The 57,671-nt window shown below is 61.1% G+C and carries 38 protein-coding genes (1 of these 38 running past the window's edge); 14 read left to right on the top strand and 24 right to left on the bottom strand.

The window, feature by feature from the left end; all coding sequences use genetic code 11:
- The 7 genes from A462_RS23390 to A462_RS23420 all read right to left on the bottom strand — a co-directional run.
- A protein-coding gene (locus A462_RS23390; protein ID WP_008433043.1) for a vWA domain-containing protein crosses the window boundary here: on the bottom strand, positions 1-509 show its beginning. Its footprint begins 580 nt before the window's first position; 509 of the gene's 1,089 nt are visible here — the first part of the coding sequence; the start codon lies at positions 507-509; its stop codon lies beyond the left edge, outside the window.
- A complete protein-coding gene (locus tag A462_RS23395; RefSeq protein ID WP_003218539.1) occupies positions 502-996 on the bottom strand; it encodes a DUF4381 domain-containing protein in 495 nt (164 codons plus the stop codon). The genes A462_RS23390 and A462_RS23395 overlap by 8 nt, the downstream gene beginning before the upstream one ends.
- Entirely contained in the window at positions 993-1,925 is a 933-nt protein-coding gene (locus A462_RS23400; RefSeq protein ID WP_003218540.1) for a DUF58 domain-containing protein, read from the bottom strand. Before A462_RS23400 ends, A462_RS23395 begins: the two co-directional genes overlap by 4 nt.
- Positions 1,926-1,930: 5 nt before the next feature.
- The gene (locus A462_RS23405; protein WP_003218556.1) at positions 1,931-2,890 is read right to left on the bottom strand and encodes an AAA family ATPase; all 960 of its coding nucleotides are present in this window, start codon (positions 2,888-2,890) and stop codon (positions 1,931-1,933) included.
- A 310-nt stretch (positions 2,891-3,200) separates the two neighbouring features.
- Positions 3,201-3,557 carry a hypothetical protein gene (locus A462_RS23410; RefSeq protein WP_003212949.1) on the bottom strand — a complete coding sequence of 119 codons (357 nt, stop codon included), beginning with the start codon at positions 3,555-3,557 and terminating at the stop codon, positions 3,201-3,203.
- Between the two features lie 83 nt (positions 3,558-3,640).
- Positions 3,641-5,359 (bottom strand): ATP-binding cassette domain-containing protein, encoded by a 1,719-nt coding sequence (locus tag A462_RS23415; protein ID WP_238544222.1) that lies wholly within the window; start codon positions 5,357-5,359, stop codon positions 3,641-3,643.
- A gap of 36 nt (positions 5,360-5,395) precedes the next feature.
- On the bottom strand, positions 5,396-6,586 hold the full coding sequence (locus A462_RS23420) for a YcaO-like family protein (RefSeq protein ID WP_238544221.1): 1,191 nt from the start codon (positions 6,584-6,586) through the stop codon (positions 5,396-5,398).
- A gap of 1,020 nt (positions 6,587-7,606) precedes the next feature.
- Here A462_RS23420 and A462_RS23425 point away from each other — a divergent pair.
- A complete protein-coding gene (locus tag A462_RS23425) occupies positions 7,607-12,466 on the top strand; it encodes an NAD-glutamate dehydrogenase (protein ID WP_003212956.1) in 4,860 nt (1,619 codons plus the stop codon).
- 196 nt (positions 12,467-12,662) lie between these two features.
- On the opposite strand, the gene A462_RS23430 is transcribed toward A462_RS23425, so the two are convergent.
- From A462_RS23430 to A462_RS23440, 3 genes are all read right to left on the bottom strand, one after another.
- Positions 12,663-13,349, bottom strand: coding sequence for a GntR family transcriptional regulator (locus A462_RS23430; protein ID WP_008433034.1), 687 nt, complete (start codon positions 13,347-13,349; stop codon positions 12,663-12,665).
- A gap of 17 nt (positions 13,350-13,366) precedes the next feature.
- Positions 13,367-14,071 carry a FadR/GntR family transcriptional regulator gene (locus tag A462_RS23435; RefSeq protein WP_003212959.1) on the bottom strand — a complete coding sequence of 235 codons (705 nt, stop codon included), beginning with the start codon at positions 14,069-14,071 and terminating at the stop codon, positions 13,367-13,369.
- A gap of 145 nt (positions 14,072-14,216) precedes the next feature.
- Positions 14,217-15,527: a C4-dicarboxylate transporter DctA gene (locus tag A462_RS23440; RefSeq protein ID WP_008433031.1), complete on the bottom strand. Its 1,311-nt coding sequence runs from the start codon at positions 15,525-15,527 to the stop codon at positions 14,217-14,219.
- Between the two features lie 232 nt (positions 15,528-15,759).
- Between A462_RS23440 and A462_RS23445 the strand changes: the two genes are divergently transcribed.
- The gene (locus A462_RS23445) at positions 15,760-16,389 is read left to right on the top strand and encodes a DNA-3-methyladenine glycosylase I (protein WP_032899088.1); all 630 of its coding nucleotides are present in this window, start codon (positions 15,760-15,762) and stop codon (positions 16,387-16,389) included.
- Between the two features lie 134 nt (positions 16,390-16,523).
- Here A462_RS23445 and A462_RS23450 read toward each other — a convergent pair whose 3' ends face one another.
- The 6 genes from A462_RS23450 to A462_RS23475 all read right to left on the bottom strand — a co-directional run bounded on the left by A462_RS23450 (position 16,524) and on the right by A462_RS23475 (position 23,385).
- Positions 16,524-16,925 carry a cupin domain-containing protein gene (locus A462_RS23450; protein ID WP_003210770.1) on the bottom strand — a complete coding sequence of 134 codons (402 nt, stop codon included), beginning with the start codon at positions 16,923-16,925 and terminating at the stop codon, positions 16,524-16,526.
- An 83-nt stretch (positions 16,926-17,008) separates the two neighbouring features.
- Positions 17,009-18,442 (bottom strand): MocR-like pyridoxine biosynthesis transcription factor PdxR, encoded by a 1,434-nt coding sequence (gene pdxR, locus A462_RS23455; RefSeq protein WP_008433026.1) that lies wholly within the window; start codon positions 18,440-18,442, stop codon positions 17,009-17,011.
- Between the two features lie 59 nt (positions 18,443-18,501).
- On the bottom strand, positions 18,502-19,269 hold the full coding sequence (locus A462_RS23460) for an SDR family oxidoreductase (protein ID WP_003210776.1): 768 nt from the start codon (positions 19,267-19,269) through the stop codon (positions 18,502-18,504).
- Positions 19,270-19,288: 19 nt separating this feature from the next.
- The gene (locus A462_RS23465; RefSeq protein WP_003210778.1) at positions 19,289-20,356 is read right to left on the bottom strand and encodes a phosphotransferase family protein; all 1,068 of its coding nucleotides are present in this window, start codon (positions 20,354-20,356) and stop codon (positions 19,289-19,291) included.
- Positions 20,357-20,486: 130 nt separating this feature from the next.
- Complete coding sequence (locus tag A462_RS23470) at positions 20,487-22,343, bottom strand: pilus assembly protein TadG-related protein (protein ID WP_032899087.1); 1,857 nt, start codon at positions 22,341-22,343, stop codon at positions 20,487-20,489.
- Between the two features lie 91 nt (positions 22,344-22,434).
- Complete coding sequence (locus A462_RS23475; RefSeq protein ID WP_008433021.1) at positions 22,435-23,385, bottom strand: 2-hydroxyacid dehydrogenase; 951 nt, start codon at positions 23,383-23,385, stop codon at positions 22,435-22,437.
- Between the two features lie 29 nt (positions 23,386-23,414).
- Here A462_RS23475 and A462_RS34225 point away from each other — a divergent pair, with 29 nt between their 5' ends.
- A complete protein-coding gene (locus tag A462_RS34225; RefSeq protein WP_157222831.1) occupies positions 23,415-23,900 on the top strand; it encodes a hypothetical protein in 486 nt (161 codons plus the stop codon).
- Complete coding sequence (locus A462_RS23480; protein WP_003210784.1) at positions 23,897-24,223, top strand: hypothetical protein; 327 nt, start codon at positions 23,897-23,899, stop codon at positions 24,221-24,223. The genes A462_RS34225 and A462_RS23480 overlap by 4 nt, the downstream gene beginning before the upstream one ends.
- A 15-nt stretch (positions 24,224-24,238) precedes the next feature.
- Here the strand turns inward: A462_RS23480 and A462_RS23485 are convergent, their stop codons facing one another.
- The 3 genes from A462_RS23485 to A462_RS23495 form a co-directional block, all read right to left on the bottom strand.
- Positions 24,239-24,775, bottom strand: a complete 537-nt coding sequence (locus tag A462_RS23485; RefSeq protein ID WP_008433019.1) for a cysteine hydrolase family protein — start codon at positions 24,773-24,775, stop codon at positions 24,239-24,241.
- 216 nt (positions 24,776-24,991) lie between these two features.
- A complete protein-coding gene (locus A462_RS23490; RefSeq protein WP_008433018.1) occupies positions 24,992-25,588 on the bottom strand; it encodes a TetR/AcrR family transcriptional regulator in 597 nt (198 codons plus the stop codon).
- A 52-nt stretch (positions 25,589-25,640) separates the two neighbouring features.
- Positions 25,641-26,024 (bottom strand): tautomerase family protein, encoded by a 384-nt coding sequence (locus tag A462_RS23495; RefSeq protein WP_008433016.1) that lies wholly within the window; start codon positions 26,022-26,024, stop codon positions 25,641-25,643.
- A gap of 252 nt (positions 26,025-26,276) precedes the next feature.
- Between A462_RS23495 and A462_RS23500 the strand changes: the two genes are divergently transcribed.
- From A462_RS23500 to A462_RS23510, 3 genes are all read left to right on the top strand, one after another.
- Positions 26,277-27,554 carry a serine/threonine transporter gene (locus A462_RS23500; protein ID WP_008433015.1) on the top strand — a complete coding sequence of 426 codons (1,278 nt, stop codon included), beginning with the start codon at positions 26,277-26,279 and terminating at the stop codon, positions 27,552-27,554.
- A gap of 169 nt (positions 27,555-27,723) precedes the next feature.
- Positions 27,724-28,341 carry a ParB-like protein gene (locus tag A462_RS23505; RefSeq protein ID WP_008433013.1) on the top strand — a complete coding sequence of 206 codons (618 nt, stop codon included), beginning with the start codon at positions 27,724-27,726 and terminating at the stop codon, positions 28,339-28,341.
- Positions 28,331-29,965, top strand: coding sequence for a SulP family inorganic anion transporter (locus A462_RS23510; RefSeq protein WP_008433010.1), 1,635 nt, complete (start codon positions 28,331-28,333; stop codon positions 29,963-29,965). Before A462_RS23505 ends, A462_RS23510 begins: the two co-directional genes overlap by 11 nt.
- A gap of 8 nt (positions 29,966-29,973) precedes the next feature.
- Here the strand turns inward: A462_RS23510 and A462_RS23515 are convergent, their stop codons facing one another.
- Positions 29,974-31,473 (bottom strand): FAD-dependent oxidoreductase, encoded by a 1,500-nt coding sequence (locus tag A462_RS23515; RefSeq protein WP_008433008.1) that lies wholly within the window; start codon positions 31,471-31,473, stop codon positions 29,974-29,976.
- A gap of 52 nt (positions 31,474-31,525) precedes the next feature.
- On the opposite strand from A462_RS23515, the gene A462_RS23520 reads away from it, so the two are divergent.
- Entirely contained in the window at positions 31,526-32,026 is a 501-nt protein-coding gene (locus tag A462_RS23520) for a MarR family winged helix-turn-helix transcriptional regulator (RefSeq protein ID WP_032899084.1), read from the top strand.
- 58 nt (positions 32,027-32,084) lie between these two features.
- Here the strand turns inward: A462_RS23520 and A462_RS23525 are convergent, their stop codons facing one another.
- Together A462_RS23525 and A462_RS23530 are read right to left on the bottom strand one after the other, a co-directional pair.
- Positions 32,085-32,579 carry a DUF934 domain-containing protein gene (locus A462_RS23525; protein ID WP_003210798.1) on the bottom strand — a complete coding sequence of 165 codons (495 nt, stop codon included), beginning with the start codon at positions 32,577-32,579 and terminating at the stop codon, positions 32,085-32,087.
- A complete protein-coding gene (locus A462_RS23530; protein ID WP_008433004.1) occupies positions 32,563-34,221 on the bottom strand; it encodes a nitrite/sulfite reductase in 1,659 nt (552 codons plus the stop codon). Before A462_RS23530 ends, A462_RS23525 begins: the two co-directional genes overlap by 17 nt.
- A 449-nt stretch (positions 34,222-34,670) precedes the next feature.
- On the opposite strand from A462_RS23530, the gene A462_RS23535 reads away from it, so the two are divergent.
- Positions 34,671-35,750 (top strand): ABC transporter substrate-binding protein, encoded by a 1,080-nt coding sequence (locus A462_RS23535; protein WP_008432999.1) that lies wholly within the window; start codon positions 34,671-34,673, stop codon positions 35,748-35,750.
- Between the two features lie 6 nt (positions 35,751-35,756).
- Here the strand turns inward: A462_RS23535 and A462_RS23540 are convergent, their stop codons facing one another.
- Positions 35,757-35,972, bottom strand: a complete 216-nt coding sequence (locus A462_RS23540; protein ID WP_008432997.1) for a DUF2970 domain-containing protein — start codon at positions 35,970-35,972, stop codon at positions 35,757-35,759.
- A gap of 141 nt (positions 35,973-36,113) precedes the next feature.
- Here A462_RS23540 and A462_RS23545 point away from each other — a divergent pair, with 141 nt between their 5' ends.
- Complete coding sequence (locus A462_RS23545) at positions 36,114-42,746, top strand: NEL-type E3 ubiquitin ligase domain-containing protein (RefSeq protein WP_050550301.1); 6,633 nt, start codon at positions 36,114-36,116, stop codon at positions 42,744-42,746.
- 161 nt (positions 42,747-42,907) lie between these two features.
- Positions 42,908-49,492, top strand: coding sequence for an NEL-type E3 ubiquitin ligase domain-containing protein (locus tag A462_RS23550; RefSeq protein ID WP_008432993.1), 6,585 nt, complete (start codon positions 42,908-42,910; stop codon positions 49,490-49,492).
- A gap of 45 nt (positions 49,493-49,537) precedes the next feature.
- Here the strand turns inward: A462_RS23550 and metH are convergent, their stop codons facing one another.
- A complete protein-coding gene (gene metH, locus A462_RS23555) occupies positions 49,538-53,248 on the bottom strand; it encodes a methionine synthase (protein WP_008432991.1) in 3,711 nt (1,236 codons plus the stop codon).
- 164 nt (positions 53,249-53,412) lie between these two features.
- Between metH and A462_RS23560 the strand changes: the two genes are divergently transcribed.
- The 3 genes from A462_RS23560 (at position 53,413) to nfuA (ending at position 57,452) form a co-directional block, all read left to right on the top strand.
- Positions 53,413-55,704: a fatty acid cis/trans isomerase gene (locus tag A462_RS23560; protein WP_008432988.1), complete on the top strand. Its 2,292-nt coding sequence runs from the start codon at positions 53,413-53,415 to the stop codon at positions 55,702-55,704.
- Between the two features lie 81 nt (positions 55,705-55,785).
- Positions 55,786-56,808 carry an acyltransferase family protein gene (locus A462_RS23565; RefSeq protein WP_003210814.1) on the top strand — a complete coding sequence of 341 codons (1,023 nt, stop codon included), beginning with the start codon at positions 55,786-55,788 and terminating at the stop codon, positions 56,806-56,808.
- Between the two features lie 59 nt (positions 56,809-56,867).
- Positions 56,868-57,452, top strand: a complete 585-nt coding sequence (gene nfuA / locus A462_RS23570; RefSeq protein WP_003210817.1) for a Fe-S biogenesis protein NfuA — start codon at positions 56,868-56,870, stop codon at positions 57,450-57,452.
- Positions 57,453-57,671 lie beyond the last annotated feature (219 nt).

Raw genomic sequence — 57,671 nt, 5'->3', positions numbered from 1 at the left:
GCGATGCCAATCCGTGCCTCATCCAGCCAGGTGCGCACGGTGCGCCGGTCAAAGGTCAGCGGCGCTTGCAGATAGGCCTGGCTGCCGAACAGGATCAATCCCACGCGATCACCTTCGCGGCCCTCCAGGAAATCTCCCAGCAGGTGCTTGACCAGGCTCAGGCGGCTGACGTCTTCGTCTTGCCATTGCATGTCGGGGAAGTCCATCGAGCCGGAAACGTCCACCGCCACCAGCAAGTCGCGGCCGCTGGCTGCAATCGGCAAGGGTTCGCCGAGCCATTCCGGGCGGGCGGCGGCGGTCAACAGCAGCAGCCACAGGAACACAAACGGTGCTTGCTGGCGCCATCCCGGCAGGTTGACCCGCGCGCGGCGGCGGGCCAGGCCTTCGAGGTCGCTGAGGAAGCTGACTTTCAGCGCCGGTTCGCCGCTGTCGGCCACCGGCAGGATGAGGCGCAGCAACCAGGGCAATGGCAACAGGGCAAAGATCCACGGCCAGGCGAACTCAAACATGTTTGCGAATCCAGGTGTCGACGGCCTGGGTCAGCCCGGCGATGGCCTTGTCGTCGAGTTTGCATTCGGGCTTGTAGGCGCCTTCCACCAGCACCATCCAGCGGGTCAGGCCGGCGGCGGGGCAGCGGTTGTCGAGGAACGCCAGCCACTTGCGGCCGTTGAGGGTGTGGCTCTGGCTGTACGGGTAGTCGTTGCGGCACAGGCGCTTGAGCAGGCCGTTGAGCTGTTGCAGCCAGGCACCGGCCGGTGCGCCGTCGTAGGGTTTGGGCATCAGCGCCAGTTCGGCGAGGGCGGCGATGCGCAGCGGGTCCAGGGGTTGTTCGGCACGGGCCAATGGGCGCTTGGCTGGCAGGAAACGGCGCAGCCACCACAGGCCCCAGCCCGCCAACGGGATGATCAGCAGCAACAGCCACCAACCCGGCGCCGGCGGCCAGAAGCCGATCACTGGCGGGGCAATCAGGGGTTGCAGTTGGTCGAGGCTGCTCATTGCTTTTTAACCGGGCGTTGCGGGTTCAGGTATTCGCGCAGTTGCTCGACCATTTCACCCTGGGTACTCAAGGGCATCAACAGCACCCGCAGCTTTTGCGCGAGCAGTTCCCAGCGTGCGCTGCGGGCTTCGGCCTGGGCCTTGTAGGCCTGGCGCAGATCAAAATTCAGGGTGTCCAGCTCCAGCTGTGCGCCGCGCTCGGCGAAGCGCAGCAGGCCGGCGGCGGGCAAGGCGTGGTCCAGCGGGTCGGACACCGGCAACAGCAGCAGGTCGCAATGCCGCGACAACAGGCTCAGCTGTTGCTCGGCGCCTTCGGTCAGGGCGCGCTCGTCACAGATCACAATCACCAGGCTGCCCGGGCGCAATACTTCCCGGGCTCGGCGCAAGGCCATGCCGAGGGCGTCGGCTTCGGGGCGGCGTTCGGTGTTGAGGCTCTGGTTAACCCGTACCAACCGGTTGAGCAATTGCAGCAGGCTTTGCTTGCTGCGCCGGGGTTTGATTTCGTAGTGCTCGCTGTCACCGAACACCAGCCCGCCGACCCGGTCGTTATGGCCCAGCGCCGCCCAGCCGATCAGGCTCGCCGCCTGAGCCGCGAGCACCGACTTGAACATCTGCCCCGAGCCGAAAAACAGCCGGCAGCTTTGCTCCACCATGATGAAGATCGGCCGTTCGCGCTCTTCATGAAACAGCTTGGTGTGGGGCTCCTGGGTGCGTGCGGTGACGCGCCAGTCGATGGTGCGCACATCGTCGCCGGCCTGATACACCCGCACCTGGTCGAAGTCGACCCCGCGCCCGCGCAGTTTCGAGTGGTGCAGGCCGATCAGCGGGCTGCGCTGGCTCGGCGTGGAAAACAGCTGCACTTCCCGCACGCGATGACGCATCTCGATCAATTCGCTCAGGGTGACACGGGTTCCATCGCCAGCGTTCATGGACGTCAAGCGACGGCAACGACGTCGAGAATGCGTTGCACCACGCGGTCCTGGTCGATGCCGGCCGCTTCGGCCTCGAACGACAGAATGATGCGGTGGCGCAGTACGTCGAACAGCACCGCCTGGATGTCTTCCGGGCTGACGAAATCGCGGCCGGCCAGCCAGGCGTGGGCCCGGGCGCAGCGGTCCAGCGCAATCGAGCCACGAGGGCTGGCGCCATAGGCAATCCATTCGGCCATTTCCGGATCGAACTTGGCCGGGGTGCGAGTGGCCATGACCAGTTGCACCAGGTATTCCTCCACCGCATCGGCCATGTACAGGCCGAGGATTTCCTTGCGCGCGGCGAAGATCGCCTGCTGGCTGACGCGCCGCTCGGGCTTGGTTTCACCGTTGAGGGCTTCGCCACGGGCCTGCTGCAGGATGCGGCGCTCGACGGCGGCATCGGGGAAGCCGATTTTCACGTGCATCAGGAAACGGTCGAGCTGGGCTTCGGGCAGCGGGTAGGTGCCTTCCTGCTCGATCGGGTTTTGCGTGGCCATCACCAGGAACAATGGCGACAACTCGTAAGTGCTGCGCCCCACGCTGACCTGGCGCTCGGCCATGGCTTCGAGCAATGCCGACTGCACCTTGGCCGGGGCACGGTTGATTTCGTCCGCCAGCACCAGGTTGTGGAAGATCGGGCCTTGCTGGAACACGAAACTGCCGGTTTCCGGGCGATAGATCTCGGTGCCGGTGATGTCGGCGGGCAGCAGGTCGGGGGTGAACTGGATGCGATGGAACTGTGCCTCGATCCCTTCGGCAAGCTCCTTGATGGCCTTGGTCTTGGCCAGCCCGGGAGCGCCTTCAACCAGCATGTGGCCATCGGCGAGCAGGGCAATGAGCAAGCGCTCGATGAGTTTTTCCTGGCCGAGAATCTGCGTTGAAAGAAAGGTTCGCAGCGCAAGCAGCGCTTCACGATGTTCCATCGATGACGGTTCCTGGAGAGGTGAGACTGGGCATTGCGAAAAATGCCAGGCCTGGGGGCGTTACTTTAATGCATCGGAGGGGGTGGAGACTAACGGCGCGGGGGGTATTTTTCGGGAAATGTGGGAAATGTCTGAGGTTTTTTCCGATAGGCGCCTGCCTTTGTGGCGAGGGAGCTTGCTCCCGCTGGGTTGCGCAGCAGCCCCAACAAGGCTGCCGAGTTTTTCCAGGCAGAACGCAGTTGGCTGGATTGGGGCCGCTTCGCAGCCCAGCGGGAGCAAGCTCCCTCGCCACATTGTGCGGGTTTGGCAGCTAGGCCCGGATATAGGTCCCGGTGCCCTTGAGAATGTTCTGCAGGGTTTCTTCCACTTCGGCCAGATCCGACTCGGCGGTGCCGTGGGTGATTGCCAATTGATCGTGGCCGCCCAATGCATCGGCATCCGCCGCGCCAATCTCCACCAACAGTGTCGTGGCACTCAGGGTGATCTTCAGCCCGTCCAGGGTCGACGGCTCGTAATCCCAGGTGACTTCCACCTCGTCCTCGTCCGGATAACGGGTCACCATGAACATCTCGCCCTTGTCGCCGTGGCAGCAGAGCATGGCCATGTTGTCTTCTTCGTCATCGCACGGGTTGACGATCAGGTGGGCGGTGGTGAGTTGCAATGGCATGGTTAATCCTGTCTGGGGGAGGGCGAAGCAGGGCAATTGTGCCATTGCGGCGAATTTTGTGCTGCATCGTGTATGAGGGGCTCCTAGCTGTTGCTGGTTTGGTTTTCCAGATCAAAGTCACTTAACAGCGTCAAGATCGACGTTTTGTTAGCCAACTCGCTCCAAGGGCCTTGATCAATGATTGCTCCGTTTGACATGACAATAACCTGATCAAAACGGTGCAGGTGGCGGACATCATGTGTGACGCATATCAATCCGCGTTTGCCGAAGATATCGAACAGCAGATCCCACACAGGCGTGGCCAGTTTTTGTTCAATGGACGCGCTGGGTTCATCGAATAAATTGAATTCCCCGGGCCTGTTGACGAGGCGCAGCAGGGACAGACGCTTTGCTTCGCCTCCTGAAATATTGGACGCGTTTTCGCTGAGGCTGCGGTTTAAAACGATTTCTTCCAGGTTCAGTTGCTCAATTGCGTGGTTCAAGTGTGGGGAGGGGGGGATTCCAAACAGTACGGAGTGATCAAAGTAGCCTTCCAGGAACTGGGGCGACTGGGGGCAATACCTCAGGTACCTCAAATGCGCTTGGGCACTCAGTTCGCAAATGGGCTTGTCGTCGATAAGCAACCTGCTTGTCAGTGAGGGGTTCAAGCCTGCCAGCACTTCCAGCAAGGTAGATTTCCCCGCTCCACTTGGCCCAGTGATGGCAACTGACTGACTTTGGGTAAATTCGATGGCTGTCTTGATGGTCAAGCGGATGGAGCTGGTGTCAGTCACGATGCAGGGATTAAGTATTAACGTTGATTTGGGCTTTAGCGGTATTTCGAGTTGGCCGTTGTCGTCGCCAAAATTTGGTAACGACAGTAGGTGCAGGAGTCGGCGCTGGTCTGCGAGAAATTGATCCAGTACCCGGTAGCCTTCTGTAAGCGCAGTAATGTTGATTAAGAAGCTGCCAGCGATTGAGAATGTCGCAACTAATTGCCCAAGACTAATAACGGGTTGTCCTGAAAGCTGATCCAATACCCCCCAGCCAAGTAGCCCTCCGGTGGCAAGGCTGATGAATAGGATCTTTATACCGTTTAAAAAACCGCCGGAGCTTGTAACTGTTACCGCGGCATTGGCGTATTGGGTGAAAGCTTCATTCAAAGGGTGTGTGGCAGTATGTTCTGCTCCTTCCAGTTTTATAGACTTCCCCGATTTTAAAGTGTTGAACAGAATGGCACCCAGCTCATCTTCTTGTTCGTTGATCCTGTCAATGTGCTTTCTCCGCCATCTTATGATTTTGTGGGCTGTAAAAAGATAGATAGCACTCAGGCCGATCACAGCGAGGAACACTCCGCTACCACCCATATACAAAAAGGCTCCCCCAACAATTAGCAACTCCAGGCACATAGGAAATGCGACAGTGACGAAAAACGTAAGCAATTTTTCGTGAGCCGTGATTCCGCGTTCCACAGACTTTATGAAGTGGCCAATGCGCCATGAGCTAAAGTGATGAAGGTCTTTGTGCAGTAATTGCCCAATCCAATTGATCGAAGCATCTCTTACGATTTGTTGGATTAGCTTGGATAATAGGAATATTTGCGCAGGGTTTACTAAGGCCTGAATGCATCCGGCCAGAATGAAGCCTGCAATCAGTATGAATAAGGTGTTCATTGTTGGCTGGTTGTTGCTAAGTGCGTCTACGACTTCTCCTAGCAGTAAAGGTGGCGCGAGCGCTATAACTTTAAGCCCTATTGTGGTAAGGACGGTAGACGTAAGCAGAGCTGTATGCTGTTTGCATGCTATTTTAACAAGTGTTTGCATTTGGTCGCCTATAGGCATTCTTCGCTGCATTCATACTTATAGTGTAGGGGTGGGGCAGCTGAGTAGAGTGTGCTGGGGCGCTACCAAGTTTCCACTTCTAATAATGTTGAAGCGCTCAAGGCTGGGGGTGTAGATTTGTATAACGCTACAGCCGTTGGCAAACTTGGTGAGTGTTCTGAAGAATATTTTCTTTCCGTCATTGGAAAGGCTGTTTTGTAATATTTGCAGCTGATGCGGAACGCTTGCTGAGAATTGTTTGTGTTGATGTTTAATGAGGGGCAGTCTCAAGTTCTTTATTGAGGAGAACTCAATGAGAGGTTTGAGCTTTTCTGAGCTAGACAGCAGCTCCAGGGTTTTCTTGTCCAGCTCCTCTCCTGCAGAGTCATACAGTTCGTTTGCTTGGAATTGCTCCGTCACCGCTCGCTGCAAAGCTACGTTAACGTCCAGCGAGCAACCTGAGCCAACAGATGCAATATGTAGATCGCCTGCGCCCGCTCTGGGGAAAGCTGCTGCAAAATAAACGCCTAAAAAATCTTTAATGACCACGATCTGGAGACGTTGGGCAGATTTTATTGCATACGGATTGTTATGTAGTGCCATCGCAAGGAGGGATGTGGACGGGGAGTATAAATTTATGGGTGGGCCGATTTTGCAAATTGCCATATAAAAAAGCGATAGAATGTGTCGCTCAATGACTTCGAGAATGCCGTGCAAGAGGGCCTCGTCTTCCGTACATCCGAATGCCATACCTGAATTGGATGAGTAGCGGGCTAGAAAATTTAAGTGAGAGTTTCCTTTGGGATGTTTGTTTTTGGCGATGGCTGGGCAGAGGAGCGCGTGTGGGACTAATAATTTTTCCTTTTTATCAAGGGTTGTGAGCGTTAAGCATTCAAGAGGCTCCTTGATTTGAGAGCAGTTGAAGAGTAAGCCATCGATTTTTGCTGGCGCTTGTGCAGCAACTGCCTTGCAGTGACACGTCGTAATACCAAGGGCGATTGGTTGGCCCGCGATAAGGTGTTCTAAGCTTTCAGCGAGTGCTCCAATAAGTGATTCGGGCCCTTTGCCTGCGCCCGATGCGACTAGTTGGCTATTTGCGTCGTACAGTTCCGTTGTCGCTACTAGGTTTTCTTTGTTTGCATACTGCGTAATCGCAGTTAGGCCAAGGCTATGAATGGTCTCTTTTATTTTTGATAGAGCATTGGTTGGGCTTAGTTCTCGCTCTGACATGCTTGCCTCGTTATTTTTGAATGCCGAAAGGATTTCCTTTCGGCATTTTTTAGCGGGTGCTTCATTTGTATGGAATGTCAGTTTGTGAGTGTGGCGAAGAAGTGGACCTCGGTCGCTAGTAAGCTTTCGGATGCGCCTGCGTTTTGCGGAAAGCCAGTCGGGATGGTTATTTCGGAGCGTTTATTACCCATTTCAATCACCTCGTTTCTATTTTGAATGAGAGGCACTCGATAGTGAGTTCCCCACTTGCGCGTAATTTCGCAAGTGATCAATTAATAGCAGTGGCCCTACCTCGATTCAATTGGTGTGAAGGCGCGAGCGTCCTGTGTTTGTGTAGGAATTATCTCGTCGGGGCGTGGGATGATAGTTGTCTATGTTTGATTTTTTGGCTTAGCTGCGGTTGTACGCAGCTGTTTCAATGGTTTGTGATGTTTATGGTTTTGTGAGAGGTAGGCAAACTAAGAGCGGTTCGACAAATCACTCATTTAGCTTTTGATGTGATTGGGAGTTCAGCCTCTCTATTGGGAAGGGGGCGACCACCGAGAATTTACCCTGATGATTCACTTTCTCAGGAGGCGTGCGGCATGCTGGCGAAAATGCGGCGAATTTTGTGCTGCATCGTGTGTCAGACCTTGTGGCATGACCTGGCGGGCAATATCAGTCATTTCCGGTACTCGGCGCCCCGGGATTTCTCCGAAAACACCCGGTTGCCCAAGTCGCAACCCGCCGGCAGCGTGCCGATGACCGAATATGTCGCAGCGTCGCAAGCAGCTTGCTTCCTACACTCGTTAAGCTGCGCAACGGATGTGCCTCGCCAGGAGTCTGACCTGCCCGTCGTACCGTCACCTGGCAAGGTGCGCATCTTATGGAAGTTGAATGTGACCTCATTGTCTTGTCCAGCTTCACCCACCTGTCACTCTGAATTCGTTACTGTAGACCGCGAACAGAGCTGACGGTCTCCCCGCAAGGGGATAACACGCGACGCTTCCATCAATAACAAGCCCAAGCGGAGTACCACAGATGGCGTTCTTCACCGCAGCCAGCAAAGCCGACTTCCAGCACCAACTGCAAGCGGCACTGGCGCAGCACATCAGTGAACAGGCACTGCCACAAGTGGCGCTGTTCGCTGAACAATTCTTCGGCATCATTTCCCTGGATGAACTGACCCAGCGTCGCTTGTCCGACCTGGCCGGTTGCACCCTGTCTGCCTGGCGCCTGCTTGAGCGCTTTGATCACAACCAACCGCAAGTGCGGGTCTACAACCCCGATTACGAACGTCATGGCTGGCAATCGACCCACACCGCGGTCGAAGTGCTGCACCACGACCTGCCATTCCTGGTGGACTCGGTGCGTACCGAGCTGAACCGCCGTGGCTACAGCATCCACACCCTGCAAACCACCGTACTCAGCGTGCGTCGTGGCAAGAAGGGCGAACTGCTGGAAATCCTGCCCAAAGGCACCCAGGGCGAAGACGTTCAGCAAGAATCGCTGATGTACCTGGAAATCGACCGCTGCGCCAACGCCGCCGAGCTGAGTGTCCTGAGCAAGGAACTTGAGCAGGTGCTGGGCGAAGTGCGCGTCGCTGTCGCCGATTTCGAACCGATGAAAGCCAAGGTCCAGGAGCTGCTGGCCGGTATCGACGCCAGCCCGTACGTGATCGACGGCGAAGAAAAAGCCGAGATCAAGAGCTTCCTGGAATGGCTGGTGGGCAACCACTTCACCTTCCTCGGCTATGAAGAGTTTGTGGTACGTGACGAGGCGGACGGCGGTCATATCGAATATGACGCCAACTCGTTCCTCGGTCTGACTAAACTGCTGCGCCCGGGCCTGACGGCCGACGAGCTGCGCATCGAAGACTACGCGGTGAACTATCTGCGTGAGCCGGCCGTGCTGTCGTTCGCCAAGGCTGCACACCCAAGCCGCGTGCACCGCCCGGCCTACCCGGACTACGTGTCGATCCGCCAGATCGACGCCGACGGCAAGGTCATCAAGGAATGCCGCTTCATGGGCCTCTACACCTCCTCGGTGTACGGCGAAAGCGTGCGGGTGATTCCTTACATCCGTCGCAAGGTGACGGAAATCGAGCGTCGCTCGGGCTTCCAGGCCAAGGCGCACTTGGGCAAGGAACTGGCCCAGGTGGTCGAGGTGCTGCCCCGCGATGACCTGTTCCAGACCCCGGTGGACGAGCTGTTCAGCACCGTGATGTCGATCGTGCAGATCCAGGAACGCAACAAGATCCGCGTGTTCCTGCGCAAAGACCCGTACGGCCGCTTCTGCTACTGCCTGGCCTACGTGCCGCGCGACATCTATTCCACCGAAGTGCGCCAGAAGATCCAGCAAGTGCTGATGGATCGCCTGAAAGCCTCGGACTGCGAGTTCTGGACGTTCTTCTCCGAGTCCGTACTGGCTCGTGTGCAGTTGATCCTGCGGGTAGACCCGAAGAACCGCCTGGACATCGACCCGCTGCAACTGGAAAAAGAAGTGGTGCAGGCCTGCCGCAGCTGGCAGGACGACTACTCCAGCCTGGTGGTGGAAAGCTTCGGCGAAGCCCATGGCACCAACGTGCTGGCTGATTTCCCGAAAGGTTTCCCGGCCGGCTACCGCGAGCGTTTCGCCGCGCATTCGGCCGTGGTCGACATGCAGCACTTGCTCAGCCTGACCGAAGCCAACCCGCTGGTGATGAGCTTCTATCAGCCGCTGGGCCAGGTTTCCGGCCAGCGCGAGCTGCATTGCAAGCTGTATCATGCCGATACGCCGCTGGCGCTGTCCGATGTGCTGCCGATTCTGGAAAACCTCGGCCTGCGTGTCCTGGGTGAATTCCCGTACCGCCTGCGTCATGCCAATGGCCGCGAGTTCTGGATTCACGATTTCGCGTTCATCGCCGCCGAAGGCGTGAACCTCGATATCCAGCAATTGAACGACACCCTGCAGGACGCGTTCGTGCATATCGTGCACGGCGATGCCGAAAACGATGCGTTCAACCGCCTGGTGCTGACGGCCGGCCTGCCATGGCGCGACGTGGCGCTGCTGCGTGCCTACGCCCGTTACCTGAAGCAGATTCGCCTGGGCTTCGACCTGGGTTACATCGCCAGCACCCTGAACAACCACACGGACATCGCCCGCGAGTTGACCCGGTTGTTCAAGACCCGTTTCTACCTGGCGCGCAAGCTCACCGCCGAAGACCTCGAAGACAAGCAGCAACGCCTGGAACAAGCGATCCTCACGGCCCTGGACGACGTTCAGGTGCTCAACGAAGACCGCATCCTGCGTCGCTACCTGGACCTGATCAAGGCCACCTTGCGGACCAACTTCTACCAGGCTGACGCCAACGGCCAGAACAAGTCGTACTTCAGCTTCAAGTTCAACCCGCACGCGATTCCTGAGCTGCCCAAGCCGGTGCCGAAGTTTGAAATCTTCGTCTACTCGCCACGGGTTGAAGGCGTGCACCTGCGCTTTGGCAACGTCGCTCGCGGCGGCCTGCGCTGGTCTGACCGTGAAGAAGACTTCCGCACTGAAGTATTGGGCCTGGTAAAAGCCCAGCAAGTGAAGAACTCGGTGATCGTGCCGGTGGGCGCCAAGGGCGGTTTCCTGCCGCGTCGCCTGCCGTTGGGCGGCAGCCGGGACGAGATCGCGGCCGAGGGCATCGCCTGCTACCGCATCTTCATTTCCGGCCTGTTGGACATTACCGACAACCTGAAAGACGGCGCCCTGGTGCCACCGTTGAACGTGGTGCGCCACGACAACGATGACCCGTACCTGGTAGTAGCAGCGGACAAGGGCACTGCGACCTTCTCCGACATCGCCAACGGCATCGCCATCGACTACGGCTTCTGGCTGGGTGATGCGTTCGCTTCCGGTGGTTCTGCCGGTTACGACCACAAGAAAATGGGCATCACCGCCAAGGGCGCGTGGGTGGGGGTGCAGCGTCACTTCCGTGAGCGCGGCATCAACGTCCAGCAAGACAGCATCACCGTGGTGGGCGTGGGCGACATGGCCGGCGACGTGTTCGGCAACGGCCTGTTGATGTCCGACAAGCTGCAACTGGTCGCCGCCTTCAACCACCTGCACATCTTCATCGATCCAAACCCGAACCCGGCCAACAGCTTCGCTGAACGTCAGCGCCTGTTCGATCTGCCGCGCTCGGCCTGGACCGACTACGACACCAGCATCATGTCCGAAGGCGGCGGTATCTTCTCGCGCAGCGCGAAGAGCATTGCCATCTCGCCACAGATGAAAGAACGCTTCGACATCCAGGCCGACAAGCTGACCCCGACCGAACTGCTGAATGCCTTGCTCAAGGCACCGGTGGACCTGTTGTGGAACGGCGGTATCGGCACCTACGTCAAGGCCAGCACCGAGAGCCACGCCGATGTGGGCGACAAGGCCAACGACGCCCTGCGCGTCAATGGCAACGAGCTGCGCTGCAAGGTGGTGGGCGAGGGCGGTAACCTCGGCATGACGCAGCTGGGTCGTGTGGAATTCGGCCTCAATGGCGGCGGTTCCAACACTGACTTCATCGACAACGCCGGTGGTGTGGACTGCTCCGACCACGAAGTGAACATCAAGATCCTGCTCAACGAAGTGGTGCAGGCCGGTGACATGACCGACAAGCAGCGCAACCAGTTGCTGGCGAGCATGACCGACGAAGTCGGCAGCCTGGTGTTGGGCAACAACTACAAGCAGACCCAGGCCCTGTCCCTGGCTGCCCGCAAAGCCTTCGAGCGCGTGGCCGAGTACAAGCGCCTGATGAGCGACCTGGAAGGCCGTGGCAAGCTGGACCGTGCCATCGAGTACCTGCCGACCGAGGAGCAGCTCAACGAGCGCGCCGCTGCGGGCAAGGGCCTGACCCGTCCGGAGCTGTCGGTACTGATCTCCTACAGCAAGATCGACCTCAAGGAAGCGTTGCTCAAATCCCTGGTGCCGGATGACGACTACCTGACCCGTGACATGGAGACCGCTTTCCCGCCGAGCCTGGTGGCGAAGTTCTCCGAAGCCATGCGTCGCCACCGTCTGAAGCGCGAGATCGTCAGCACCCAGATCGCCAACGACCTGGTCAACCACATGGGCATCACCTTCGTTCAGCGCCTCAAAGAGTCCACCGGCATGAGCCCGGCGAACGTGGCGGGCGCCTACGTGATCGTGCGAGACATCTTCCACCTCCCGCACTGGTTCCGTCAGATCGAAGCCCTGGACCACCAGGTCTCGGCCGACGTGCAACTGGAGCTGATGGACGAGCTGATGCGCCTGGGCCGCCGTGCCACGCGCTGGTTCCTGCGCAGCCGTCGCAACGAACAGGATGCCGGACGTGATGTTGCGCACTTCGGTCCGCACCTTGCCGCGCTGGGCCTCAAGCTCGACGAACTGCTGGAAGGCCCGACCCGCGAAGGTTGGCAGAACCGTTACCAGGCTTATGTCGAAGCCGGTGTGCCGGAGTTGTTGGCGCGCATGGTTGCAGGCACTACCCACCTGTACACCCTGCTGCCGATCATCGAAGCCGCCGACGTGACAGGCCAAAGTGCGGCAGACGTCGCGAAGGCTTACTTCGCCGTCGGCAGCGCCCTGGACTTGCCGTGGTACCTGCAGCAGATCAGCAGCCTGCCCGTGGGCAACAACTGGCAGGCCCAGGCCCGCGAAGCCTTCCGCGATGACGTGGATTGGCAGCAACGGGCGATCACCATTTCCGTACTGCAAATGGCCGATGCGCCAGAAGACATGGAAGCCCGCGTGGCCCTGTGGCTTGAGCAGCACCAGGACATGGCTGATCGCTGGCGCACCATGATGGTGGAGATTCGTGCTGCAGTCGGCACGGACTACGCCATGTACGCGGTAGCCAACCGTGAGTTGCTGGACCTGGCGATGAGCGGCCAGTCGGTGCTGTAACGGGTCTGACTGAGCGTTAAAACAAAAAGCCCGGTATCGAAAGATATCGGGCTTTTTTGCATTTGATTATCGGCGTGTTATCTCAACTTGTGGCGAGGGAGCTTGCTCCCGCTGGGCTGCGCAGCAGTCCCGTTTTTGGGGCCGCTGCGCGTCCCAGCGGGAGCAAGCTCCCTCGCCACAGGTTAAAACAGTGTGATCAATTGCTGCGTAGTAGCTTGGCTTCCAGATGATCCAGATGCCGGGTCATCAAGTTGACGGCTTGGCCGGCATCGCCATGCTCCACCGCATCCACAATCGCCCTATGTTCCTGCCATGCGCAATACGTGCAAGCCTTGGCCTCAAACTGCGCAATCGCCAATGAGGTCAGCGGCACCAGGCTGTTGAGAAACTGTGCCAACGGTGCATTCCCGGCGATGGCTGCCAGTTGCAGGTGAAATTCCCCGGAAAGGCGAATCGCCGGCCCGCGCTCGTCACGCTCGATGCAGTCGCGCTCCCGTGCGATCAACTCCCGCAGTTGGCGGATCTGCGCCGGTTTCGCCTGGGCACACGCCAACTGCACCACGGTGATTTCCGTCAGGCGTCGCGCCTCGAGAATCTGCTGGGTCTGTTGTGCATCCGGTGCCGCCACCTGGGCCCGATGGTTGGGCCGAAGGATGATCACTTGCTGGTGCGACAGCCGCGCCAGCACCCGGCGAATCACGCTGCGGCTGACGCCAAAACTTTGCCCGAGGCTCTCCTCGGTAAAACGGCTGGCGGGGGCGATGCGTTGCTCGAGAATGGCGTCGAACAGTGCCGGGTAGATGTCGTCCACCGAGAGTTTCGGCTTGCCCACCAGGCGCAACGGCGTAAAGGGGAAAGGGGTGTGCAGGGCGTGAGCGGTCATGCGCGGTCTCCTGGAAGTCAGCTACCCAGATGGTCATCCGGGATGTTCAAGCGAATGCCCATGCGCAAGCCTTCCTGCAGGATATGCCGGCGCATTTCGGCGCTGGCCAGGGCGCTGTTCTTGTTGCGGATCGCCCGCACCACGGCGTCGTTTTCCTGCAAGCGTTCCGCCAGGTGTTCGGGGGAGTTGCGCAGTACCTGGGCGCTTTGCTTGAGGGCGTTGCTGGTTTGTTGCACCACGTTCTGGAAGATCGGGTTGGAGGTCAGGGCGAACAGTTCTTCGTGGAACGCGATGTAGGCGTTCATCCCGGCTTCGCTGTCGCCGGCGTCGAGGGCTTCGCGCATGTCCATCAGGGTCAGGCGCAGTTGCCCGACTTCCTTGCTGCTGATGGATTGCGCCACTAAACCTACGATAAAGGGCTCGAGGGTGTAGCGCAGTTGCAGGATGTCTTCAAGGCTGGCGTCCGCCACGCCGCTGTCCTGGGCCTGGGATTCGCTGAGGGTGGTTTCCAGCACCACCACGCCCTTGCCGGGCATGGAACGTACCAGGCCGAGGGTTTCGAGCACGATCACCGCTTCGCGCAGGCTTGGGCGGCTGATGCCCATTTGCTCGGCCAGTTCACGCTGGCCGGGCAGCATCTCGCCGCGCCGCCACTGACCCCTCGCCAGGGCGGCGCGCAGTTTTTCTACCACTGAATTGACGACGGTTGACGAGGTGATCACGTGTGGCTCCCTTTAAATTGAACTGTCTGCCTGGTGTGGCGAGGGAGCTTGCTCCCGCTGGACTGCGCAGCAGGCCCATTTTTTGGGGCCGCTTCGCGCCCCAGCGGGAGCAAGCTCCCTCGCCACAGGGGGTGAGTCTGTCTCATCAGAACTCTTGGTGGGCGGGCAGCACCGGTTTCTTGGCCTGGAAGGCATACCCTTGTTGACCGTCCAGCACCTTGTTGGCGCGCTGGATATCGATGTCTTTTTCCCAGCGGGCGATGGCCACGGTGGCGACGCAGTTGCCGATCAGGTTGGTCAGCGCCCGGCCAATGCCCATGAACCAGTCCACCGCCAGCACCAGCACCAGGCCCACCACCGGAATCGCCGGGATTGCGGTGAGTGTCGCCGCCAGAATCACCAGTGCCGAACCCGGAATCCCGTGGGCGCCCTTGGAGGTGATCAGCGACACCAGCAGGATGGTCAGCAGGTCGGTCATCGACAGCGGTGTGCCGGTGGCATTGGCGATAAACACGATGGCCAGGGTCAGGTAGATCGAGAAACCGTCGAGGTTGAACGAGTACCCGGTCGGAATCACCAGGCCCACGGTGGAGCTGCCAATGCCAAGGTGTTCCAGTTTACGCATGATCTGTGGCAACACGGCATCGGAGGACGCGGTGCCCATCACGATCAACAGTTCTTCCCGCAGGTACTTGAGCAGCGGCATCATCCGCAGGCCCGACAGGCGCATCACCAGCCCCAGAATCACCGCGACGAACAGGAAGCACGTAAGGTAGAACAGGCCCACCAGGCTGCCCAGGTGTTGCAGGGAATCCAGGCCGTAGGTGCTGGTGGTGAAGGCGATGGCGCCGAACACGCCGATGGGCGCCAGGCGCACGATCATGCCCATGATGCGGAAGATCACGTGGCTCAGCTCGTTGATCAACCGTGAGATCCCGGAAGCGGCTTCTCCCACCAGGTTCAGCGCGCTGCCGAACAACACGGAAAACAACAGCACTTGCAGCACGTTGTTATCTGCGAAGGCGCCGATCACCGAGTTGGGGATCAGGTCCATCAGGAACTGGCTGGTACCCTTGATGTGTTGGCCACGGTCTGCCAGTTCATTCAGGCCGGCAGACGACAGTTGCTCCAGGTGGATATTGGCGCCGGTGCCGATCCCGGTGCTGAAGGCCATGATCAGGCCGATCACCAGGGCCACGGTGGTCAGTGCTTCGAAGTAGATCACCGACTTGAGGCCGATGCGCCCGACTTTCTTCAAGTCGCCGGCACCGGAAATACCGCTGACCACCACGCAGAATACGATCAGGCCAATCAGCATTTTGATCAGCTTGATGAAGCCGTCACCCAGGGGTTTGAGTTGCGAGGAGAATTCAGGGAGCGCGAGGCCGCAGATTATGCCGATCACCAGGCCAATCACGACTTGCAGGAAAATCGAACGCGAGCACCATCTGAGCATGGGAAGGATCTCTATTCGGTGCCCTGGTGGGTCCAGGGCTTAATTGTTGTGGTCTGACCGGTATGTCCAGTGCGGGGCCAGTCTACGCTCGGTTTTTTTCAAGTCGCAAGTAAATATTACGCGGATGGCAGGTCCCGGTCTGACCAGTTGGTTCGCAAGGTTCGTGCTTGAGCGGTTGGCGGCCCGGAATTTTTTTCGCTTATCATCCCGGGCTTGGTTCACAGGGTGAGTTATGGATATTCCAGGATTGATCACGGACGCGGCGGGCGTCACCAGCTGTACGTGGCGCACGGCGGCGCCGGAGTACCCGGATTACCACGACCACGAATGGGGCGTGCCGGTGGCCGATGACATTGCGCTGTACGAGAAGATTTGCCTGGAAGGTTTTCAGGCCGGCATGGCGTGGATCACCATCCTGCGCAAGCGCGAGGCGTTTCGCCGGGCGTTCGAGGGCTTTGATTTTCGCCGAGTGGCGCAGTACACCGAGCAGGACATCGAGCGATTGATGGCCGACCCGGGTATCGTGCGCAATCGCGCCAAGATCGTGTCCACCATCAACAACGCCCGGCGCGCCTGTGAGCTGGTGGATGAGACCGGTTCGCTGGCGGCGTGGCTGTGGTCGTTTGAACCGGCCGCCGATGAGCGCCCGGCGGTGGTGGACATGGCGTACTGGACGGCCAACCCCACGTCAGCCGCGTCAACACGTTTGTCCAAGGCCCTGAAGAAACGTGGCTGGAGCTATGTGGGCCCGACCACGATGTATGCGTTCATGCAGGCGATGGGCATGGTCAACGACCACCTTGAAGGCTGTACCTGCCGGTCTCGAATCGAACACCTGCGCCACCACTTCAAACGACCCTGAGCCACTGACTGTGCGCGGTTATAACTGTGGGAGCTGGCTTGCCGGCGATGGCGGTGGATCAGCAAACACAACTGTGTCTGATGCACCGCCATCGCCGGCAAGCCAGCTCCCACAGGAGGGTGTGGTGGCGCGGGTTAGTGGGGCAGCGGCGTGAGCACGTCGGCCTTGTCATCCATCACCATCACTACCAGCAGTTTCGCCGGTTGGGTCTGGCTGGCATTGCTGGATTCAAAGTGCCGCGAGCCGGCAGGTTCATAGAACGACTGGCCGACCTTGTAGGTGATCGCCTTTTCATCGTTGACCCGCGAGGTGATTGCACCTTCCAGCACATAGGCCACGGCCGTGCCGGTGTGGCTATGGGGCACGGTGGCCTGGCCCGGGGCGTAGTCCACGGTGAGCATCACGGTTTTCTTGCCGGGGACGTTGGCCAGGGCGTGTTCCTGCAACACGTTGATCTTTTCCTGGTTGTACACCGGGTCGTGGGCAAAGGCGCTTAACGAGGCCAGCAGCAGGGTGGTGCCGAGCAGTACTTTCATGGTGAGGCTCCGAGTGAGTCGAGACCCGTTCACCCTAGGCCCCGATCCGGATTTGACCAATAGCCAATCCGGCGGAAATTCCCTCAGCCAATCTGTCGCAGGATATCCCGCACCACGTCCAGTGCCGGGTCAATGTCCAGGGTTTCGATCGCGCCAAACCCGATCTTCAGTCCCTCGCGTACCGGTGTGTCGTGGAAAAACACGCTCAGCGGATAGAGCCCCACGTCAGCCTCCCGTGCCAATTGGGTAAGCTGCGGAATATTCACCGGCACCTTGCACAGTGCGGCCAGATGGAACCCGGCCACGGTGGGCACCACGTCGAACCACGGCGAGAGGTCCCCCGCCAGGCGCTGCAGAATCCGTTCCCGGCGCCCGGCATATACCCCATGGCAGCGCCGAATGTGCTTGAGCAGGTAGCCTTCGCTGATGAACTTGGCCAGGGCCCATTGCGGCAGGGTGGAGCTGTGCTGGTCGGTGAGTTGCTTGGCCTTGAGCACCGCGCCGAAAATCGCCGGCGGCAACACCGTGTAGCCCAGGCGCAACTCCGGCAGCAGGGTTTTCGAGAAGGTCCCGACGTAGGCGACCACGCCGCGGGTGTCCATGCTTTGCAGGGAGTCGGTGGGGCGGCCCTCGTAGCGGAATTCGCTGTCGTAGTCATCCTCGATCACGATGGCGCCCAACGCCAGCGCACGTGCCAGCAACGCCTCACGGCGCGGCACGCTCATGGGCATGCCCAGCGGGAACTGATGGGACGGTGTCACGTAGATCAGCCGCGCGCCGTCGGGAATCAAGTCGACCCGCAGGCCGTGTTCGTCCACCGGCACGCCCACCACGGTCGCCCCCATGGCGTCGAACATCAGTCGCACCGGGGTGTAGCCGGGGTCTTCCATGGCGACGACGGTGCCCGGTTCCAGCACCACGCGGGCGATCAGGTCGAGCGCCTGCTGGGCGCCGTTGGTGACTACGATGTCGTCTTCGCTGCACCTGACCCCACGGGAAAATGCGATATGCCCGGCGATTGCATTGCGCAGGGCCGGCAAGCCTTCCGGCCGGCTGTAGAAGCCGCTGTCCTGTGAGATACGGCGCAAGGCATCGAGGGTGCAGCGCCGCCATTCATCCTGGGGGAACTGGCTGCGGGCGGTGGCGCCGCCGATAAAGTCCCGGCTCGGGCGGGTTTCACGGTTGGGGTGACCCATGGGCGCGGGAAGGGCTTGCCACTTGGCCAGGTTGGCGGCGCAGGCAAGGTCGGCGGCACTTTGCAGGTGTTCGCGGCGCGTGGCCCAGGCGTTGACGAACGTGCCACGGCCGATCCTGCCGACCAACAACCCTTCGTAGGTCAGCGCCGCGTAGGTGTCTGAGACTGTCTTGCGCGACACGCCCAGTTGCAGGGCCAGCAAGCGGCTGGGAGGCAATTGCGACCCGGCCACCAGTTGTCCCGACTCAATGGCCGTGCGCAGTTGCTGGTAAAGCTGTTCGGCCAGGTCCTTGCGGCCCTTGATAACGACGTGCAGTTCCATGTTTCATCCAGAGGCAAGCAATCACCCGCAAGATTACCGCAAGTCACCCGCCAGCCGAATCAGGACAGGAAACCACCGTCTACATTCAGCGATACACCGGTGGTGTAGCTCGACGCGTCGCTGGCCAGGTACAGCACCGCGCCGGCCATCTCGCTCGGGTCGGCCACGCGCTTGAGGGGGATCTGCGCCAGGGCCATTTTCAGGATCGAGTCGTTCTTCACCAGCGCGGAGGCGAACTTGGTGTCGGTCAGGCCCGGCAGCAGCGCGTTGCAGCGAATGCCGAACGGCGCGCATTCCTTGGCGAAGACTTTGGTCATGTTGATCACGGCGGCCTTGGTCACCGAGTAGATGCCCTGGAATACGCCCGGCGAAATCCCGTTGATCGAGGCCACGTTGATGATGCTGCCGCCACCGTTCTCGCGCATCAGCTTGCCGGCTTCCACCGACATGAAGAAGTAGCCGCGGATGTTCACGTCGACGGTCTTCTGGAATGCGCCCAGGTCGGTGTCCAGCACGTTGCAGAACTGCGGGTTGGTGGCGGCGTTGTTGACCAGGATGTCCAGGCGGCCGAACTGTTCGCGGATCGCGGCAAACACGTTGGTGATCTGTTCCATTTCGCCGATATGGCAGGCAATTGCCGTGGCCTTGCCGCCGTCGGCGATGATCGCGTCGGCCACGTGCTGGCAGCCGTCGATCTTGCGGCTCGACACGATCACGTGGGCGCCTTGCTGGGCCAGCAACTTGGCGATGGCCTCACCGATACCGCGGCTGGCGCCGGAAACGAAAGCGATCTTGCCGTCGAGGTCGAACAGTTGGGTCTTGGACATGGTTTTTCCTTGAAGAGGGTCAGAGGGAAGACTGTTTGATGACATTCAGGCTCATCTGCTCAAGCAGCTTGTTCATGTGAATGAACTGCGCAAAGCGTTTGTCCTGGGTCTGGCCATGGAAGAAGCGGTAGTAGATCTGCTGCACGATGCCGGCCAGGCGGAACAGGCCGTAGGTGTAGTAGAAGTCGAAATTGTCGATCTGGATCCCGGAGCGTTCGGCGTAGTAGTCGACGAACTGGCGGCGGGTAAGCATGCCGGGGGCGTTGCTCGGCTGGCGGCGCATCAGTTGCACCGGGGCCGGGTCGGCCGCTTCGATCCAGTAGGCGAGGGTGTTGCCCAGGTCCATCAGCGGGTCGCCGAGGGTGGTCAGTTCCCAGTCCAGCACGCCGATGATCTGCATCGGGTTATGCGGGTCGAGGATCACGTTGTCGAAGCGGTAGTCGTTGTGGACGATGCTCGAGGTGGGGTGGTCGGCCGGCATCTTGTCGTTGAGCCAGGCACGTACCGCTTCCCAGCTGGGGGCGTCGGGGGTCAGGGCTTTTTCGTAGCGGTCGCTCCAGCCGCGAATCTGCCGCTCCACATAACCTTCGGGCTTGCCCAGGTCGGCCAGGCCGCAGGCGCTGTAGTCGACCTGGTGCAGCTCGACGAACTTGTCGATAAAGCTTTTGCACAAGGCTTCGGTTTTCGCCGCGTCCAGGCCCAGTTCCGGCGGCAGGTCCGAGCGCAGGATGATCCCGTTGACCCGCTCCATCACGTAGAACTCGGCGCCGATCACCGACTCGTCGGTGCAGTGCACGTAGGCCTTGGGGCAATACGGGAAACCGTCCTTGAGCTGGTTGAGAATCCGGTATTCGCGGCCCATGTCGTGGGCGGACTTGGCCTTGTGGCCAAAGGGCGGGCGGCGCAGCACGAATTCCTGGCCGGGGTATTCCAGCAGGTACGTCAGGTTGGAGGCCCCCCCGGGGAACTGGCTGATTTTGACGCTGCCGCTCAAGCCCGGGATATGGGCCTTGAGGTAGGGATCGATGAGGCTGGCATCAAGTTCTTCGCCGGGGCGAATCTGGGTCGATTGGTCATTAAGCGCCATGCTTATCCCTTCTGCTTATTCTTAAGGCCTTGGACTATTGGCTAATCTAATGCGCGCGGCCGCCAAGCCACAAGGTTGGGGCGGCTTAATAGGTTAGCGTGTTGGCCGATGATCAGCGGGCTTGATGTGCTCAGATCACCAGAACTGCGCGCCCGCCGGGGTTGCAGGACAGGTTGGCACCGATTTCGACTTTTGCCAGGTCGATGCCCAGGCCGGCGAGCAGGTTATTGACCAGCGGGTCGAGGAGCGGGCTGAGCAGTCCGGAGATGATGCCGCTGAGCAGATTCAGTACGCCGGTGATCAGGCCGACCACCAGGTTCAGCACCAGCCCAATCAGTCCGCCCTGTGTCGGTGGATGGTTGATCAACTGGATGCCATTGAGGGTGTTGCTCAAGCTGCCCACCACGTTGTTGGAACTGAAACTGAAGTAGTCCGGGGGGCTTTTCACCTCGGGCGGCGACAGGTAAGTGTGGTTCCGGACGGTCTTGGCCACGCTGCTGTCGATCTTCAGGCTGATGCCACCCACGCCATACGGTTGCCGGGGATCGCAGACACCGTTGCTACAGGTCTTCACCCCAAGGTCGAGTAATGGGAATTCGTCAACGTTCAGTGGTGCTGTGGAGGAAAACAGGTTTTTTGGGTCGATCTGGCCCACCATCAGCCTAACCGCCGAGGTGGTACCGAGCACCGACAAGGCTTTGTCCGCAGGCCCGTTGCAGCGATATCCGGTGACCGTGCTGCTGCCGCTGGCGGCTTCCAGTGCTACATCGATTTGCTGGCCGATTTTGGGGTCAAAGGAGCTGCCTAACAAGATGCCCACCAGCGCCGTTACCCCGCCCAGTAAATCGTTCACCGCGCCGATTGCCGGCAGTTTCACCGAGATCAACGTCCTGACTTGCGCGGTCCTGACGTAGATCGGCTGGGTGGCGATCAGCTTGGGGTTACCTATGGCGGAAACCTGTGCCGGTTCAATGACCTTGGTCTTGACCGTGATATTCAGCAGTCCCAGCACATCCACCGGCAACTCCACCGCGACCGCGTTGTACTTGTTCGACAGTTGCACAAACCCCTGGATCAGGTTGAACAGTTGCAGGTTAACGTCCAGGGCGCTCTTGTCGGTGCCGTTCTGGATGGTCAGCAGGTCGCCCAGGTGCAGGATCTTGGTGCCGGGTGCAATCAGCTTGATCGCTTCCAGGTTATTGATCACCACCTTGACCGCATCGCCCCCCAGCTTGAGTACATCTATCGCGGCCTGGATCAGATCGCCGACGCTGGCGTCGGTCTTGAGCAACTCGTCGTAGTTGCCGGCGCTGACCTTCAATTGAATCGCCAGCGCGTCCAGGTAACTGAGCAGGTTGATATCGGTATTGATCAGGCCCTTCCAGCCCACCGCGTCGAGTTGCAATTTGCCCCCCAGCAGTCCGCCGATCAACGCATTGAGTGCGGCGGACTTGGTGCTGTCCACGGTCAGCAAGGTGCTGCGGATGGTCAGTACGGCCACCGGTGGCGCGGGCACGGCGGCCACGGCCACTGCCTGCAACCGGATGGTCGGCTCGAAAGGGCCGGTGGAGAGCAGCATGAACAGGCGGTTGGCGATACTGGTGACGACGCGGTGGGTGGCGATGACCTGGATCGCATCGGACCTTGAGGGATTGGGGCTGAAGGCGCGCATGAAGTCAGCCCCGGTGACCAGGGTGCCACAGGTGGTCGCCAGGGTACGGTCTTCGTTCAGCGGGAAATCATTGCGGGCTGCGCTTTGGATCGCGAATTGCGCGGCGTTGGTATTCGGCGTCACGCAGGCGCCGCCGCGGGTGACCACTTCCAGCGCCGCGGTGTCGGCAACCCGTTGCAGCTTGCGCTTTTCCAAGTACAGCCGGCCGCTGTCGACCACCAGCAACAGGAACAACAGTGCGATCCCCAGGGTCATCGCACCCATCAGTCCTATTGCGCCGCGTTGGCGGGCCGAGCCGGGTCCTTGGCAAACCATCCTGCGTTCCTTCGCCGATCCAGTACCGGCATCCTGAGTATCCCCTCAGGCAGTGTAGTCAGGTTTTGCAAGGATTTATGGCTATTGGCCATTATTTTCGCGGAGGCAGTGCCACGGGCGTCAGCACAGGGCGGCCGGCAAAGTATTCCAGCAGGTTGTCCGCCACGCGCTGCACGGTGTCATGGGCGGCTTCCGGTGACAGGCCGGCGACGTGGGGCGTGAGCACGGTATTGCTGAGGCGCTTGAGCGCGTCGGGCACGTTGGGTTCATCGTCGAACACGTCCAGTGCCGCGCCGCCGATGCGCCGTTGCTCCAGGGCGGTAATCAGGTCGGTGGTGACCACCACGCTGCCGCGCCCGATGTTCACCAGGAAGCCGTTGGGGCCCAGCGCATCGAGGGCTTGGCGGTCGATCAAATGTCGCGTGCTGGCGCCGCCCGGGGTGGCCAGGATCAGGAAGTCCGAGGCCCGCGCCAGTTCCACGGCGGTGGCGCAGTAGGTGTAGTCCACATCTTCGCGGGGCTGGCGGTTGTGATAACTCACCTCCATGCCAAAACCCAGGGCAGCCCGCTTGGCGATTTCCAGGCCCACGGCCCCCAGGCCGAGAATGCCCAGCTGTTTGCCGGCCAGGGAAGGGCGCATTATCTTGGGCCATTCGCTGCGCCGTACTGCTGCGTCCGCCCGGGGAATGTCCCGCACCAGGCACAGCAGCAAAGCCATGGCGTGGTCGGCCACCGACGGCGCATTCACCCCGGCGCCATTGGTGACCACGATTCCACGGTTGCTGGCGGCTTGCAGGTCCACGTGTTCATACCCGGCGCCGATCACGCAGATGATCTCCAGCAGCGGCAGCGCGGCGATTTCCTCGGCGTACAGGCCCAGCGGGCCACGGGTCAGCACCGCCTGGACCTGCCCGCCGTGGGTCTTGATGGCCTTGGCGCGTTCGGCCGGGGTGGGCGCAAGAATCACGTGAAAGCCATTGCCTTCGATGATCGGCAGGTAGTCGTTGATGGTTTCAACCAGGACCAGAACGGTGACGGGCATCGGAAGGTTCTTCCTGAAGGATTAGAGGCTTGGATTATGCGGGATTTGTAGTCCCGATCGTTTCTTTACCGCAGAAAAATTTCATTTCTCACCAGCCTAATCTGATTTTCCAGACCGCTCGTCCCAGTCCTTTTTACTGCCGCAGACTTCGACGACTTTCCTTAGCAGAGACGTCATGGATGCATGTTCCTGCCACCCCCGAAATCGTCGAGTGGACCCCTTATGGCTACAAGCACAGCCCATCAAAAAACCTAGCTTGGGAAGATATTGTCAGCAGCACCCGATACGGCCCGGCCAAATACAAGCCCGGTATAAATATTGAAAAGCTTGAGCGAGAAGCCTATAAAAATGGAGTGCCAAGCACTCATGCAAAACCCTGGAAACTCAGGGAGTATCCGCAAGTCATAGGTGCCAGTGATGGCAAGCCCAGCTACTGGGTTCGAATTGAGTCAAGCGCGGGCGTCATACATGGTCATCCGATTTCCGAGCAGGAATTCAGGAGGTTAACAAGTTGATCTCACTAGGCTTTATTGACGGAAATGTCACCCATGATGATCTCTCCATCTTGCAGGATGGGGCGATGGAGAGTCAGGTTCACCTGTTGAAAGAGGACATGCTTCAGGTTGAATACGCCGGTGGGCTTATATTGGATGTCGGCTGGTACCCCTCCTTCGATACCCATGGTGGGTTCCGCATCAATGTAATAAGAAATTACGACTGGGACCGCCCAGTGATTGCGTTAACGGCGCACGCAGCCGGTGATCTGGTGGAGCAACTGGCTGTTGCGCAGAGCGCGATCAATGGCGAACTGCGCAACGTATTGAGAACCTCGGCTTAGGTAAAGCTCCAGGCTTTAGAAGTAGATATCGTCAGCTTTCACACGCTGCACAAATGCCCCGGCCAAGGTTGCGTTATGGTGCTCGATAATCGATGCGGCCGATAACGCCGGGGTGTCCATACAAGTATGGGCATCCTCCGGCAGCAGCACCGAGAACCCCAGCTCTACGGCCACTCGGCACGTCGTGTCGATGCAGTACTGGGTTTTCATCCCAACGATCACCAGTTCATTCACCTGTGCCGCCGCCAGTTGCTGCGACAGCGCGGTGCCGAGAAAACAGCTGGGCCGGGTTTTATTGAAAACCGTGTCGCGAGCTTCATCAACCTCCAGTGCTGGCCATAGTTGCCAAAACGGGCTGCCCACCTCGATGGGCGAACCCGCAGGGCCGGTGTGACGTACAGCGAAAACCGGCACGCCAGCGTGTCGGGCGCGCTGAATCAGCTGGTTGATGTTGTCGAGTACGCGCTGGCGTTCGTAGGGTTTTTCCGGACCATCGTACAGACCGGTCTGCATGTCGATGATCAGCAGGGCGGGGCGCTTGTTGTCAGGCATGGTACTGCTCCTTGTGTTTGCCAGATGGCGGAGCAATAAAAAGGCCCCGTCCATTGCTGGCGGGGCCTTGGGTAAATCCGGGTGGCTTAGTTTGTGCGCCACTCACCGCTACCACACGACCCGCCGGAAGCGGTCGTGGTGGTGGTGCGGGTGAGGGCCAGCTGAATAAGGTTCATGGGCCGATCATGCTGGCGCTGGCGTTTGGCTGTCAACGCGTCAGTCGAGGTTTTTTTGCGGGATCAGCAGATTTCTGGCTGCTTCGAGGAATTCATCAGACAGGCTGTTTCCCTTGGTCGCACGGGCGAGGGTAATTGCTCCTACCATCATCGCGTACTGGGCAATGGCGGCCTGGCGGTCACCCTCAGGTGTGCCGGTCGCCTGGGTAGCGCTCAGGATCCCCACGGATGCCTCAAAGCCTTGGATAAAGCTCTGCTGCAGCGGACTGTCGACCGCTTCGTGACATATCTCCCCGGCAAACGCCGCTACCGGGCAACTGTCCCCGGGGTTGTCACGATTGGCGGCCGACAGATACGGATCAATCAACGCCAGGCGCGCAGCCTCGGGATCAGGGCTTTGCTCGACCCTGGCCTGCCAGCGCTCGCTCGATTGCTCGAATGCCCGGTTGCAGGCTTCCGTGGCCAGCGCCTCGCGGGACTCGAAGTGCCCGTAGAAACCGCCATGGGTCAGCCCGGCGGCGGCCATCACGTCCGACACGCTGATGCCATGGATGCCCCGTTCACGAAACAGCCGCGTGGCGGCCTCGACGATGATTTCGCGGTTGAGTTCGGCTTGTTTTCGGGACACGCGTGGCATCGAGGGCTCTCTGGATCAGGTGGTGGCAGGGATGGGTGGCATCATAAAACGTTTAGCTGGCGTACTGCGCGATCCCGTTGCCGAACGACCAGTTTTCCTTCTTGACCTCCACCAGGCTGATAAACACATCTTCCAGGCGCACCGCCAGTTCACGGTTCAAGCTCTCGGCGATAGTCTTGTACAACAGCTTTTTCTGCTCGGTACTGCGGCCTTCGTTCAGAGTGATCTGGATGATCACCAGGCTGTCGGTGCGCTGGATGCCCAGGTACTCCGGGTCATAGATGAAGTGGTGTTCATCGTGCTCGGTGAGGATCTGGAAGTTGTCGTGTTCAGGCACGCCGATGGCCGTGTGCATGGCGTTGTAGATCAATACGCCGACGCGCTTGGCGTAGGTGACGTCGGGGTTTTTCCGAAGGTCGATGCGCACGATTGGCATGGCAGGTAGTCCAGTGAGAGGCGTGCCTTAAAAATACATGACGGGATGAATTTATAAAATAGATTTCTTGTGAAATGTAAAATTGACCCTGCCGGAAACGTCTTCAATCCTCTGCACTGCACAACCATTCCTCAGCTAAGTCTTTGCTTCTTCAAGCGAATCCCGGACAATCGCGCCCCTGTTTCGGTCGTGGCGCTGCCTGTCAGGTTTTTCTGACTCGTCTCGACTGAGTGAATGCGGAGATCCGAACGGATGAATGATCAGGCCAATAGCGTCGACGAACGCTACGCAACGACACCTGCAACCCTCACAAGCTGGAGCCGCCAGGACACCACCTGGATGCTCGGCCTGTTCGGTACGGCCATCGGCGCCGGCACCTTGTTCCTGCCGATCAACGCGGGCCTTGGCGGTTTCTGGCCGCTGGTGATCCTCGCGCTGCTGGCATTCCCGATGACGTTTTTCGCGCACCGTGGCCTGACCCGCTTTGTGCTCTCGGGCCGTGAAGGCTCGGACATCACCGACGTGGTCGAAGAACATTTCGGCCTCAAGGCCGGCGCCGCGATCACCTTGCTGTACTTCTTCGCGATCTTCCCGATCCTGCTGATCTACAGCGTGGCGCTGACCAACACCGTCGGCAGCTTCATGGAGCATCAACTGCACATCGCGCCGCCACCGCGGGCGATCCTGTCGCTGGTGCTGATCCTCGGCCTGCTGGCCGTGGTGCGGTGTGGCGAGCAGGTGATCGTCAAGGCCATGAGCCTGATGGTGTATCCGTTTATCGTCGCCTTGCTGTTCCTCGCCGTGTACCTGGTGCCGCACTGGAACGGCGGCATCCTCAGTACCGCCAGCACCGTGCCGGCCCCGTCGGCGCTGCTGCACACGCTGTGGCTGGCGATTCCGGTGATGGTGTTCTCGTTCAACCATTCGCCGATCATCTCGGCCTTTGCGGTGGACCAGAAGCGCCAGTACGGCGAACACGCCGAGGAACGCAGCTCGCAGATCCTGTCCCGGGCACACATCCTGATGGTGGTGATGGTGCTGTTCTTCGTGTTCAGTTGCGTACTGACCCTGTCGCCGGCGCAACTGGCCGAAGCCAAGGCGCAGAACCTGTCGATCCTGTCCTACCTGGCGAACCACTTCAGCAACCCGACCATCGAGTTCGCCGCGCCGCTGATCGCGTTTGTGGCGATTGCCAAGTCGTTCCTGGGCCATTACATCGGCGCCAGTGAAGGCCTCAAGGGCCTGGTGCTTAAAAGTGGCCGTCGCCCGGCTGCCAAGACCCTGGACCGCATGACGGCTGCCTTCATGCTGGTGGTGTGCTGGATCGTCGCGACCCTCAACCCTAGCATCCTCGGCATGATCGAGACCCTGGGCGGGCCGATCATTGCGTCGATCCTGTTCCTGATGCCGATGTACGCGATCCGCAAGGTACCGGCGATGGCCAAGTACCGTGGCCAGGCGTCCAACGTGTTCGTCACGGCGGTGGGCTTGGTGGCAATCACCGCGCTGATCTACTCGTTGATGTCCTGATCCCCGGGGCGCTGTGAAAAAAGGCCGACTTGCCATAACGCGAGTCGGCCTTTTTTTGTGCCTGCACGCCGCAAGGTGCTGATAAGTATCAACGCCAGGCGATCAATCACGGCTAAGCTTGTCGCGGGTGTCTGACAGGGCACGTCGAATTCTTACTTGGAGGTTGTTCATGGCTCGCGCCCGCCCGCAGTTGATCACCGGCAAGCTGGAAAAGCTGCACCCCACTCAATTGACGGTGGGCCTCGCCGAGGTCGCGACCAAGCGCGAGGCCTGGAAAAAGCTCAAGCGCAAGGAGCGCGCCGCCGCACTCGACCAGCATTGGTTTCCCTGTGTAATTGGGCCGGACGAGCGTTACTACATCACCGACCATCATCACTTCGGCCTGGCGTTGTTGCAGGAAGAGGTCAAGAGTGTGTCGTTGCTGGTGCTCAAGGACCTGTCGTTTGTCGAGCGTACTACGTTCTGGAACGTCATGACCTTCAACCAATGGGTGCATCCCTATGATGCGCGGGGTATCCGCCGCTCCTACGACGCCATTCCCCGGAGGATTACCGATTTGCAGGATGATCCCTACCGCAGTCTCGCGGGCCTGCTGCGTACCGCCGGCGGGTATGCCAAGGACGCCGCGCCTTTCAGCGAGTTTCTCTGGGCCGACTTTTTCCGCAGCCGTATCGGCAGCGACCTGATCGGCGACCTGAGCCCCAAGTTGATGGGCAAGGCCATGACCCTGGCCCGCAGCCAGGAAGCCCGTTACTTGCCAGGATGGGTAGGCCCGATTGACCACTGAAACCCGACAGAGCCGCGTCCAGGATTTATTGGCCGGCCTGTCCATCGCCGGCCTGTTGCTGCCCGAGGCCGTGGCCTATTCCAGCATCGCCGCGTTGCCGCCCCAGGCGGGCGTGATCGCCTTGTTTGCCGGATTGTTGTGCTACGGCCTGTTTGGCACCAGCCGCTTCGCGATTGTCTCTGCCACATCGTCCTCGGCAGCGGTGCTGGCGGCGGCCACGGCAACGCTGGCGGGGGATGACCCGGCACTCAGGCTGAGCCTGGCAATGGGCCTGGTACTGGTGACGGGGGCGTTTTTCCTGTTGGCCGGGATGCTCAAGCTGGGCGGGCTGACCTCGTTTATCGCCAAGCCGGTGTTGCGTGGCTTTGCCTTTGGCCTGGCGCTGACGATCATCCTCAAGCAGTTGGCCAGCGTGGTGGGCGTGCACCTGACCGACAACAACCTGATTCGCTTCCTGCCCCAGCTCCTGGAGCAACTGCCGCGCTGGAACTGGGCCGCCGCTGCCGTCGCGGGCGTCGCGTTGCTGCTGCTCTGGCTATGCGCACGAGTTCGGCGCCTGCCGGGCGGGTTGCTGGTGGTGATCCTCGGGATTGCCGCCGGCCAGTGGCTGGATCTGCAGGCCCATGGCGTGGCGTTGATCGGCGTCATCGACCTGCGTCTGGAACTGGCGCATTTGCCGGTGTTGCCGTTCGCCGACTGGCTGCGCCTGGGAGAGTTGGCGTTTGCCATGGTGATGATTCTTTACGCCGAGTCCTACGGCTCCATCAGCTCCTTCGCCCTCAAGCATGGTGATCGCGTGTCATCCAACCGTGACCTGCTGGCGCTGGGGGCCGCCAACCTGCTGTCCGGGCTGTTCCAGGGCATGCCCACCGGCGCCGGGTATTCGGCGACATCGGCCAATGAGGCGGCGGGTGCCAACTCGCGGCTGGCGGGAGTCGTGGCGGCGCTGGTGGTGTTGGTGATCGTCTTGACTGTGCTGCCGTGGGTAGCGCTGACGCCGGAGCCGGTACTTGCCGCCATCGTCATTTATGCCTTGAGTCGTGGCCTGAGCCTGCAGCCCTTGGGCCGCTATTTCTCCTGGCGCCGCGATCGGTTGCTGGTGATCTGCGCGGTGGCAGCGGTGTTGGTGCTGGGGGTGCTGGATGGGTTGTTGGTGGCCGTCGGAATCAGCGTGGTGTTGATGTTGCGCCAGATGTCGTCGGCGGACGTGCGCGAGTTGGGGCGCATTGACGGCGGACATGATTTTGTCGACTTGCTGCATCACCCGAGCGCCGAACGGATCCCCGGTGTGCTGATCGTGCGGCCCAGTGAAGCGCTGTTCTTCGCGAATGCCGAGCGAGTGTTGGGGGCGGTGTTGAGCCTGACGCGGCACGCTACGTTACCGGTGCACACGGTAGTGCTCAGCCTGGAAGAATCCCCCGACCTGGACGGCACCAGCATCGAGGCATTGCAGGCATTTTTCGTACAGGTGCGAGGGGAGGGCAAATGCCTGGTGCTGGCCCGCGTACGGCATGAGGCGCAGGAGGTGTTGCAGACGCTGCCTGAGGCGTGTGCTCCCCAGGTATTGATCAGCGGCTTGAGTGTTGATGGCGCGGTGCAGTTGGCGTTGCAGCCAACTGCCTGAGCTCGACATTAAAACGCCTCGGCGCTGAGCCCAACTTGGGCGAGGTAGCCGTGCAGTTTCTCAACGTCTGTGAAGATCGCGCCGACGTAGCCATCGGGGCGCACCAGCACCCATTCGCCATGGTCGAGGTTGTAAGCGTCATTGAACTGTCGCTGATCATCCACCAGGTCGCCGCCCGGCCCGAAGCGATGGATATGCAGCCCGGCTGCAGGCTTCAGTGACCCGCGTTCCACCTCATAGCCCAGCAATGTCCAATGCGCGCCCTGGAACAGCTTGAATAGCCGGGACGAATGGCCGCTGGCGTCCCGCACGGTTGCATCGGGCGCCCGGTCACCGGCGAGCAAGCGGCCTTCTCGTTCTGCCGGTTGCACTGCGAGCGAGGAGTGGGGATACCCGATATCGAGTTGGTGCACCTCGCGGCCGCGGCGCATGTCGCCCTTTTTCATTCCGTCCAGCAGCCTGGTCGACAGGCCGAGCATCGAGGCTGCCACAGGCCGTCGCTCTTCCTCATAGGTGTCGAGCAACGCTTCGGGCGCATCGGCCGTCACCGCCGCCAGCTTCCAGCCCAGATTATAGGCATCTTGCACGCTGGTATTGAGGCCCTGGCCGCCGGTGGGTGGGTGGATGTGCGCGGCATCGCCGATAAGAAATACCTGTCCTACGCGATAGTGATCGGCCAGCCGCGCATTCATCGTGTAGGCCGACGCCCAGGAGACAGAGTCGATATGAATGTCCTGCCGACCCGTGCGCTCTGCCACCATGTTCATGAGCCCCTCAGCGCTGAGGTCAACTTCTGTGTCCAGCGGAATCGGCGCCTGTATCTGAAACAGCTCGGTCCCCGCCAATGGGCAGATTGCGACCTGCATTGTCATGCACTCAGTGCTGAACCGGTGCCAGTAGTCACGCGACAGGCCGGTCATAAGCACATCGGCTACGATGGCACGGACCCCGAGGGTCTGCCCAGGAAATCCGATGTCCAGCGTGCGGCGTACCACACTGCGGCCGCCGTCTGCGCCAATGAGCCAACGTACACGCAGTGTCTGTTCGCCTTCGTTGCCGACCAAATATGCGGTCACGCCGTGGCTGTCCTGCTCGAAGCTGACTAACTCGCAGCCAAACGCCGGGCGGTGCCCCAATTCCAGAAGGCGCTCGCGCATCACCTGTTCGGTGAGGAACTGCGGCAGCATCATAGGCTGCTGATAAGGTTCGGCTGACGTTGGCGCCGAGAGCTCGATAACCTCGGCGTCGATGTGGCTGCCATCTTCGTTGTATCGCCGCTCGGGCGGGTAGACGTCGCCCGCAGCGGTGATCCGGTCGAGAATGCCGAGGTCTTCGAATATTTCCAGGGTGCGGGGTTGAATACCCTTGCCCCGCGAGCCGTGGAACGGCGCGGGGGATTTTTCGATCAGTCGGAAGGAAATGCCTCGTCGCGCCAGGTCGATCGCCAGGGTCAAACCGGCCGCACCGGCACCACAAATCAGAACGTCGACTGCACATTGCTCTTTCATCTGGACTGCCTTTATATGTAATATGCACATATATTTGAACAAGGAAGATTCCGTGTCAACAGAAAGCGTGCAAAATACACCTATAGGTCTTCAGATTCGCGAGCTTCACGGGGCGCTGATTGAAATTGTCGGTGCCATGAACCGGCCGCAGCGCGACGAAGTGATGGTCCGGGAGGCGGGTATCGCCCTTGATCGGGCACTGTTTCCGCTGCTGGTGCTGGTGGAGCGGCTGGGGCCGATCGGCGTTGTGGAGCTGGCCGACCGCGTGGGACGCGACTACACCACGGTCAGCCGCCAGGTGGCGAAGCTGGAAAGCCTCGGTTTGGTCGACCGCCAGGAAAATGCCAAGGACCGCCGGGTTCGCGAGTCGGTGATCACCCCGCAGGGCAAGGCAATGACGGATCGGGTGGATGAGGCACGTACGCGAATGGGGATGGCCATTTTCGCCACCTGGGAACAGCAGGACATCGACGACCTGGTGCGACTGATGGGCAAGTTTGCCGCCGACCTCAACGACGATGCGCTGGTCACTCTGACGCTTGAGAATCGATAGAAAAGCCGGGCAAAAAAATACCCCTCAATGAGGGGTATTTTTAAACGACTTCCAGCGGTTACCGGCGGCGGAACAACGGCAACGGTTCATCCGTCGCGGCCTGGTACGTCACCGAGAAATCCTTGAGGCTTTCCAGCGCTTCATACGGGTCTTTGTCCGCGCGCAAGGCGAAGGCATCGAACCCGCAGCGGCGCAGGTAGAACAACTGGTCGCGCAGCACATCGCCAATCGCCCGCAGCTCGCCCTTGTAACCATAACGGTCACGCAGCAGGCGGGCGTTGGAGTAGTTGCGACCGTCGGTGAAGGCCGGGAAGTTCAGGGCGATGACCTGGAAGTGCTCCACGTCATCACCGATCTCTTCGGCTTCTTCATCGGCGTCCAGCCACACACCCAGGCCGCCGTCGCGGGCCTTGAGGGCGTGAGCGTGCTCGCGCCACAGGGCCAGTGGCACGATCAGGTCGTCGCAGTTGGAGATGCCATCGAAGCTCGCATCCTTGGGCAGCAGGTGCCAGGTTTCGTCGAGGACTTCGTTGTTCTTAATGATTCGCTGCATAGACGCGCTCCTTGAACAGGTCAATGCCGATGCGCTGGTAAGTGTCGATGAAACGCTCATCTTCGGTGCGCTGTTCAACGTACACGTCGATCAGCTTGCCGATCACGTCAGGCATGGCTTCCTGGGCGAAGGACGGGCCGAGGATCTTGCCCAGGCTCGCATCGCGGCTGGCGCTGCCACCCAGGGACACTTGGTAGAATTCTTCGCCTTTCTTGTCCACGCCCAGGATGCCGATGTGGCCGACGTGGTGGTGACCACAGGCGTTCATGCATCCGGAGATGTTCAGGTCCAGCTCGCCGATGTCGAACAGGTAGTCCAGGTCGTCGAAACGGCGCTGGATCGATTCGGCAATCGGGATCGACTTGGCGTTGGCCAGGGAGCAGAAGTCGCCGCCCGGGCAGCAGATGATGTCGGTCAGCAGGCCGATGTTCGGCGTGGCAAAACCCTGCTCGCGCAGCTCGCCCCACAGGGTGAACAGTTGAGACTGTTCAACATCGGCGAGGATGATGTTCTGCTCGTGGGAGGTGCGCAGTTGGCCGAAGCTGTAGCGCTCGGCCAGGTCGGCGACGCCGTCCAGTTGCTTGTCGGTGATGTCACCCGGTGCAACACCGGTAGGTTTCAGCGACAGGGTCACGGCCACATAGCCCGGCTTTTTGTGGGCCAGGGTGTTGCGGGTGCGCCAGCGGGCGAAACCCGGGTGCTGCGCATCGAGCTCGGCCAACGCGGCGTCCTGATTGCTCAGGGCCTTGTAGTCCGGGTCGACGAAGTGTTTGGCAACGCGGTGCACTTCGGCCTCGGTCAGGGTGGTCTGGCCGCCGCGCAGGTGTTCCATCTCGGCGTCGACTTTCTGGGCGAACACCTCGGGGGTCAGCGCTTTTACCAGGATCTTGATCCGGGCCTTGTACTTGTTGTCACGACGGCCGTAGCGGTTGTAGACCCGCAGGATCGCGTCGAGGTAGCTCAACAGGTCCTGCCACGGCAGGAATTCGTTGATGAAGGCACCCACTACCGGCGTACGACCGAGGCCACCGCCTACGAGCACACGGAAGCCCAACTCGCCCGCCGCGTTGTGCACCGGCTCCAGGCCGATATCGTGCACTTCGATGGCGGCGCGGTCCGAGGTCGAGCCATTGATGGCGATCTTGAACTTGCGCGGCAGGTAGGCGAATTCCGGGTGGAAGGTGGTCCATTGACGGACGATTTCACACCATGGGCGGGGGTCGATCAGCTCGTCAGCGGCAACGCCGGCGAACTGGTCGGTGGTCACGTTGCGCAGGCAGTTACCGCTGGTCTGAATGGCGTGCATCTGCACGGTGGCCAATTCAGCCAGGATGTCCGGCACGTCTTCCAGGGCCGGCCAGTTGAACTGAACGTTCTGGCGAGTACTGATGTGGGCGTAGCCCTTGTCGAAGTCGCGGGCAATCTTGGCCATCATGCGCGTCTGACGGGAAGTCAGTTGGCCATAAGGCACGGCAACCCGCAGCATCGGCGCAAAGCGCTGAACATAAAGGCCATTTTGCAGGCGCAGAGGGCGGAACTCTTCTTCGCTCAGTTCACCTGCCAGATAGCGTCGGGTCTGATCACGGAACTGCTTGACGCGGTCCTCGATGATGCGCTGATCGTATTCGTCGTATACGTACATATAGGTCCTGTTCTCGGCAAATCTGCGCGCACGGCCGCGCACTCCCAACGGAGCCGGCGCACGATACCAGTTTGCGTTTATGCGCAAAAGTGATGTTTGAGTATATGCAAATAACCAAATGGCCTAATGAGAACGGTTATCGCGATACCCACATTTGTCATGCGGGCAATCATGAACTTTACTGTGCTCGTGTCTTTGTGCAATCACCTATAAAACCGACAAGAGGCGATGCTATGAGCAATCCGACCAAAGCGCGCAAAAGTGACAGCAGTGTCGATGCGTGGGCCATTCTGTTCTTGATTATTCTGGTGGTTTCCACTGCCGTGTTCTGGGTCAGCCATCAATAAAAGGGCGTTATCGAGCCTTGTTGTCGACAATCGGCAATTAGCCGAGATTGACCGGCCTGATGCCATTATCATGGGCCGTCATTCCGAAGGGCTCAGGCAACGATGTTGAAGGTTCTCTGCAAGTGCTTGCTGGTGCTGAGCATGCCGTTCTGGGCCATCGCCCAGGCGACGTCGGTGGTGTTTCTCAACCCTGGCAATTCGACCGAGACCTTCTGGGTCAGCTACGCGCAATTCATGCAGGCCGCCGCCAGGGACCTCGGCCTGGATTTGCGTGTGCGCTATTCCGAGCGCAATCCCGAGACCACGCTGGTGCAGGCCCGTGAAGCCCTGCAAGGCGCCGAGCGCCCGGACTACCTGGTGCTGGTCAACGAGCAGTACATCGCCCCACAGATCTTGCGCCTGGCCCAGGGCAGCGGGGTCAAGCTGCTGATCGTCAACAACGCGCTGACCGCGGACCAGACTCAACTGCTGGACGCCGGCAAATACCCTGACTGGATCGGCAGCATGGTCGCCGACGACGAACAGGCGGGCTACTTGATGCTCACCCAGTTGTTGCGCCTGCATGGGCCTGTCGCCCCCGGCCAGACCCTCGACCTGATCGCGTTCTCCGGGGCCAAGACCACTCCCGCCGCGCAACTGCGCGAGCGAGGCTTGCAGCGCGCCCTGGCGGATCATCCGCAGGTGCGCCTGCGCCAGTTGGTGTATGGCGAGTGGAGTCGCCAGCGCGCTTTCGACCAGGCCACGCAGTTATTCAAACGCTACCCGCAGACCGCGCTGGTGTGGGCGGCCAACGATGAAATGGCGCTGGGGGCAATGGATGCACTCAAAGGCAGCGGGCGCACGCCGGGCACGGACGTGTTGTTCAGCGCGGTCAACAGTTCGCCCGAAGCGTTGCAGGCGCGCCTTGAGGGGCGCCTGAGTGTGCTGGTGGCCGGGCATTTCACCCTTGGCGGCTGGGCGATGGTGGTGCTGCATGACGATGCCCGCGGCCTGGGCATGGCGCAGTACGGTGGGCGTGAGCGCAAGCTTGGGCTCTTTCGATTGATTGATCCGCCACAAGCCTCGCGCCTTTTAGAGATGCAGGGGCGCGAGGACTACGGCGTCGACTTTCGAGCACTGTCAGCCCAGGGCAAGCCAGCCACCTATCGCTATCCGTTCAGCCTGCAACTGCTGATGCATTGACCGGCTTCAAACACCGGCCAGGTGCAGCACCAGCTTGACGATGCCAAACAGGGTCAAGGCAAACACGGCGGTAAACACAATACCCAGGATGACAAAGTGGCTGGGCTTGCCATGGGTAAAGTCGCGGGCGCGATTCTTCCCGCTCTGCACCCCGAAGGCGGCTGCCATCACGCTGTGAAGCATCTGCCAGAAAGTCGGTGGCTTGTTGTTGGAATCGTCCATAAAGGCCTCGCGGTAGGGATCAAACCCATGGATGAGGATAGCCAAGTTCCCGCAAAACACCGGCTGTAGCTATCTACCGCCCTGGCGGTTGGCCCGTTCGCTGTACTGGGACTCCTTAACAGAGTCATCAGGAACGAGCGCATGCCAACCTTACCCGCCCCGACAGAGCAGGGGCTACACACCGCATTGATCAAGAACAGCTTGCCCGGCTGGATTGCCCGCAGCGCGGCTGCGGACATCCGACGCTTGAAGCCGGGCCTGCTGCCCGGGCGCGTCCCCGAGGATGCACCACCTGCCTGGCTCAGTAACGCGCCCCAGGGGTTGCGCCAGGCATTCGCCGACAGCCAGTTGGCCAGTCGCCGCGCCCACGAGCGGCTGGCCAAGACTCTCGACGGCCTCAAGGGCATCACCGAGTTCGCCCAGCCGCTGCTGGAAGACGCCTGGCGCAAACGGTTCGGTGAGGTACCGGACGTCCACAAGCATCAGTTGCACTACCTGCGTTACCGTCAGGTGCCGCAACAGCATTCGCTGTTGCAGGCAGCATTGCTCAACTTTGAAGGCAATGAAGACTTTGCCGATATCGCCCTTGAGCAAACCAGCGCGCTGGCCCCCGAAGGGGCGTTGTTCACCGAGTACTACGGCGAAATTCTGAACGACCATTCACGCCGGGCCCGCTATCGCTACCGCGAAAAGCTCGCCGTCACCCCGGATCAGTTTGCCGCGCTCTGCCGCACGCTGGACCTGGGCCGGCAATACCAGGCGCATTTGCAACAAGTGTTCGAGGGGGCGGGCACCAAGGCCGTGGTGCGCGAGCAGATGATCGAGGCGCACAAGAAACTGCTGGCCGTCAGGCTGCACACGGCGCGGATGAAGAACGAAATCAGCGACAGTGCCTATGCCATGCTCAACGCCTTGCTGGCCGGTACCGAACGGCCGCAGTTGGATGGCAAGCCCGTTGCCTGCAGCCAATTGGCGATTCTCGGCTGCAAGGTGGGTGAAGTCGTACTGATCGGGCCGGGCGTCGGCGCGATGGCAGATGCCCGGCAGCCGTTGGGCTGGGGCACTGTGCTGGTGCCCGGCGCCTCGCTAGGGGAGTTGCTGGTGCCGGCCGCGGCTGACCAGCGGCTGGTGGCGTGGATCCCCGGTGCGCCGTTGTGCCCGCTCAAGGAATACCCGTCGATAAAGGCATTCGAGGCGGAACTGGCGATCAACCTGCGCTCCCCGGAGTATCAGCGGCTGTTTGCCAGCCTGGTGCCGCAAGACGAAGCCCCGGCTTTCCTGCAACGACTGAAGACCAAGCTCTTTACCTTCGAGTGGAATTCCCGAGGCTACATGGAGCAGATCTACGACCCGAACATCAACCTGGCGCGCCGCGAAAGCCTGATCAGTGGCGAGCTGTTCGGAGCACTCTATGACAACCACCTGCAACGCCTGAAAGATAACGCCAGAACGCTCGCCGTACCCACCGCCGAGGCGGATCGCAAGGCTGCCCAGGAACGCCACGAACATTGGCTGAGTATTGGCTTGAATGTGCTGAACGTGGCGGCCTTTGTCGTGCCCGGCCTGGGGGAGGTGATGCTGGCGGTCACGGCTGTGCAACTGGGCCTGGAGGTCTACCATGGCATCGAGGCGTGGAAGGAAGGCGACATCGATGCCGCCTGGGGACATCTGGAGTCGGTGGCGCTGAACGTGGCCTTCATGGCCGCCCTCGGCGGTTCGACGGCCCTGGCCGGTCGCGCGCCGAAAATCCAGGTGTCCCGCTGGGTGGATGGCCTGGTACCGGTCAAACTGCCCAGTGGTGAGGCTCGGCTGTGGAAACCGGACCTGGCGCCGTACCGCAGCGAGGTGGTGCTGGCCCCGGCTCTCAAGCCCAATGCCCGGGGCCAGTACGAGACAGGCGGCAAGATTTATGTGCGTATCGGCGAAAACCTGCATGAAAAGGTCTTCGACAGCCGAATCCGCAAGTGGCGGATCAAACACCCGGATAATCCCGAGGCTTACCAACCGATCCTTGAACACAACAACGCCGGTGCCTGGCGGCATGTGCATGAGCAGCCCTTCAAATGGGACCGCTTGACCCTGTTGCGACGACTGGGGCCTGCCACTGAAGAATTCTCTGATACGACACTGGGCATTATTGGGGATATCAGTGGGGTCCAGGATGACGTGTTGCGCAAGGCGTATATCGAAGGCAGGCCGTTGCCCGCCGTGCTGGCCGATACCCTGGAGCAGTTCCGCAGCCAGCCAGTGGCGGATACGGCGCCGCTGGCTGGCGAAGAGGCGGTGCTGCAACGGCGCTTCCCTGGATTGTCGAGGCGAGCCATCCAGGAAATTCTTGATACCGCCAGCGAACAGGAGCGCTTGCAACTGCGCAGTCAGCGTGGAGCCTCGGCGCGCCTGGACAATGCCGCTCGCCGCGCAGTCCAACAAGGCCGCCTGAGCCGTGCCCTGGCGGGGCTGCATCGTCAGGCCGACGCCGGTGCCGACACTGACCGCCTGGCCCTGCATTGCCTGCAACACTTGCCGGGCTGGCCCACCAATCTGCGCCTGGAAGTGCGCTTTCAGGCTGTCGAAGGACCGTTACTGAACAGCATTGGCCCGCAAGATGCGCCGCTGCGCAGATACCTGGTCAAGCAGGGCGAAGCCTTCCAGGCCTACGACGAGCGCGGTGTCGCGCTGAACAGCCGGACCACCGGGCGGCGTAATTTCTTCCAGTCCGTCGTGCATGCGATCCCCGCCGCGGCCCGACCTGGCCTGGACATGCCCGTGGCGACCCTGGACCGGGAACTGCAACAGGCGGTGGCCAGTTATGCCACCCGCCGCCGTAGCCAAATGTCCAATGTGCTCGGCCTGCGCGCACCGCGTTCGCGACCCGTCTTGACGGGGGCGGGGGGTGTCCTGGGTTACCCGTTGAGCGGTCGGGGCAAAGGCTTTGACGTGGATGCATCGCTGACGGCGAGGGTGCAGGCGCTCTATCCGAACCTCAACGCCGGGCAGGCCAGCGATTTTGTCCTGAGCCGATTGCAGGCCGGTGAAAGCGCCCAACAGATCTTCACCCTGTTGGGAAACCGCCAGCGTGAGTTCGACCTGTTGCAGGCAGAGCTTGATCAGTGGACCGCCGCTGCTGCCGGGCAGGCGGGCGGGGCCAGCCAGCAACAACGGGTAGCGGCCGACATCATAGGATGCTGGCGCCAGGGCATTTACCGCGAGCGGCCGCCCCAGAGCATTCTGTCGTTGGGCAGCGTGACTGACCTTCCGCGCCTGAGTGCAGACTTTTCCCATGTGCAGGCGCTGAGCGCACATGCCGAGCTTTTGTTGGGTGATCAGGGCGTGCGTCTGGCCGATCAGTTTTCCCGGGTGCGACACCTCGAGGTGTTTCTTGACGCAACGCCGGGCACCGGACTGGTCGACGGGCTGAACCGCTTCGTCGATCTCAACCAACTGATGTTGAATGGTCGGGACGTGGCCTATTCGGTCCCCTTCATTCAACGCCTGGGGGCAATGGAGCGCTTGCACAACCTGTCCGTCGCGGGGCTTTCGCAAAACCTGGACGTCAGTCCCCTCACGCACCTGCGCTCGTTGCGCATGGAGGGCTCGGTGCAGGAGTGGCCACAGGGGGTGACGTCACTTGAGCACCTTGAGAGGCTCGACCTGTGGCGAACAAACATCCGTTCGGTCCCCCCGTCGATGCTCATCGGGCATGAACGCCTGTGGCGCGGCCTGAACCTGCGGTGGGCCGCGTTTGACCGCCGGGAATTCATGGCGGTGTATGAACATGTGCGGGGCAATCCGGCTCACCTGCTCAATGAGCAAGCCCTGGTGCAGGGTTACTGTGAAGGCGTGATGGACCGCTTGAAAAATGTGCACTGGGGGTTTGGCATAGACGTTGTCTCTCAGTTCCGGCAGCAGGGTCTGACCACTGAACAGATACTGGCTCGCACTCACCAGGTACTCGACGAACAGCTCGCCCTGAGCCGGGACCTGGAGGAGTGGGCGGCCAGGGAGTTGCGGGTTGACCGCCGGCAGGTGGATGTCTTTTACCGCCAGCGCGCCGCCGAGCGGCTCCTGGACAGTTGGCGTGAAGGCCTGGGGCCGCGGCTTGCGACGTCGGGCATGTCGGCGCGCTCCAACCTGCCGACCGCCACACTGAACCTGTCGGGGGGCGTGCTGGGCGACTTGCCCGGGTTGCCGGCGGCCGCGTTCGCCCATGTCAAACAGGTCAACCTGAGCGGCACCCGGGTTTCCATTGAGGCGCTGAATGACTTTCTCGGCGCATTCAACGCCATTGAAGACTTGAACCTCAGTGCCAGCAACCTGGCACAGCTGCCTTCGGCCCTGGACAACTTCACCGCCCTGCGCCAGTTGGATCTTTCCCACAACCAACTGAGCATCATCCCGTCCATCCAGCAACGCTTGAGCCGCCTGACGGCTCTTGAAACCCTGGACTTGCAATACAACCGTGTCGCGAGCCTGGATCTGCGTGGCCTCAACGCCTTGCGCCACTTGAACCTCAGCCGCACTGGAATCACCGAATGGCCCGAGGGTGTCCTGGACTTGCCAGTCCTGGAGAGCCTGGACCTGAGCCACAGCGCTATCACCCGGGTGCCCGCCCAGGCGCTCACCGGCCACGACACGCTGATGCTCAAGAGCAACCTGCGGGGTTGCCGACTGAATGCCCGGGCCTGCGCCGACATCCTGGCCTTTGCGCAACGCACCCTGCGGGAAAATCCATTGGGCCTTGATGTGGAATTACTGCCGTTGGTGGGGCCGGAAATCTACCTGCACAAGCCGCTGGGCATTCCCCAGGAACAGCTGCGCATCGGCCGGACCGGCGGCGATCCGGAGTATTTCCCGGTCAGGGTCACCGACGACCCCGGCCAGTTGCTGTTGCCCCTGCACGTCGAGAACGTCGACGCGCAAGCACGCCTCACTCCGGCGGCGCGCCTGCAACAACTGGATCCTGCCTTGAGCAGTGCCCAGGCGGTGGCGCGCATTGATGAATGGCTGGCCGCCGGCCTGGGCGCCACCGGCGTCGACACACGCCTGGTGCAGTTGCACGCCGAGCATCAACGCTTGAGCCGGGTGTTGAACAGTTGGATCGACACCGAGGGTTATCGCGAGGGGGGCGGCTGGGTCAGTGCCCTCGACCGTCGTCGTGCCGCCGGCCGGCTCCTTGAAAGCTGGCGCCACAACCTGCGTGCCCGGCCCGAGGTGCCGCCGGTGGACGGGCGCGAGGTACTGGACCTGTCCGGGTTGTATCTCGGCGACCTGCCGACGTTGCCGGCTTCAATGAGCCACGTCAGCGTGCTCGACCTTACCGAGGTGAAGCTGACGGAGCAGGGGTCCAATGGGTTCCTGGGCAGTTTCCCCCGCCTGCGCCGGCTTGTGCTCAACAAGAATGGCCTGGCGCACCTGCCCGAGGTGATCAACCAATACACGGCGCTGACTCATCTCGAAGCCACCTACAATGATTTGCGCGACGCTGCGCAGCTACAGGCACTGCTTGGCCCGTTAAACGCGCTGGAATGGCTCGACCTCGGCGAAAACACCCTGGCCAGCCTTGATGTCAGCGGCCTGCGCGGGCTGACAAACCTGGACCTGCACAACAACGTCCTGGAGGAATGGCCGGCCGGGGCATTGGAACTGCCGCGACTGCGCACCCTCGACCTCAGCAATAACCAGATCGAGACCATCCCGGACGATGCCCTGTTACCTCGCCACAACCTCCTGATGAGCAACACCAACCTGACGGACAACGGGCTGGAAGAACGCGTGTTCGAGCGCCTGAGCGACTTCCTCGAGGAAACGGGGTTCGGCCTGGGTTATACCCGGGAGCAAATTGATCGCGAGCTCGATGGCTTCCTCCTCAGTACCAGTCACGAGGAAGCGGATCTGAGCGGTGAGCTGCATCCGGAGCTGCTGACGCCCGCAGCACAGAAGGCCCAGTGGTTTGCTGGCGTGGCGGCCGACTCCAGCAAACACGCAGTCTGGGAGTCGCTCAAGAGCGCTGACGACAGTGAGGATTTCTTCTACATCATTTCCCAGCTGAAAAACGCCCAGGACTTCATCACCGACCGCCCTGAGTTGACGCGCCGGGTATGGGAGGTGCTGGAGGCCGCCGAGCAACGTCCGGCGTTGCGCGAGCAACTGTTCGGCAAGGCTCGCGGCATGCGGATCAACGCGACCTGCGGTGACGGTTGGATCCTGCTGTTCAGCGACCTTGAAGTCAGTGTCTATGAGTTCAAGGCCCTGGAAACCGTGGAGCCCGGAAAAGAAGGCGCGGCGCTGTTCAAGCTGGCCAGAAGCATGATCCGCCTGGAACAGACTGAAGCCACCGCCAGCCGCGTGGTCAGCCTAAAGCCCAGTGTTGACCCGGCGGAAATTCGCCTGGCCTACCGCATCGGCCTGGCCCAACGCCTGGAGTTGCCGCGCCAGCCGTCCGGCATGCTGTACCGCAACCTTTCCCAAGTGAAACAGGCCGATATCGACCAGGCCTACGCCAGCATCATCGCCCGGGAGGCGACCGAGGCGTTCACGGCCGATCTGGTCACGCGCCAGTACTGGGTCGACTACGTGCAGAAGCAATACGCGGCTGACTTTACGACGCTGGCCCAGACCCAGGCCCGCGAGGCTGAAGCCCTGGAGGATCGCTATCCGGCGTTTGGTGCGCAGTACGAGGCGCAAGCCGTGGTCTTGGCCAAGCAAAGGATTGAGCAACGCCAGGCCCTGCTGATTCGCCTGTCCGAGCGGGAGAGAGCAACACTGAGGCTATAACAGCCTGTGCCCCGGCGGCAGGTCCGGAAACGGGCCTGCCGCGCCTCAGTGGTCGTTACCCAGGTTCGGCGCCAAGGTGCACAAAAACATTTATCTACCTGCGAAGGCGCTCGCCTGTTCGCTGTACTGGGCCTCCCAAAAGCGTTCTCAGGAAGCCGCACATGTCTACTCCACCTAATGCCCTCGCGGACGAAAGCTTGCACACCGCCCTGATCAAGGCACGTCTGCCCACGTGGGTTGCCCACATGGCCCCCGTCGATGTGCGCCGGCTCAAACATGGACTGTTGCCCGGCAGGGAGCGGCCTGCCACCAAGGTCCCGCTCTCGCCCGCATTGAACAAGGCACTCGATGACAGTCGCAAGGCCAGCCGTCAGTCCCGCGAAGCCTTGGCCAAGGGCCTTGGCGCGCTGCAAGGCATTGTCGAATTCGCCCAGCCCAAGCTGGAAGCGGCGTTGCGCGAGGCGATGGGCGAGGCCCCGGACGTCCACAAAAACCAGCTGCATTACCTGCGGTATCGCCAGGCCCCGCAGCAGCATTCGTTGTTGCAGGCGGCGTTGCTGAACTTCGAGGGCGATGAAGACTTCACCGATATCGCCCTCGAACAGACCAGCGCCCTGGCGCCGGAAGGTGCGCTGCTGACCGAGTACTACGGCGAGGCGCGGGCGGATGGCTCGCGTGCGGCGCGTTATCGCTACAGCGAAACCCTGTCGATGACCCCACAAACCTTTTCCACCCTGTGCCGCACCCTGGACCTGGGACAGCAATACCAGGCCCATCTGGCGCAGGTGTTCGATGCCGCTGCCACTCGGGCCGTGGTGCGGGAGCAGATGATTCGCGCGCAAAAAGACCTGCTGACGGTACGCCTGTATGCCGCATGGGCGCAGGGCGACATCGGTCCGGCGGTGTTTCTCATGTTGCGTGAAGTGCTGGCAGGTACTTCGCGGCCGCTGCTGGATGGCGAGGTCGTACGTTTCGGTCAACTGTCGATCCTGGGCTGCGAGCTGGGTGAGGTGCTGCTGATCGGGCCGGGTGTCGCACCGACCCGGTCCGTGATCCCGCCCTTGTTTCCTGGGGCAGGTGTGAGCGGGCTGCTTCCCGTGGCGCCTGATACGCGGGTGGTGGCCTGGATTCCGGGCGCGCCGCAGTGCCCGCTCAAGGAATACCCGTCTATGCAGGCGTTCGACAAGGAACTGGCGGTGAACCTGCGCTCACCTGCCTATCAGCAGTTGTTTGCCAGCCTGGTACCTCAGCAACAGGCGCCGCAGTTCCTTGAGCGCCTCAAGGAAAAACTCTACACATTCACCTGGAACCCGCGAGGCTACAAGGAGCAGGTCTACGACGAGCAAATCAACTTGAACCGGCGAGAACGGTTGATCGAGGGGGAGTTGTTCGGCGCGCTCTACGAGCGGCATGTACAGCGCCTCAAGGACAATGCCAGAACCCTGGCGGTGCCCACTGCGGAGGCTGATCGAAAAGCCGCACAGGCACGCCATGCTCACTGGTTGAGCATGGGTTTGAACACATTGAATGTGGCCGCATTCATGGTGCCCGGCCTGGGGGAGCTGTTGTTGGCGGTCACGGCGATTCAGTTGGGCCTGGAGGTCTATCACGGCATCGAATCCTGGCAGGAGGGCGATATGGATGCGGCATGGGAGCACCTGGAGTCGGTGGCGCTGAATCTCGGGTTCATGGCCACCCTGGGCGGGGCGGCAGCCCTCGCTGGCCGGGCGCCCGCTATCCAGGTGTCGAAATGGGTCGATGGGCTGGTGCCGGTGAAGTTGCCGAACGGCGAAAGGCGCCTGTGGAAACCCGACCTTGCGGCCTACCGCAGTCATACCGTTCTGGATGCATCACTCAAGCCCAATGCCCAGGGTCAGTACGCGCAGGACGGCAAAATGTATGTGCGCCTGGGTGAAAGCCTTTATGAAAAGGCTTTTGATGCGCGGACTCGAAAATGGCGGATCCAGCATCCGAACAATCCGGCCGCGTACCAGCCGATCCTCGAACACAACCAGGCGGGTGCCTGGCGCCATACCCATGAACGCCCACTGGAATGGGACCGCCTGACCTTGCTGAGGCGCCTGGGTCATGAAACCCAGGGAATCAGCGATGCAACGTTGAGCGCCCTTGGCGACATCAGCGGCATCAGTGATGACCTGTTGCGCAAGGTCCACATAGATGGTTTGCCGATGCCTGCCGTGCTGGCCGATACGTTGCAGTTGTTTCGCGGCGCGCCGCCACAGGCTGCACTGCTGTCTCCCGAGGGCGCAGTGTTGCAGCGCCGCTTTGCTTCTTTGTCCCGAGGCGCGATCAACGAAATTATCAGTACGGCCAGCGATAAGGAACGCCTGCAGATACTCGGCCGAACCGGTGTTGCGCCGCGCCTGGATAACCTGGCGCGGCGTGCGGTGCAGCAACGTCGCCTGAGCAGTGCGTTGGCCGGCTTGTACCTGCCGGCGCTCGCCAGCCTGGACAGTGACCGGCTGGCGTTGCATTGCTTGCAGCAACTGCCGGGCTGGTCTCCCACGCTGCGCCTGGAACTGCGCGCCGACAACCCCAGTGGGCGCTTGCTGGCTGAAGTTGGGCCTGAAGACGCGGCAGTGCGCCGTTACCTGGTCAAAAAAGGCGAGACATTCCTGGCGTGCGACCTGCAGGGGGCTCCTCTTAACAGTCCGGTCCCCGGCAGTCGTAATTTCTATCCATCAATCGTCCATGCCTTGCCCGTGACCCTGCGCCAGTCACTGGGTTTGCCGCTGGCCAGCGCGGACGTCGATTTGCAGCAAGCCCTGGCACGGTATGCCACGGCACACCGCCTCGAAATGGCCGCCGTGCTGAAGATACGCGCGCCCATGGCTCGCCCGGCGTTGCGTCTGGCGAGCGGGTTATTAGGTTATGCCCTGAGCGGCCGGGGTGCGGCCCAGGCACCCAATGCCGCCCTGGCGGCCAGGGTTCGCGATGTTTACCCCAACCTCAGCGATGAGGCGGCCCAGCTGTTTGTGCAAAGTCTGTTGCAGGCCGGCCAGCGCCCCCCACAGATCTATGAGTTGATTGGCAACCGCGAGCGCGAACTGACCCGGTTACGCATGACCCTGGATCAGTGGGTGACGCAAAACAGTGCTCAGGCGGGGGCACAACATACGGCCGACACCCTGATCAATTGCTGGCGCGAAGGCGCGTACCGGGGCTTGAAACCCCATGCCTATCTGTCACTGGGCAAGGCCGGTAACTTGCCGGCGCTGGATGCTGATTTTTCCCATGTGCGAGGGTTGGGTGTAAGCGGTGAAACCTTGGCGGACACGCAGGGCGTCAGGCTTGCGCAGCAGTTCCCCAACGCCGAAGTCCTGAATGTGTTCACCGAGCCCGCCCATGTCGAAGCGATTGCCACGGGCCTTGGGCTGTTTCCCAAGCTTGAAGAGTTGTCGATCGACGGCTGGGGCCTGACCTACTCGCCGGCCTTTTTGCAACGCCTTAACACGTTAAGCCAGTTGCGCCGGTTGGCCCTGACGGGCGCGCTGGAGGCATTGGATGTCAGCGGCTTGAAACAGCTGCTTGCCTTGCGGGTGGCGGGCGCCCTGAAAGAGTGGCCGGTAGGTGTTCTGACGTTGGACAAACTGGAGACGCTCGACCTGTTGGCGACCGGGATAAATACCATGCCGGCGGCAATGCTTGAGGGCCACGAGCGCCTGTGGCGTGGCCTTACCCTCAACTGGGCAGCGTTTGAGCGGCGTGCGTTCATGCCGGTGTATCAGCACGTGAAAAACCACCCGGGGCATTTGGTGGATGAAGTGCTGATGGTGGACGCTTATTGTGAAGGCGCGTTGCGACGCCTGAAAGACAGCGACCCGGCGTTTGCGCCCAGTGCCTTGGCGTACCTGCGGCGCCATCGGTTGACCAGTGACGCCAAGTTGACCCGTGTGCACGCCTTGCTGGATGAACATGCAACCTTGCAGCAGGCGCTGGAAGAGTGGCAGGGCAGGGAAGTGGAGGTCGACCGGCGACCGGTGGACCCGCTCAATCGTCAACGTGCGGCAGACAAGCTCATGGCTTACTGGCGCGATGGCCTCGACCGACGTTTTGCCTCCCCCCGTGAGGTGGCCGGGCCTTCTTCGCCAGCCGCCTCCGAGGGGGTCATGCTGGACCTGTCGGGTACGGTACTGGGGGATTTGCCGCCGATGCCGGCCGCAGCTTTTGCCCACGTGCAGCGCTTGAACCTCGCAGGCACCCGGGTTTCAGTGGCGGCATTGAACGATTTCCTCCCCCAGTTCACCCAAATCCACGGCCTGGACCTGAGCCGCAGCAACCTGATGGACCTGCCGGCGTCCCTGACGCAGTTGAGGTCTCTCAAACAGCTGGACCTGGCGCACAACCAGTTGACGATCACTGAGGCGATACAGCAGCGCCTCAGCGCCCTGGTCACGCTTCGAGGGTTGAACCTGGATTACAACCGTGTGGGTACCCTGGATGTCAGTGGGCTCAACCAGCTGCGCAGCCTGAACCTGAGCCACACCGCGACCACCGCCTGGCCGACAGGTTGGCTGGCATTACCCGAACTGCGTCAAGTGGATCTGAGCTACAGCGCTATTACCACGATCCCCCAGGCTGCACTGACCGGCCATGACCTGCTGATGCTGAGCAGCAACGTGCGTGGCTGTCGCCTGACCTTGCCGGCCTGTGCCGACATACAGCGTTTTGCCCTGCGTACCTACCAGGACAATCCGTTGAACGTCGCACCGGCCATGCTGCCGGTTTTTGGCCCGAGCTTTTACCTGGACAAACCCTTGGGCATTCCCCGCGAAGGGCTGGCGGAGGGCAGAACGGGGGGCGATCCGGAATACTTTCCCCTGGAGGTCACGGACAGTCCCGATCTGCTCCTCGCGCTGGAGGTAGAGGTGCCCAACAGTGAAGTTCGGCAGACACCTGCGCAGCGTCTGCAACAAATAGACCCGGCGTTGTCCACGCGCGATGCGGTACGGCGCATTGACGAACTGCTTGCCAATGGCCTGGGCGCACTGGAGGTCGAGGCATGCCTGGTTCGGTGGCGCACGGGCTACCGGGGTATGGTGCGGGCGTTAAACGACTGGATCGATATTCGCGGTTATCGCCAGGGGGGCGGCTGGGTCAGCGCGGTGGACCGTCGTCGCGCGGCCGACAGGCTCATCGACAGCTGGCGCCATACGTTGCGGGCGCACCCCGAGGTTGCGCCGGGCGACGGGCGCGAGGTCCTTCAATTGAACGACCTGTATCTGGGTGACCTGCCGGCGTTACCCGAGCCGTTGGCCCATGTGAGGGTGTTGAACCTCAACGCAGTCAAGCTTACTGAGCAAGGCTCCAATGCGTTCCTGCGGGCGTTTCCCAAGCTGCGTACCCTGACCCTCAACAATAATGGCCTGATGAGCCTGCCCGACGCCGTCGGCGAGTGCTCGACACTTACCGAGCTGCACCTGAGCCATAACGAACTGCGCTATCGCAGCGAGCTGCAGGGTCAGCTCAATCGGTTGACTGCGCTGGAGCGTCTGGACTTGACTGAGAACCTCCTGGACTCTCTGGACATCAGCAGCCTGCCTCAATTGCAGTCATTGGAACTGCGCGGCAATAACCTTCTGGCGTGGCCGCAGGGTGTCCTCCAGGCTGCGCAGTTGCGCCACCTGGACCTGCGCAGCAACCGTATCGAAACCATCCCTGAAGACGCGTTGCTGCCCCAGCACAGCGCTCTGATGTGGGGCACGGACCTGTCCGATAACCTGCTGTTTGAGGAAGATCTTGCACGCTTGCGCGTCTACCAGCAGCAGACCGATTGTGGCCTGGGATTTTCCGCCGAGGAACTGGAAGACGCACTGGAGGGGTACCACAGTACCGATAGCAGCTCCGGGTCGGACATCCACCCTGAACTCTTGACCCCGGAACAACAAAAGGCCCAATGGTTCTCGGGTATTGCCGCCGATTCGGCCCGCCACCGGGTATGGAGCGTGCTCAAGCAGGCCGAAAACAGCGATGATTTTTTCTACATCATTTCCCAGTTGAAGAACGCCCAGGATTTCTTGCACGACCGCGCCGACCTGACTCGCCGGGTGTGGGCGGTGCTTGAGGCGGCGGAGCAATACCCGCACTTGCGCGAGCAACTATTTGGCCAGGCCCAGGCGATGCGGGTAAGGGCTACCTGTGGTGACGGCTGGATCCTCCTGTTCAGTGATCTTGAAGTCAGCGTGTATGAGTTCAAGGCCCTGAGGGCCCTTGCACCCGGGCAGGAAGGCACCACGCTGTTCAACCTGGCCCGGCGCATGATCCGTCTCGATGAAGCGGAGCGCATTGCTGGCGAAGCGATCAACCGCAGCCCCGGCATCGATCCGGCGGAAATTCGCCTGGCCTACCGCATTGGCCTGGCCGAGCGCCTGGATCTGCCTCACCAACCGTCCACCATGCTGTACCGCAACCTGTCCCGGGTGACCCAGGCCAATATCGATCAGGCGTATGCCGCCATTATGGCCAGAGAGAGTACTCCGGTGTTTATGCAAGAGCTGGTCAAGCGCCCGTACTGGGTCAGCTACTTGCAGAAGCTGTATCCCGAAGAGTTTTCGGTGTTGGCCCAGGCGCATCAGGTCAAGGTAGATGCCCTGGAGGAGCTTCACCCGGACCTCAGCGCCCAATACCTGAGCGAAGTCGCAGCCTTGGACACCGAAAACCTTGCCGAGCAACAGGCACTGGCGCTCAGGCTTTCGGGGCGGGCGAGGAGGGACCTGGGGATCTGACCCGGGCGCCCAGCCGGCTGGACGCCCGGGTCAGCGCATCACGACTTAGTTGTCGTAACCCAGGTTCGGCGCCAGCCAGCGTTCGGTCACGCTCAGGTCCTGGTCCTTGCGGGCGGTGTAGCTGGCGACCTGGTCCTTGTCGATCTTGCCCACCGCAAAGTACTGCGCCTGCGGGTGAGCGAAGTACCAGCCGCTGACAGCCGCTGCCGGGAACATCGCGTAGTGCTCGGTCAGGAACACGCCGCTGCGGCCGGCGTGCATCTCGCGGGCTTCAGGGTCCAGCAGTTGGAACAACTGGGCCTTCTCGGTGTGGTCCGGGCACGCCGGGTAACCCGGGGCAGGGCGGATACCGCTGTACTGCTCCTTGATCAGCGCTTCGTTATCCAGCACTTCGTCCTTGGCGTAGCCCCAGTGCTCTTTACGCACCTGCTGGTGCAGCCACTCGGCGCAGGCTTCGGCCAGGCGGTCGGCCAGGGCCTTGACCATGATCGAGTTGTAGTCGTCGCCGGCGTCCTGGTAGGCCTTCGCCACTTCTTCAGCGCCGATGCCGGCGGTGGTGATAAAGCCACCGATGTAGTCGGTCACGCCGCTGTCCTTGGGCGCGACGAAGTCGGCCAGGGAGAAGTTCGGCTTGCCGTCGGTCTTGATGATCTGCTGGCGCAAATGGTGCAGCCTGGCAATCGGCTGGCCGTCATCGCCGTAGACTTCCAGGTCATCGTCCTGCACCTGGTTGGTCGGCCAGAAACCGAACACCGCGCGGGCGCTGATGAGTTTTTCGTCGATCAGCTTCTTGAGCATTTCCTGTGCGTCGGCGTACAGCGCCGTCGCCGCTTCACCCACCACTTCATCGGTGAGGATGCGCGGGAACTTGCCGGCCAGGTCCCAGGAGATGAAGAACGGTGTCCAGTCGATGTACTCGGCCAGGACGTTGAGGTCGATATTGTCCAGCACCTTGGCGCCGGTAAACGTCGGCTTGACCGGCGTGTAGCTGCTCCAGTCGAACTGCGGCTTCTTGGCGATGGCGGCCGGGTAGCTCAGGCGCTCGGTGCGCGCGCTGCGGTTGGAGGTGCGCTCGCGCACGTCGATGTATTCCAGGCGGGTTTTCTCGACGAATGCCGGCTTCAATTCCTTGGACAGCAATTGCGTCGCCACGCCCACGGCGCGGGAGGCGTCGGTGACGTAGATCACCGCGTCGTTGCTGTATTTGGGCTCGATCTTCACGGCCGTGTGGGCCTTGGAAGTGGTGGCGCCACCGATCATCAGCGGCAGGTGGAAATCCTGGCGCTGCATCTCGCGGGCGACGTGCACCATCTCGTCCAGGGACGGGGTGATCAGCCCGGACAGGCCGATGATGTCGCACTTCTGTTCCTTGGCCACCTGCAGGATTTTCTCGGCCGGGACCATCACGCCCAGGTCGACGATGTCGTAGCCGTTGCAACCCAGCACCACGCCGACAATGTTCTTGCCGATGTCGTGCACGTCGCCCTTCACCGTGGCCATCAGGATCTTGCCCTTGGCTTCCGGCTTGTCGCCTTTTTCCAGCTCGATGAACGGGATCAAGTGGGCCACGGCCTGCTTCATCACCCGGGCGGATTTCACCACCTGGGGCAGGAACATTTTGCCGGCGCCGAACAGGTCGCCGACGATGTTCATGCCGGACATCAGCGGGCCTTCGATCACCTCGATCGGGCGCGCGAACGACTGCCGGGACTCTTCGGTGTCTTCGACAATGTGGGTGGTGATGCCCTTGACCAGCGCGTGTTCCAGGCGCTTGTTGACTTCCCAGCCACGCCATTCTTCGGTCTCGGCTTCCTTGACGCTGCCGTCGCCCTTGTACTTGTCGGCAATGGCGAGGAGGGCGTCGGTGCCCTCCGGGGTGCGGTTGAGCACCACGTCTTCCACCGCGTCACGCAGCTCGGCCGGGATCTGGTCGTAGATCTCCAGCTGGCCGGCGTTGACGATACCCATGGTCAAGCCGTTGCGGATCGCATACAGCAGGAACACCGAGTGGATGGCCTCACGCACCGGGTTGTTGCCACGGAACGAGAACGACACGTTGGACACGCCGCCCGAGGTCAGCGCATACGGCAGCTCGTCGCGGATGTAGGCACAGGCGTTGATGAAATCGACGGCGTAGTTGTTGTGCTCTTCGATACCGGTGGCGACCGCGAAGATGTTCGGGTCGAAGATGATGTCTTCCGGCGGGAAGCCGACTTCATTCACCAGGATGTCGTAGGAGCGTTTGCAGATTTCTTTCTTGCGTGCTTCGGTGTCGGCCTGGCCGGCCTCGTCGAACGCCATCACCACCACCGCCGCGCCGTAGCGCTTGCACAGCTTGGCGTGGTGAATGAACTGCTCCACGCCTTCCTTCATGCTGATGGAGTTGACGATGCCCTTGCCCTGGATGCACTTCAGGCCGGCCTCGATCACTTCCCACTTGGAGGAGTCGATCATGATCGGTACGCGGGAGATGTCCGGCTCGCCGGCAATCAGATTGAGGAAGGTCACCATGGCCTTCTTCGAATCCAGCATGCCTTCGTCCATGTTGATGTCGATCACCTGGGCGCCGGCTTCCACCTGCTGCAGGGCGACTTCCAGGGCTTCGGTGTAGTTGTCTTCACGGATCAGGCGGGCGAAGCGGGCGGAACCGGTGATGTTGGTGCGCTCGCCGACGTTGACGAACAACGAGTTGCGATCAATGGTGAACGGTTCCAGGCCCGATAGGCGGCAGGCCTTCGGAATGTCCGGGATCGGGCGCGGTGCGTAACCGGCCACGGCCTTGGCGATGGCTTCAATATGGCCCGGGGTGGTACCGCAGCAACCACCGACGATGTTCAGGAAGCCGCTCTGGGCGAATTCTTCGATGACCTTGGCGGTTTCCGACGGCAGTTCATCGTACTCGCCGAATTCGTTGGGCAGGCCGGCGTTCGGGTGGGCGGAAACGTGGGTGTTGGCCTTGTTCGACAGCTCTTCCAGGTACGGACGCAGCTCGCTCGCCCCCAGTGCGCAGTTCAGGCCCACAGACAGCGGCTTGGCGTGGCTGACCGAGTTCCAGAAGGCTTCGGTGGTCTGGCCCGACAGGGTGCGGCCGGAGGCGTCGGTGATGGTGCCGGAGATCATGATCGGCAGTTCGACGTTGAGTTCCTCGAACACGCCCTGTACGGCGAAGATCGCGGCCTTGGCGTTGAGGGTGTCGAAAATGGTTTCGATCAGGATCAGGTCGGCGCCGCCTTCGATCAGGCCTTTGGTGGCTTCGGTGTAGTTTTCCACCAGCTCATCGAAGGTCACGTTGCGGTAGCCGGGGTTGTTTACGTCGGGCGACAGCGAGCAGGTACGGCTGGTCGGACCGAGCACGCCGGCGACGAAGCGCGGCTTGGCCGGGTTTTCCAGGGTCTTGGCGTCGGCGATCTTGCGCGCCAGGCGCGCGCCTTCTACGTTTAATTCGTAGGCGAGGTCTTCCATGCCGTAGTCGGCCATGGAAATGCGCGTGGCGTTGAAGGTGTTGGTTTCCAGGATGTCGGCGCCGGCATCCAGGTAGGCTTTTTCGATGCCGCCGATCACGTCCGGACGGGTGATCACCAGCAGGTCGTTATTGCCCTTGACGTCGCTCGGCCAGTCGGCGAAGCGTTTGCCACGGTAGTCCTGCTCTTCCAGTTTATAGCTCTGGATCATCGTGCCCATGCCGCCGTCGAGGATCAGGATGCGTTCCTTGAGGGCTTGGTGGAGGGCTTGCAGACGAGCGCTACGATCGGGCATGGGACTACTCTGGTCAGGTATTACGGAGGGCGAAGATCATAACAAACCTGTGCGCTTTTAGAGCATGTGCAGGGATTGCATGAATATCGCTCATGTTGGCGGGGGCGTTACATCGGTAGAATCGACGGGTTTTTCACTGCACGCATTGAATCGGGACCGGAAACATGTCACTTCGCCTCATCGTCAGCGCCGCGTTTGCGCTGTTCACCCTTACCGCACAGGCAGAAGGTCCCGCCCCGGCGATCTCTTATACCCGTGACATCCAGCCGATCTTCACCGAGAAATGCGTAGCCTGCCACGCCTGCTACGACTCGGCCTGCCAGCTCAACCTGGGCAGTGCCGAAGGCGCCGCACGTGGCGCGACCAAGGTGCCGGTGTACGACGGCGAACGCAGCCAGGCCAGCCAGCCCACCCGTTTGTTCTATGACGCCTTCGGCAAATCCGCCTGGCAGCAAAAGGATTTCTACTCGGTACTCGACGCCCAGGCAAGCCAGGCCGCACTGATGGCGCGCATGCTGGAGCTGGGGCATAACGCGCCGCTTGCGCCCAACGCCAAGCTGCCCGACGACATCGTGCTGGGCCTGAGCCGCGAAAACACCTGCCCGATGCCGGGGGAGTTCAACGCCTACGCAGGTAATCACCCGAAGGAAGGCATGCCCCTGGCCGTCACTGGCCTGACCGACCAGCAGTACCAGACCCTGCAACGCTGGCTGGCCTCCGGCGCACCGATCGACGAACAAGGCCTGGCCCCGAGTGCCAAGGAAGCCTTGCAAGTGCAGCAATGGGAAAACCTGTTCAACCAGCCCGGGGCCCGGGAAAGCCTGGTGGCGCGCTGGTTGTTCGAGCACCTGTTCCTTGCTCACATCTACTTTGAAGGCGGTGAGCCGGGGCATTTCTTCCAGTGGGTACGCTCGCGCACCCCGAGCGGGCAGCCGATCGACCTGATCAACACCCGCCGCCCCAACGACGACCCGGGCACCCAGGTGTACTACCGCCTGTGGCCGGTGCAGGGGGTGATCGTGCACAAGACTCACATCACCTATCCGTTCAGCGCCGAGAAGATGGCCCGGATCAAGTCGCTGTTCTATACCGATGACTGGCAGGTGCAAGCCTTGCCGGGCTACGGGCCGGGCCGGCGTGCGAACCCGTTCGAGACCTTCGAGGCGATTCCGGCCAAGGCGCGCTACCAGTTCATGCTGGATAACGCCGAATACTTCGTGCGCACCTTTATTCGCGGGCCGGTATGCCGGGGCCAGATCGCCACGGACGTGATCCGCGACAACTTCTGGACCCTGTTCCAGGACCCCGACCACGACCTGTATATCACCGATGCCCGCTACCGCGGCCAGGCCACGCCGTTGCTGGCGATGCCGGGGCAGATTGACGATGTGGGCAGCGTGCTCAGCCTCTGGCTCAAATACCGCGACAAGCGCAACGAGTACGAAGCGTTGCGCCGGGACAGTTATGCCGACCTGCCGCCGCCGAGCTGGTCGAGCCTGTGGGCGGGCAACGACAACGCCTTGTTGAGCATCTTCCGTCACTTCGACAGCGCCTCGGTGACCAAGGGCTTGATTGGTGAAGTGCCGCAAACCCTGTGGCTGTTCGACTATCCGCTGCTGGAGCGCACCTACTACCAGTTGGCGGTGAATTTCGATGTGTTCGGCAACGTTTCCCATCAGGCCCAGACGCGCCTGTATTTCGACTTGATCCGCAACGGTGCCGAGCAGAACTTCCTGCGCCTGATGCCGGCGGACTCGCGGGATGACTTCCTTGACGATTGGTACCAGAACAGCGGCAAGGTCAAGCTGTGGCTGGACTATGAAGCCATCGACGATGACAAGCCCACGGGCCTCAAGCTCGATGAAAAGGACCCCAAGCGCGACTTCGCCAACCAGTTGCTGGCCCGTTACGGCGACCTGAACGCCAGCCCGGACCCGATCAACCGTTGCGTCAGCGCCTATTGCTCGCGTCCGGGCATTGACCCTGCGTTGCAGGACGCCGAACAGGCCCTGAGCCGCCTGACCAACCGCCCGGCGGCGGGGCTCAAGGTGATCGACCTGTTGCCGGAAGCGACCATGCTGCGCATCGAAACCCGCAGCGGCAAACGTGAGATGTACAGCCTGTTGCGCAACCGCGCCCACAGCAACGTGGCCTTTATGCTCGGTGAGGCTTATCGCTATCAGCCGGGCCTGGACACCGTGACCATCTATCCCGGGGTGCTGAGCAGCTACCCGAACTTCATGTTCAACATTCCGGCGCAGCAAGTGCCGGAGTTTGTCGCTGCCATGGAGAATGCCAAGGACGCCAATCGCTTCGAGAAGATTGTCGACCGCTGGGGCATCCGCCGCAGTCACCCGCAGTTCTGGCAGTACTTCCACGACCTGTCGCAGTACATCCGCGAAACCACGCCGGTGGAAGAGGGCGTGCTGGACATGAACCGCTACGAGAATCTTTGATCGACCTTTGACCGTCGACGGCTGTCCCAAGCCATAGGCACCTGAATAATCGGTGTCGAGGGTTGGGAGAGTGGGTCGACGATGTTGATTTCAGTACAGGCACTGCGCGCCCTGGCGGCCTGGACCGTGGTGGGTCATCACTTCATGCAGATTTTCTTTGGCTTTAAGGCCGATTCGGCGCTGGGCCACCTGTTTGTCGACAAAGGTGCGGCGGGCGTGGATGTGTTTTTTGTGATCAGCGGCCTGGTGATCTTCCTCTCCACCGAGAACAAACAGCTGCCGCCCTGGCGATTCCTGCTGTATCGCCTGCTGCGAATCGTCCCGGCCTACTGGTTCTACACGCTGTTGATGGCGCTGCTGGTGGTATTTGCGCGGCCGGTGTTGCCGGACCAGAGCGTCGATGCGGCCCATGTGTTGATGTCCTTGCTGTTCATACCTTCCGAAAATCCCGGTGGTTATGGGGTGTACCCGACCTTGAATGTCGGCTGGACCCTGAACTACGAGATGCTCTTCTACGTGCTGTTTGCGTGGGCGTTGCTGTTTCGCCGGCAGTGGCGGGTGCTGGTGGTGGGCGCGTTGTTGTTCGCTGTGTGCCAGGCGTGGACTTCTTTCGGCTGGATCAGCGAATTCTATCGTTCGGACATTGTGTATGAGTTCCTGCTGGGGATAGGCATCGGCATGCTCTACCGCAAGGGCTGGATTCGCCCCGGGCTGTGGCTTCCATTACTGGGGATTGCGGGGGCATTGTTGGCGATCTATCACTGGCCGGCATCGCCGCGGGCCCTGACCTGGGGCTTGCCGAGTGCGGTGCTGGTGGTGGCCTGTATCTCGATGGAACGCTATTTCGAGCGCAGCCGGCTGCTCAAGGTGATGGGGGATTGTTCCTACTCGGTCTATCTGATGCACGTGCTGGTGCTGTCGGCGGGTGGTTTTGTCGCCCAGCGTTATGGGGTTAACGCCTACGTGATGCTCGGCGTGTGCGTGGTGCTGATCGCCCTTGGGTCGCTGGCCAGCTACCACTGGCTGGAAAAGGGCAGTTATCGTCGGCTCAAAGGCTGGTTCGATGGCGACGAACGGTTGGTTCTTTCCCGACAAAAATACTAGGACTTTGTACCTCGGTAATAATTTGGCGTAAACTGCCGGCAAGCCTGCGAGGAGTTTCCATGACCGCCATAACCATTACCGACGCCGCCCACGATTACCTGGCTGATCTGCTGTCGAAGCAGAACACCCCGGGCATTGGCATCCGCGTCTTTATCACCCAGCCCGGCACCCAGTACGCTGAGACGTGCATTGCCTACTGCAAGCCGGGAGAAGAAAAACCTGAAGATACGGCGTTGGGGCTGAAAAGCTTCACCGCGTATATCGATGCGTTCAGTGAAGCGTTCCTTGACGATGCGGTGGTTGATTACGCCACGGATCGCATGGGCGGCCAACTGACCATCAAGGCGCCGAACGCCAAGGTGCCGAATGTTAATGCGGATAGCCCGATTAACGAGCGCATCAACTATTACCTGCAGACCGAGATCAACCCTGGGTTGGCCAGCCACGGTGGTCAGGTGAGTCTGATTGACGTGGTTGATGATGGTATTGCTGTGTTGAAGTTTGGTGGCGGTTGCCAGGGCTGCGGCCAGGCGGACGTGACCTTGCGTGAGGGGATTGAGCGTACGCTGCTTGAGCGGGTTCCGGAGCTCAAGGGTGTGCGGGATGTGACTGACCATACGCAGAAAGAAAACGCCTACTACTAAAGGGTGTTCGCTGCGGATGTGAAAAACGGCGCCCCGTGAGCGCCGTTTTTTTATGGTTTTGGTTAGGTATGTTGTGTACATATCCGTTGCTGCGGTAACGGCCGCTTATGGTTCCGCTCTTACAGCGGGTCACTTTTGGCAAACGCCCCAAAAGTAACCAAAAGGTCTTTGCCCCACCACTCGGTGCCTCGCTTAGGCTCGGCATGCCCGCACTCCGGC

Source organism: Pseudomonas sp. Ag1, assembly GCF_000278565.1.
Taxonomy (GTDB): Bacteria; Pseudomonadota; Gammaproteobacteria; order Pseudomonadales; family Pseudomonadaceae; genus Aquipseudomonas.
Note: the sequence above shows the minus strand (reverse complement) of the source record. Positions and strands in the feature narration are given on the sequence as shown.

Coding starts and splice junctions, on each gene's coding strand:
- A462_RS23395 (WP_003218539.1), bottom strand. CDS start 996: ATGAGCAGCCTCGACCAACTGCAACCCCTGATTGCCCCGCCAGTGATC.
- A462_RS23400 (WP_003218540.1), bottom strand. CDS start 1,925: ATGAACGCTGGCGATGGAACCCGTGTCACCCTGAGCGAATTGATCGAG.
- A462_RS23405 (WP_003218556.1), bottom strand. CDS start 2,890: ATGGAACATCGTGAAGCGCTGCTTGCGCTGCGAACCTTTCTTTCAACG.
- A462_RS23410 (WP_003212949.1), bottom strand. CDS start 3,557: ATGCCATTGCAACTCACCACCGCCCACCTGATCGTCAACCCGTGCGAT.
- A462_RS23415 (WP_238544222.1), bottom strand. CDS start 5,359: ATGCAAACACTTGTTAAAATAGCATGCAAACAGCATACAGCTCTGCTT.
- A462_RS23420 (WP_238544221.1), bottom strand. CDS start 6,586: ATGTCAGAGCGAGAACTAAGCCCAACCAATGCTCTATCAAAAATAAAA.
- A462_RS23425 (WP_003212956.1), top strand. CDS start 7,607: ATGGCGTTCTTCACCGCAGCCAGCAAAGCCGACTTCCAGCACCAACTG.
- A462_RS23430 (WP_008433034.1), bottom strand. CDS start 13,349: ATGACCGCTCACGCCCTGCACACCCCTTTCCCCTTTACGCCGTTGCGC.
- A462_RS23440 (WP_008433031.1), bottom strand. CDS start 15,527: ATGCTCAGATGGTGCTCGCGTTCGATTTTCCTGCAAGTCGTGATTGGC.
- A462_RS23445 (WP_032899088.1), top strand. CDS start 15,760: ATGGATATTCCAGGATTGATCACGGACGCGGCGGGCGTCACCAGCTGT.
- A462_RS23450 (WP_003210770.1), bottom strand. CDS start 16,925: ATGAAAGTACTGCTCGGCACCACCCTGCTGCTGGCCTCGTTAAGCGCC.
- pdxR (WP_008433026.1), bottom strand. CDS start 18,442: ATGGAACTGCACGTCGTTATCAAGGGCCGCAAGGACCTGGCCGAACAG.
- A462_RS23460 (WP_003210776.1), bottom strand. CDS start 19,269: ATGTCCAAGACCCAACTGTTCGACCTCGACGGCAAGATCGCTTTCGTT.
- A462_RS23465 (WP_003210778.1), bottom strand. CDS start 20,356: ATGGCGCTTAATGACCAATCGACCCAGATTCGCCCCGGCGAAGAACTT.
- A462_RS23470 (WP_032899087.1), bottom strand. CDS start 22,343: ATGGTTTGCCAAGGACCCGGCTCGGCCCGCCAACGCGGCGCAATAGGA.
- A462_RS23475 (WP_008433021.1), bottom strand. CDS start 23,385: ATGCCCGTCACCGTTCTGGTCCTGGTTGAAACCATCAACGACTACCTG.
- A462_RS23485 (WP_008433019.1), bottom strand. CDS start 24,775: ATGCCTGACAACAAGCGCCCCGCCCTGCTGATCATCGACATGCAGACC.
- A462_RS23490 (WP_008433018.1), bottom strand. CDS start 25,588: ATGCCACGCGTGTCCCGAAAACAAGCCGAACTCAACCGCGAAATCATC.
- A462_RS23495 (WP_008433016.1), bottom strand. CDS start 26,024: ATGCCAATCGTGCGCATCGACCTTCGGAAAAACCCCGACGTCACCTAC.
- A462_RS23500 (WP_008433015.1), top strand. CDS start 26,277: ATGAATGATCAGGCCAATAGCGTCGACGAACGCTACGCAACGACACCT.
- A462_RS23505 (WP_008433013.1), top strand. CDS start 27,724: ATGGCTCGCGCCCGCCCGCAGTTGATCACCGGCAAGCTGGAAAAGCTG.
- A462_RS23515 (WP_008433008.1), bottom strand. CDS start 31,473: ATGAAAGAGCAATGTGCAGTCGACGTTCTGATTTGTGGTGCCGGTGCG.
- A462_RS23525 (WP_003210798.1), bottom strand. CDS start 32,579: ATGCAGCGAATCATTAAGAACAACGAAGTCCTCGACGAAACCTGGCAC.
- A462_RS23530 (WP_008433004.1), bottom strand. CDS start 34,221: ATGTACGTATACGACGAATACGATCAGCGCATCATCGAGGACCGCGTC.
- A462_RS23535 (WP_008432999.1), top strand. CDS start 34,671: ATGTTGAAGGTTCTCTGCAAGTGCTTGCTGGTGCTGAGCATGCCGTTC.
- A462_RS23540 (WP_008432997.1), bottom strand. CDS start 35,972: ATGGACGATTCCAACAACAAGCCACCGACTTTCTGGCAGATGCTTCAC.
- A462_RS23545 (WP_050550301.1), top strand. CDS start 36,114: ATGCCAACCTTACCCGCCCCGACAGAGCAGGGGCTACACACCGCATTG.
- A462_RS23550 (WP_008432993.1), top strand. CDS start 42,908: ATGTCTACTCCACCTAATGCCCTCGCGGACGAAAGCTTGCACACCGCC.
- metH (WP_008432991.1), bottom strand. CDS start 53,248: ATGCCCGATCGTAGCGCTCGTCTGCAAGCCCTCCACCAAGCCCTCAAG.
- A462_RS23560 (WP_008432988.1), top strand. CDS start 53,413: ATGTCACTTCGCCTCATCGTCAGCGCCGCGTTTGCGCTGTTCACCCTT.
- A462_RS23565 (WP_003210814.1), top strand. CDS start 55,786: ATGTTGATTTCAGTACAGGCACTGCGCGCCCTGGCGGCCTGGACCGTG.
- nfuA (WP_003210817.1), top strand. CDS start 56,868: ATGACCGCCATAACCATTACCGACGCCGCCCACGATTACCTGGCTGAT.